We start from the raw sequence: 56,469 nt of genomic DNA, 5'->3' as shown, positions 1-56,469 counted from the left end.
GCCTCGGGGCCGGCGCTGCGGTTGTTGCGCTTGGTGTTGCAGTTGCCGGTGTGCGGGAACCAGTAGAACTCGAAGTGCTCGTTCTCGGCGTACAGCTCGTCGAAGTCGGCGGTGACCTTGTCGAAGCTCATCGGCTCCTCCCGCGCGGTGAGCAGGAAGACCGGCTCCACGGCGAAGGTGAGCGCGGTGATGATGCCGAGCGCGCCCAGGCCGATGCGGGCGGCGGCGAAGACCTCCGGGTTCTCCTTCGCGGAGCAGGTGAGGAGCTCACCGCTCGCGGTCACCAGTTCGACGCCCCTGATCTGCGCGGCGATGGAGGCGGAGTCGCGGCCCGTGCCGTGGGTGCCGGTACTGGTGGCGCCGGAGACGGTCTGCTCCATGATGTCGCCCATGTTGGTGAGCGACAGACCCTCGCGGGCCAGGGCCATGTTGAGTCGCTTGAGCGGGGTGCCGGCCTCGACCGTGACCGTCATGTTGTCCCGGTCGATATTGCGGATACCGGTCAACAGTTGAGGGCGTATCAACACGCCGTCGGTGGCCGCGGCCGCCGTGAAGGAGTGACCGGTGCCGACGGCCTTCACCTTCAGACCGTCCTCCGCCGCTTTGCGTACCGCTGCGGACAGCTCATCCACTGAAGCGGGTGTCACCTCTCGTACGGGACGTGAGGTGACGTTCCCCGCCCAGTTACGCCACGCTTCGCCGTTCTTCGCGCCGCTGGCCGTCTGCGCCGTGCTCATCGGTGAGTCCTCCCCGCTGCGGAACCGGCTGCTTCAGCCGGCGGTAGCCGAGGAACGCGACCAGGACCGCGACGGCGCCGGCGACTCCCGGAACCCCGTACCCGGCCTTCGCACCGGCGGCGTCGATCACCCAGCCGGCCGCGGAGGAGCCGAGCGCGACCCCGACCGCGAGTCCCGTGCTCACCCAGGTCATGCCCTCGGTCAGTTTCGCGCGTGGTACGTGCTGCTCGACGAGGGCCATCGTCGTGATCATCGTCGGTGCGATGGACAGGCCCGCAACGAAGAGCGCCACGGCCAGAAACGGCAGGTTCCCGACCAGTTGGAGGGGGATCATACTCACGCCCATCGCGACGACACCCACCAGCCACCTGCGGGCCGGTGCCCCCTTGAAGTGCAGCAGTCCGAACACGGCGCCCGCGACACAGGACCCGGACGCGTACACGGCGAGCACCACACTGGCCAGCGACTTGTGCCCCTGGTCCTCGGCGAACGCCACCGTCACCACGTCGACCGCCCCGAAGATCGCGCCCGTCGCCATGAACGTGACGACCAGTACCTGCAACCCACGCGCGCGGAGCGCCGATCCTGCGCCGTGTGTCTCGCGGGGGTGCGGCGCCGGTTCGGTGGCGCGCTGTCCGGTCAGCCAGAAGACGCCCGCCGCCAGGAAGCAGCCCGCAAGAAGAGGCCCGGCCTCCGGGAACCAGGCCGTGGACAGCCCGATCGAGATGATCGGCCCGAAGATGAAGCACACCTCGTCGATCACGGACTCGAAGGAGTACGCCGTGTGCAACTGCCTTGGCGTGCTCCGGTAAAGGACTGCCCACCGCGCGCGGATCATCGAACCCACGCTCGGAACGCAGCCGATGAACGCGGCGCACAGGAACAGGGTCCAGTCCGCGGCCTCGTACTTCGCGCACAGGAGCATCCCGGTGACCGCGGCGAGCGAGACCAGCGTGGCCGGGCGCAGCACGCGCCGTTGCCCGTACCGGTCGACCAGGCGGGAGATCTGCGGTCCGATCACGGCGGCGGAGAGCGCCACCGTCGCCGACAGGGCGCCCGCGAGTCCGTAGCGCCCGGTCAGCTGCGAGACCATCGTGACGATGCCGATGCCCATCATCGACAGGGGCATCCGCCCGAGGAACCCGGCGAGCGAGAAGCTCCTGGTGCCGGGCAAGGCGAATATGGCGCGGTAGGGGCTGGGCAACGGGACTCCGGCGTATGGGGTAAGTGCGTAACGCGCAAGACGTACGGGCCAAGCGCGTAAGGGGTAAGGCGTAACTGCGACCGATACAGCTTACGCGTGTCAGGTGCCGGTCGGCATGGCAGTTTTCCGCCCGTCAGTGGCGGGTGGCAGGATCGAACACATGCCAGACGCGCACGCTGCCAGCCTTGATGCCCGCCCCTACGACGCTCTGCTCCTGCTCTCGTTCGGAGGCCCGGAGGGCCCCGACGACGTCGTCCCGTTCCTGGAGAACGTGACGCGGGGCCGTGGCATCCCCAAGGAGCGGCTCAAGGAGGTGGGGCAGCACTACTTCCTGTTCGACGGGATCAGCCCCATCAACGACCAGAACCGTGCGCTGCTCGACGCCCTGCGCAAGGACTTCGCCGAGCACGGCCTGGATCTGCCGGTCTACTGGGGCAACAGGAACTGGGCGCCGTACCTGACCGACACGCTGCGCGAGATGGTCGTCGACGGCCACCACCGCATCCTCGTCCTTGCGACCAGCGCGTACGCCTCGTACTCGGGCTGCCGCCAGTACCGCGAGAATCTCGCGGAGTCGCTGGCCGCGCTGGAGGCCGAGGGCCTGCGGCTGCCGACGATCGACAAACTGCGCCACTACTTCAACCACCCCGGCTTCGTGCGCCCCATGGTCGACGGCGTCCTGAAGGCCCTCGCCGACCTCCCCGAGGACGTACGGGACGGCGCCCACATCGCGTTCAGCACGCACTCCATCCCGACTTCGGCGGCCGACACCTCCGGGCCCGTGGAGGAGCACGGAGACGGCGGTGCGTACGTGCGGCAGCACCTGGACGTCGCGCGGCTGATCGCCGACGCCGTGCGCGAGGAGACCGGCGTCGACCACCCCTGGCAGCTCGTCTACCAGTCGCGCTCCGGCGCCCCGCACATCCCTTGGCTGGAGCCCGACATCTGCGACCACCTGGAGGAGCGGCACGGCGCCGGGGTTCCGGCCGTCGTCATGGCGCCCATCGGTTTCGTCTCGGACCACATGGAGGTCCTGTACGACCTCGACACCGAGGCCACGGCCAAGGCGGCCGAGCTCGGCCTCCCGGTACGCCGCTCGGCCACCGTGGGCGCGGACCCGCGTTTCGCCGCCGCTGTACGGGAGTTGGTCCTGGAGCGGTCCGCAGATGAGAGCGGCAGGAACGTCACGCCGTGCGCCCTGGGCGCGCTCGGCGCCAGTCACAACCTGTGTCCCGTGGGCTGCTGTCCGGCCCGCGCCCCCAAGCCCGCCGCCGCGGGCGCCGACAGCCCGTACGCGTAAGGATGCTGACGTGACCGACCTGAAGGCAGAACTCCTCGCCGTCGCCCTGGAAGCGGCCGACCGCGCCGGGGTCTTCCTGCGCGACGGCCGCCCCGCCGACCTCGGCGTCGCCGCCACCAAGACCAGTGCGGTCGACGTGGTCACCGAGATGGACATCGCGTCCGAGAAGCTCATCACGGACTTCCTGGCCGAGCGCCGCCCCGACGACGGCGTACTCGGCGAAGAGGGCGCCTCCTCAGAGGGCTCCAGCGGTGTCCAATGGGTGATCGACCCCATCGACGGAACCGTCAACTACCTTTACGGGCGCCCCGATTGGTCCGTCTCCATCGCGGCCCGCAAGGACGACGAGACGATCGTCGGCGTCGTCGCGGCGCCGATGCGCGGCGAGACCTACCGCGCCGTTGTGGGGCAGGGTGCCTACGTGAACGACCGTCCCGCCCACGCGCGCGTGGCGCCTCCCTTCGCGCAAGCCCTGGTCGGCACCGGCTTCGGCTACCTGGAGACGCGCCGGGTCCATCAGGCGGACGTCGTACGGGAGTTGGTGCCCCGGGTGCGCGACATCCGGCGCGGCGGCTCGGCCGCGATCGACCTGTGCGACGTTGCACTGGGCCGCCTGGACGCGTACTACGAACGCGGCCTGAACCCCTGGGACTTCGCGGCCGGCGACCTCATCGCGCGCGAGGCGGGCGCCTTGACCGGAGGCCGCCCCGGCGAGCCGGTGTCGCCCGAGCTGACCATCGCCGCGCCGCCCGGCCTCTTCGAGCCACTGCAGAAGTGGCTCGAAGAACTCGGCGCCTGGCACGACTGACCCGGCCCCACCCGCGCCCGTCCGCACAGCGCGAAGGGCCCCGGCGCCCGCCTGGATCGATATCAGGCGCCGGGGCCCTTCACTGTGTCCGGCAGATGGTTCAGACGCTCGAGGCGTGAATTTCCACGCCGTGCTCGGCGGCGAGGCGGTGGAGGTCGTCCAGCTCACCCTGCTCGACCTCGGCAAGGAAGTCGTCGCCGGTCTCGCGCGCCAGCGTCAGGTCGGACTCGGCCGCCTTTATGCGCTGCAGCAGTCCTGCGGTGAAAGCGTCCATGGTTGCGCCCCCTCGTCCTGGGTCGTGGGTCGGTGGCACGGGGGTGTGCCCTGTGGAAGGGGTGATCACGTCTCCAGCCGCCCTGCGGTAAGCAGCTCGTGGCACGCCACATACAAAGCGTGATCGCGGATGTACAGCCGTCCTCCCCCCGCTCCCTTCCGCGGAAACCTCAACCCCGGGAGAAAAACCGGCATTCCCCGTCCGCTTCGCCACCCGCCCCGCCGCCTTACAGCCGGTTTATGGCCGAAAGGGGCAGGATGGAGGCTCACACCCCATGAGACCTGCCCGCGCGCGCTCGAATCTGCCCGCGGGTGGCCAGAGGAAGGACAAGCGACGTGCGCGTACTCGTCGTCGAGGACGAGCAATTGCTCGCCGATGCGGTGGCCACCGGACTGCGCCGGGAGGCCATGGCCGTCGACGTCGTGTACGACGGCGCGGCCGCCCTGGAGCGCATCGGCGTCAACGACTACGACGTGGTCGTCCTCGACCGTGACCTCCCGCTCGTGCACGGCGACGACGTCGCCCGCAAGATCGTCGAGCTGGGCATGCCCACCCGCATCCTGATGCTGACCGCCTCCGGCGACGTCAGCGACCGCGTGGAGGGCCTGGAGCTGGGCGCCGACGACTACCTGCCCAAGCCCTTCGCGTTCAGCGAGCTGACGGCCCGCGTCCGGGCCCTGGGACGCCGTACGAGCGTGCCCCTGCCGCCCGTGCTCGAGCGCGCCGGGATCAAGCTCGACCCGAACAGGCGCGAGGTGTTCCGCGACGGCAAGGAGATCCAGCTCGCGCCCAAGGAGTTCGCCGTCCTGGAGGTGCTGCTGCGCAGCGAGGGCGCCGTGGTCTCCGCCGAGCAGCTCCTCGAGAAGGCCTGGGACGAGAACACGGACCCGTTCACGAACGTCGTACGCGTCACCGTCATGACCCTGCGCCGCAAGCTCGGCGAACCCGCGGTCATCGTCACGGTGCCCGGCTCCGGCTATCGGATCTGAGTCCTCGATGGCCGCCGCACCAGCGCCGCCCTCGGCGCCACCGAAACCGACCTGGATGCCTGGCGCGAAGGAAGATCCTCCTTTCCCCTGGCTCCGCCCGACCATCCGCATACGGCTCACGCTGCTCTACGGCGGCATGTTCCTCATCGCGGGCATCCTGCTGCTGTCGATCATCTATCTGCTCGCGGCACAGGCCCTGAACGTGGGCAGCGAGCTGCCGTTCAAGGTCGTCGAAGGCCGGGTGTCCAGCAGTATGTGCAACATCCCGAACGGCACCACGCTGCCCGCCAGCGAGCTGAACAGCGCGCTGAGCGACTGCGTCAACCAGCAGCGCCAGCACGCCCTCGACACCCTGCTGAGCCGGTCCCTGATGGCCCTGCTCGGCCTCGCCATCATCGCGTTCGCCTTCGGGTACGCGATGGCGGGCCGCGTCCTGTCCCCGCTCGGCCGCATCACCCGCACCGCGCGCCGCGTGGCCGGTACGGACCTGTCGCGCCGCATCGAGCTGGACGGTCCGGACGACGAGCTCAAGGAGCTGTCGGACACCTTCGACGAGATGCTCGACCGCCTGGAGCGGGCGTTCACGGCGCAGCAGCGCTTCGTGGGCAACGCGTCGCACGAGCTGCGCACCCCCCTCGCCATCAACCGCACGCTCCTCGAGGTTCACCTCTCCGACCCGGGCGCCCCTGTGGAGCTGCAGCAGCTCGGCAAGACGCTGCTCGCCACGAACGAGCGCAGTGAGCAGCTGGTGGAGGGCCTGCTGCTGCTCGCCCGCAGCGACAACCAGATCGTCGAGCGCAAGCCGGTGGACCTGGCGGAGGTGGCTTCCCAGGCGCTCGACCAGGCCAGGTCCGAGGCGGACGAGAAGGGCGTGGAGATCCGCGGCGAACGCAAGGAAGCGGTCGTCCAGGGCAACGGCGTCCTGTTGGAGCGCATCGCGCTGAACCTCGTACAGAACGCGATTCGCTACAACGTGCGAGAGGACGGCTGGGTCGAGGTGCACACCGAGGCGCAGCACGGCCAGGCCGTCCTGGTGGTGGCCAACACGGGCCCGGTGGTTCCGGGGTACGAGATCGACAACCTTTTTGAGCCGTTCCGGCGGCTGCGCACCGAGCGCACCGGCAGCGACAAGGGGGTGGGTCTCGGTCTGTCCATCGCCAGGTCGGTGGCGCGCGCCCACGGTGGCCGGATCACTGCCGTGCCCCGAGAGGGGGGCGGGCTCGTGATGCGCGTCACCTTGCCGATCTAGACCGGTTCAACGTGCGCGGCGGGGGCGGATCTGACATGCTTCCGCCGACGCGCTGGAGGTGTTCGCTTTTAGCGGAATTTTCGGGACCTGCGCCCGGGAAGACCGTGTGTGATCGATCACATGGGCGAATTTCCCATCATCTACTCTCCGTGATCGCAAAAGCCGCATGAAAGCCGGGAAAATCCGGGTTTTCGGACAGCTTGATCACGGGAAGTACACGGGGTGGCGCCCGTGCAGTGCGGCAAACGGACCGTGTACGGTCCCGTTCGCCACCTAAGCCGATCACTCAAGAGGGGTCCGGTTGGGTGTCGATTGAGTAACAGACCTTGATGTGAGGCAAAATCTCCGCCTCAGGTCGGGCACAAGTCCGGCCTCTCATGCGTTACGGCGCTTGAGACACCGCAGACACCCAGAGGGGGAGAGCGCGACATGGCAACGGATTACGACACCCCACGCAAGACCGATGACGACCTCAACGAGGACAGCATCGAAGAGCTGAAGTCACGGAGGAACGACAAGTCCGCGTCGAACGTGGACGTGGACGAGTTCGAGGCGGCCGAGGGCCTGGAACTTCCGGGCGCCGACCTCTCGAACGAGGAGCTGGCCGTTCGTGTCCTGCCCAAGCAGCAGGACGAGTTCACCTGCATGAGCTGCTTCCTGGTGCACCACCGCAGCCAGCTCGCGCGGGAGAAGAACGGCCAGCCGATCTGCCGAGACTGCGACTGAGGTGGGGTCGGGCATGAGTGGCTCGACCCCGCCCTGGAAGCGCCGCATCCGGAGCAAGCACAGAGATGCGGCAGAAGGCCTGCCAGAGGCCGTGCGTGACGACGACGGGCGGGGCTCTTCGACCAGTGAAGATGCCTCGCTCGGAGCGGCGTACGAGCGCGAAGTGGCGGGCGACCTGACGGCGGCCGGCGTCGTGGATCTGCACGACGCCGACGCGGTCGAGGCGACGGGCACCAAGGCACAGCAGAACAGACGCCGGGTGGCCGCTGTCAAGGACGGTGTCCGCAAGAGCGGCAGCGTCGCGAGAACGGGGCTGGTCAAGGGCGGCAGCGCCGCCAGAGCCGGTATCGGCTACCTCGCCGACCGGATCATCGAGATTGCGCCGCGGGTGCCCGTACGGGACCTCGCGGCCCTGCGCAAACAGTTCCCGGGCCTGGGGCCCGAGCAGATCGCGGACAAGCTGGTCGCCGGTGCGGCGGCCGCCTCGTCCACGATGGGCGCCGGAGTCGGTGCGGCCGCGATGCTGCCGGTACCGCCCGCGATGCCGACCGAGCTGGCCGCGGAGATCACGGGCGTCGCGGCGATCGAGCTGAAGCTCGTCGCCGAGCTGCACGAGGTCTACGGACTGCGGCCCGCCGGGAGCCTGACGAATCGCACCAGCGCCTATCTGACCTCGTGGTCGGAGGAGCGCGGGATCGACGTGTCGAAGCCGTCGACGGTGAACATCGCGCTCGGCGGCCAGATGAAGCGCGAGCTGCGCCAGCAGATCATGAAGCGGATGGTGCGCAACCTCCCGACCCTGATGCCGTTCCTGGTCGGGGCGGCGGTCGGCGCGGTCATGAACCGCAGGGAGACCAAGAAGCTGGCCGAGCGGGTGCGCAAGGACCTCAGGCGGCTCCAGGTGCCGTGGGACGCGCTGCCGGAACTGCCGCCGCTGGACGCGCCCGACGACGTCCTGGAGATCGAGGGCTGAGTCAGGCTCCCAGAGCCTTTGCCAAAGCTTCAGGTTCGCGCGTCGACAGGTAGACGTAGGGCGTCGGATCCGTCGGGTCCGTGATCTCCGCGCGGACCGCCGTAGGGACGTAGCTGCGCAGGAGCATGAAGGCGCGCGGGTCCGCCTTGTACGAGCGCCAGGCGCGCGCCTCCTCCGCGTCCAGGATCTCCACGGCGCCCAGGGCCGACAGCGGGATCTTCGCGTCGCCCGCGACCAGTGAGCCGGCCACGACGCGGATCCGGATCGACCCGTACTGGCTGGTGATCACGGCGGCGACGAGCAGGCCGCCGACGAACCCGCTGAGCAGCGGGATCGTGCCGAAGGGCAGCAGGGTGAGGCCGCAGGCGACTCCCACCAGGAAGGTGATGAGCCACCACGAACGCGGTGCGGTGAGGCGTTCTTCGTACGGCGTCGTAGAGAGCTCCATGGAGCCAAGCTTGGCACGATGCATGGCGGCACAGGACGCGCGGGTAAGGTCTGCGCCTGTGAGTGGTACTTCAGCAGCTCTGACGCCCCCGGCCGACGCCATAGTGCCGGTGCGGCACCCCGACGCTCCCGCCCCCGGAGAGCTTCTCGGCGCGCACTACGGACACTGTTTCGGCTGCGGCGGCGAGCAGCCGCACGGGCTGCACCTGGCGGCGCGGGCCGGCGACGGCGTACGCGTCACCGCCGAGTTCACCGTGCGGGCCGCCCACCAGGGTGCGCCCGGCCTGGCCCACGGCGGCGTCCTCGCCACCGCGCTCGACGAGACGCTCGGTTCGCTGAACTGGCTGCTGCGCGTCATCGCCGTGACCGGGCGGCTCGAGACGGACTTCGTGCGGCCGGTGCCCGTGGACACCGTGCTGCATCTGTCCGCCGAGGTCACCGCCGTCGCCGGGCGCAAGATCTACTCGACCGCCACCGGCCGGATCGGCGGCCCCGACGGGCCCCTCGCCGTCCGGGCCGACGCCCTCTTCATCGAGGTCAAGGTCGACCACTTCATCGACAACGGCCGTCCGCAGGAGATCCAGGCGGCCATGAGCGACCCGGACCAGAGCCGGCGCGCCCGTGCCTTCGAGGTGAACCCGTGAACCAGCCGTTGGACGTGCTCATCCGGCGCGTCGACCCCGACGTACCGCTGCCCGCGTACGCGCACCCGGGCGACGCGGGCGCCGATCTGCGCACGACCGAGCCGTGCGAACTCGAACCCGGCGAGCGGGTCGTGCTGCCCACCGGGGTGTCTGTCGCACTCCCCGAGGGGTACGCGGCCTTCGTGCACCCGCGATCCGGTCTCGCAGCGCGCTGCGGTGTCGCCCTGGTGAATGCCCCAGGGACGGTGGATGCCGGGTACCGTGGGGAGATCAAGGTGATCGTGGTGAATCTCGACCCGCGCGAGAGTGTGCGGTTCGAGCGTTTCGACCGGATTGCCCAACTGGTCGTCCAGCAGGTCGAGAAGGTGCGCTTCCACGAAGTGGCGCTGCTTCCCGACTCGGTGCGGGCCGAGGGGGGCTTCGGGTCCACCGGCGGGCACGCCGCTGTGGGCACGGACGGTCAAAAGGGTGGGAATCGATACGCGTCGGTCGTATCCGACCGGGAAGGACAGTGACGTGTTCGGACGTCGCAAGAAGAACAGCTCCGCTGAAGACGCAGTGGATGCGGCGGGCGAGGCCGAGCAGGTCGACGGTGTCGACAGTGCCGACGGTGCCGACACGGACGCCGCGGGGGAGTCGCAGCGCGTGCGGCTCGAGCCCGAGCCGCGTCCCGACGGCCCCTGGGACTCCACCGAGGTCCGCGAGCCCGGTGAGGGCCGCGTAGACCTGGGTGGACTTTTCGTCCCCGGTGTCGAGGGCATGGAGCTGCGCGTGGAGGTCGCGGGTGACGCGATCGTCGCGGCGACCGTCGTCCTCCAGGACAGCGCGGTCCAGCTGCAGGCCTTCGCCGCCCCCAAGAAGGAGGGCATCTGGGGCGAGGTCCGCGAGGAGATCGCCTCGGGCATCACTCAGCAGGGTGGTGTGATCGACGAGGTCGAGGGTTCGCTCGGCTGGGAGCTGCGGGCCCAGGTGCCGGTGCAGCTGCCGGACGGCACGGGCGGGTTCCAGGTCGTGCGGTTCATCGGCGTGGACGGCCCGCGCTGGTTCCTGCGCGGTGTGATCTCGGGTCAGGGCGCGGTGCAGCCGCAGGCGGCCGGCCTGCTCGAACAGATCTTCAAGGACACGGTCGTCGTCCGCGGGGAGGGCCCGATGGCCCCGCGCGACCCGATCGTGCTCAAGCTCCCCGACGACGCGCAGATGGTCGCCGAGGGTGCCGTTCAGGACTCCGCGGAGGGCTCGCGCTTCTCCGGCGGCATGGGGCAGCTGGCCCGTGGCCCGGAGATCACCGAGGTTCGCTGACACAGTCGGCTCAGCAGTACGTGGCCGGGGCCGCGCATCCCACAGGGATGCGCGGCCCCGGCCTTTGTCGTGCGTACTCGTCCCCCTCCCGCCTGCTGTTCTTTCCGCTGCCAACTGCCGTTCTTTTCTCAGTACTTGACGGAAGCCTGGTCCGTACCTAGGGTCACCGGCCAGCGCCACGGTTCACATCGGCGCCCAGCGTTCACATACAGGAACGTCACATACGAGAACGGATGGCCCCCACCATGCAGGCTCGTCACAGGAGATCGCGTACCGCCCTGCTTGCCACCCTCACCGCCGCCACGGCTCTGGTCGCCGGCATCGTCGCCTGGCCCGGCGCCGAGCGCGCCGACGCGGCGCCCGCCACGTTCGCCCACCCCGGAGTCACCGTCTCCAAGGGGCAGTTGGACTTCGCCAAGACCAAGGTCGACGCCGGAGCGCAGCCCTGGAAGGGCGCCTTCGACCAGATGATCGCGAGCAAGTACGCCGATCTGAACCGGACGCCCAAGCCCCGCGCCACCGTCGAGTGCGGCTCGTACTCGAACCCCAACTACGGCTGTACGGACGAGCGCGAGGACGCGATAGCCGCCTACACCGACGCGCTCGCCTGGTACTTCACACGCGACGAGCGGTACGCGAAGAAGTCCATTGCCCTCATGGACGCCTGGTCCGGCACGATCAAGGACCACACCAACAGCAACGCGCCGCTGCAGACCGGCTGGGCCGGCTCCTCCTGGCCCAAGGCCGCCGAGATCATCAAGTACACGTACACCGGCGGCTGGGCGAACGAGAGCCGCTTCAGGACCATGCTGCGCGACGTGTACCTGCCCAAGGTCATCAACGGCTCCAACTCCAACGGGAACTGGGAGCTGTCGATGATGGAGGCGGCCGTCGGCATCTCCGTCTTCCTGGAGGACAAGACGTCCTACGACAAGGCGATGGCGACGTTCCGCACGCGCACGGCGGCCTACGTCTACCTGGCATCGGACGGCGCGCTCCCCAAGACCGTGCCGAGCCAGAACCTGGATACCAAGCAGAAGATCGTCAACTATTGGCAAGGTCAGTCAACCTTCACGACGGGGTTGACCCAGGAGACCTGCCGCGACTTCACGCACACCGGCTACGGCATCTCCGCCATCTCGCACATCGCCGAGACCAGCCGCATCCAGGGCCAGGACCTCTACGGCACGGACGTCGGCGAGCGCCTGCGGCAGGCGCTCGGCTTCCAGTCCAAGTACGAGCTCGGTGAGGCGCCGCCCGGCTCGCTGTGCGGCGGCAGCGTCAACCGCGGGCTCGGCCCGGTCACCGAGGTCGGCTACAACGCCCTGCACACCCGCCTCGGCACGGCCATGACCAACACCCAGAAGCTGACCGAGCAGCAGCGCCCGGCGGGCTCCAACAACCTGTTCGTCGCCTGGGAGACCCTCACCCACGCCGAGAACCCGAGCTAGCCCGGCTTCTCCACGACCGGTCTCGACCATTGCCCGGCCGGGCGCCACGTGACCATACTGGCGCCCGGCCGGGAACGTATGTACGGGGGAGCACGGAACATGAGCGAGAGCACCGAGACGGGGACCGCCGTCCTGGACCGGGACGGCAGCGGGCCGATGGTCGCCGTGCGGGACCTGCACCGCTCGTACGGGACCGGCGCCGCCGCCGTGCACGCCCTGCGCGGCGTCTCCTTCGAGGTGCCACGCGGCGAACTCGTCGCCCTCAAGGGACGCTCGGGGTCCGGCAAGACGACCCTGCTCAACCTGGTGGGCGGCCTCGACGAGCCGGACCGGGGACAGATCACGGTCGACGGGCTCGACCTCGCCGAACTCGGCGAGAACGGACTCCTGGAACTGCGCCGGGACCGCGTCGGCTTCATCTTCCAGTCCTTCGGGCTCATCCCGATCCTCACCGCCGCCGAGAACGTCGGCGTACCGATGCGGCTGCGCAAGGCACAGGTGCGCGAGCGCGAGGAGCGCGTCGCACTGCTGCTCGCCCTCGTCGGCCTCGAAGGGCACGCCAAGCAGCGGCCAGGCGAGCTCTCCGGCGGTCAGCAGCAGCGCGTCGCCATCGCCCGCGCCCTCGCCAACAAGCCCGCCCTGCTCATCGCCGACGAACCGACCGGGCAGCTCGACGCGGAGACCGGTCTCGCCGTGATGGAACTGCTGCGCGCCGTCGTGCGCAGCGAGCGCGTCACCGCGCTCGTGGCCACGCACGACCCGGCGCTGCTCGACCTCGCCGACCGGGTCCTGGAGCTGAGCGACGGCGAGATCGTGCGGCAGCCCTGAGCGACTCGCCGCGCATCAGGGTTCTGTCAAAGACACCCGCCCACCAGGCCTCCGTCCCCTTTGCCGGACTTCCTGACCGTAAAGTCAAGGCCATGGGACGCGGCAAGCTCCGGATCTACCTCGGTTCCGCACCGGGCGTCGGCAAGACGTACGCGATGCTCTCCGAGGCGCACCGCCGCATCGAGCGCGGCACCGACTGCGTGGTCGCTTTCGTCGAGCACCACAAGCGGCAGCGGACCGAGGTCATGCTGCACGGCCTGGAGCATGTCCCGCGCAAGGAGATCGAGTACCGCGGCGCCCTCTTCCAGGAGATGGACGTCGACGCGGTCCTGACCCGCGCTCCGGCCGTCGCCCTCGTCGACGAACTGGCGCACACGAACGTGCCGGGCTCGCGCCATGCCAAGCGCTGGCAGGACGTCGAGGAACTCCTCGCCGCGGGCATCGACGTCGTGTCCACCGTCAACATCCAGCATCTGGAGTCGCTGGGCGACGTGGTCGAGGCGATCACCGGGGTCCGCCAGCGCGAGACGGTCCCCGACGAGGTCGTACGCCGCGCGGACCAGATCGAACTGGTCGACATGTCGCCCCAGGCGCTGCGCCGCCGCATGGCCCACGGCAACATCTACAAGCCGGACAAGGTCGACGCCGCCCTCTCCAACTACTTCCGCCCCGGAAACCTCACCGCCCTGCGCGAGCTGGCCCTCCTGTGGGTCGCCGACCGGGCCGACGAGTACCTCCAGCAGTACCGGGGCGAGCACAACATCCGCTCCACCTGGCAGGCCCGGGAACGCATCGTCGTCGGCCTCACCGGCGGACCTGAAGGCCGTACGTTGATCAGGCGCGCGGCGCGGCTCGCCGAGAAGGGCGCCGGCGGCGAGGTGCTGGCCGTCTACATCGCCCGCAGCGACGGACTGACCGCGGCCTCGCCCAAGGAACTGGCCGTCCAGCGCACCCTGGTCGAGGACCTCGGCGGCACGTTCCACCATGTGATCGGCGACGACGTCCCCTCGGCGCTCCTGGAGTTCGCCCGCGGCGTCAACGCCACGCAGATCGTCCTCGGCTCCTCGCGCCGCAAGACCTGGCAGTACATCTTCGGGCCCGGCGTCGGCGCGACCGTCGCCCGCGAGTCAGGGCCCGACCTCGACGTGCACATCGTCACGCACGAAGAGGCGGCCAAGGGGCGCGGCCTGCCCGTCGCGCGCGGCGCCCGGCTCGGCCGCACCCGGATCCTGGGCGGCTGGCTCGTCGGCGTCGGCGGCCCGGCGCTGCTCGCACTCCTCCTCACCCACGTCGACTCCGACCTCGGCCTCGCCAACGACATGCTGTTGTTCCTGTCGCTGACCGTGGCCGCGGCGCTGGTCGGCGGCCTCCTTCCGGCGCTCGCCGCGGCGGCGTTCGGCTCGCTGCTCCTGAACTACTTCTTCACGCCGCCGCTGCACCTGTTCACGGTCGCCGACCCGAAGAACATCGTCGCCATCGTGATCTTCGTCAGCGTCGCCGTCTCGGTCGCCTCGGTCGTGGACCAGGCTGCCCGGCGCACCCACCAGGCCGCTCGGCTGCGTGCCGAGTCCGAGATCCTGTCCTTCCTCGCGGGCAGCGTGCTGCGCGGGGACACCAGCCTGGAAGCGCTGCTCGAACGCGTACGGGAGACGTTCGCGATGGAGTCCGTGGCGCTCCTGGAGCGGGAGGGCGACACCGCGCCGTGGACCTGTGCGGGCAGCGTCGGGCCGCACCCCGACGGCCGGCCCGAGGACGCCGACGTCGATGTGCCCGTCGGCGACCACATGGCGCTGGCCCTGTCCGGGCGCGTCCTGCCCGCGGAGGACCGGCGCGTGCTGGCCGCCTTCGCCGCGCAGGCCGCCGTCGTCGTGGACCGGCGACGGCTCCAGTCCGAGGCCGAGCAGGCCCGCACCCTCGCCGAGGGCAACCGCATCCGCACCGCCCTGCTCGCCGCGGTCAGCCACGACCTGCGCACCCCGCTGGCCGGCATCAAGGCCGCCGTCTCCTCCCTGCGCTCCGAGGACGTCGACTGGTCGCCCGAGGACCAGGCCGAGCTGCTCGCCGGGATCGAGGCGGGCTCCGACCGGCTCGACCACCTCGTCGGGAACCTGCTCGACATGTCCCGCCTCCAGACCGGCACCGTCGCCCCGCTCATCCGGGAGATCGACCTCGACGAGGTGGTGCCGATGGCGCTGGTCGGCGTACCGGACCCGGACCTCAGCGTCGACCTCGACATCCCCGAGTCGCTGCCGATGGTGACCGTCGACAAGGGCCTGCTGGAGCGGGCCGTCGCGAACATCGTCGAGAACGCCGTCAAGTACAGCCCGCCCGACGAACCCGTCCTGGTCTCCGCCAGCACGCTCGGCGAACGGGTCGAGCTGCGCGTCGTAGACCGCGGCCCCGGCGTGCCGGACGAGGCCAAGGAGCGCATCTTCGCCCCGTTCCAGCGGTACGGGGACGCTCCGCGGGGCGCGGGCGTGGGGCTCGGCCTCGCCGTGGCGCGCGGCTTCGTCGAGGCGATGGGCGGCACGCTCGGCGCGGAGGACACTCCGGGGGGCGGGCTCACGATGGTGCTCACCCTGCGGGCGGCCGCGCCCGTGCCCGAGGCGCAGGACCAGCCGTTGACCCGTACGACGCCATCGCCCGAGACCGCATCTCCCGATACAACGACATCAGCAGCATCAGACGACACCGCAGTACCGCAGAGAGGCAGGCACGCATGACCCGGGTGCTCGTGGTCGACGACGAGCCGCAGATCGTTCGCGCCCTCGTCATCAACCTGAAAGCGCGCAAGTACGAGGTGGACGCCGCGGTCGACGGAGCCGACGCGCTGCGGCTCGCCGCCGCCCGCCACCCCGACGTGGTCGTCCTCGATCTGGGCCTGCCCGACATGGACGGCGTCGAGGTGATCAAGGGACTGCGCGGCTGGACCCGCGTGCCGATCCTGGTGCTCTCCGCCCGGCACTCCTCGGACGAGAAGGTGGAGGCGCTCGACGCGGGCGCCGACGACTACGTGACGAAGCCGTTCGGCATGGACGAGCTGCTCGCGCGGCTGCGGGCGGCCGTGCGGCGGGCCGAGCCCACCGGGGGCGGCGAGGACGAGGGGATCGTCGAGACCGACGACTTCACCGTCGACATGGCCGCGAAGAAGGTCCACAGGGGCGGACGCGACGTGCGGCTCACGCCCACCGAATGGCACCTGCTGGAGGTGCTGGTGCGTAACACGGGGCGCCTGGTCAGCCAGAAGCAGCTGCTGCAGGAGGTGTGGGGTCCGTCGTACGGCACGGAGACCAACTATTTGCGCGTGTACATGGCGCAACTGCGCCGGAAGCTGGAGACCGATCCGTCGCATCCGCGGCACTTCGTCACCGAGCCGGGGATGGGTTACCGGTTCGAGAAGTAGGGCGCGGGAAGTAAGGCCCCGAAAGTGGGGTACACCAGCGAGTACGACCGCGTCACCCGCCGCGGGTACGCTTCAAGTATGAGTGCTGTTCCTCGTTCCGACAGGGCGTCCGAGAAGCCGGCGGGCCGGTTCCGGCGCATGCTCGACCGACTGTCCACCTCCCAGGAGGACCTGGAGTCGGAGGAGCTGCGCGAGGACTCGGAGACCACGGGCTGTACACGCATCGGGGATTGCCAGGACCGACAGATCGTCACGGTTACTGGTACGTTGCGCACGGTAACCCTGCGACCACGCGCCGGAGTTCCGGCCCTGGAGGCGGAGTTGTTCGACGGCTCGGCCGCCCTGGACGTGGTGTGGCTCGGCCGTCGCTCGATCCTCGGGATCGAACCCGGCCGTAAGCTGATCGCCTCCGGGCGGATCTCGATGAGCCGGGGCCGTAGGGTGCTCTTCAACCCGAAGTACGAACTCAGACCGCTCGGACGGGAGTAGCCGGTGACGTCCCTCGACAAGCCGACCGACCGCGAACCCGGAGTCGACCAAGACGCCGCCGCTTCGAAGGCGGTGACCGAGGCCGCGCTCTTCGAGGCCTTCGGCGGCCTGCGGGGCATGGTGGAGACCGTCGTGCCCGGTCTCCTCTTCGTGACCATCTTCACGATCAACAAGGACCTGCACATGTCGGCCATCGCGGCCCTCGCGGTGTCCCTGGTCCTGGTCGTGGTGCGGCTGGTCATGAAGGACACCGTCAAGCACGCCTTCAGCGGCGTCTTCGGTGTCGCGTTCGGCGTCGTCTTCGCGATGATGACCGGCAACGCCAAGGACTTCTATCTGCCCGGCATGCTCTACACGTTGGGGCTCGCGCTCGCGTACATCGTGACCACGCTGTGCGGGGTTCCGTTGATCGGGCTCATCCTCGGGCCGGTGTTCAAGGAGAACCTGTCGTGGCGGACGCGTAATCCCGGCCGCAAGAAGGCCTATGCGAAGGCGAGTTGGGCCTGGGGGCTCATTCTCCTCGCGAAGTGCGCGGTGCTGTTCCCGCTGTACTGGTGGGGTGACACGACGCAGTTCGGCTGGGTGCTCATCGCGCTGAAGATCCCGCCGTTCCTGCTGGCGGTGTGGCTGACGTGGGTGTTCCTGGCGAAGGCGCCCGCGCCTATCGATGTGTTTGCCGAGATGGAGGCCGCGGAGGCCGCCGAGAAGGCGCAGGCCTCCGGCGGTGAGGCCGGTGCGGGTGCGCGGCATCGTCGGGAGGACTGAGGTCCGCTCGCGGGTGCACGTCCGGTGTGGCCGGGCGCGCAGTTCCCCGCGCCCCTAAAGGCAAGAGGCGGCCCCCGCAAGCAAAAGCTTGCGGGGGCCGCCTCTTGCCTTTTACGCGTCTTCGCGGCGGACCGACAGGAGGTCCTCCAGCTGTTCCTCCCTGGCCTGGGCCGCGACGAACAGGAGCTCGTCGCCCGCCTCCAGGGAGTCCTCCTGGCTGGGGGCCAGGACGCGGGTGCCGCGGATGATCGTGACCAGGGACGTGTCCTGCGGCCACTGGACGTCGCCCACGCGGGTGCCGGCCAGGGCCGACTCCGGCGGGAGCGTCAGCTCGACCAGGTTCGCGTCGCCGTGGCTGAAGCGGAGCAGGCGGACCAGGTCGCCCACGCTCACCGCCTCCTCGACCAGCGCCGACATGAGGCGCGGGGTCGAGACGGCGACGTCGACGCCCCACGACTCGTTGAAGAGCCATTCGTTCTTGGGGTTGTTGACGCGGGCGACGACCCGCGGGACCCCGTACTCGGTCTTCGCGAGGAGGGAGACGACGAGGTTGACCTTGTCGTCCCCGGTGGCCGCGATGACCACGTTGCAGCGCTGCAGCGCCGCCTCGTCCAGGGACGTGATCTCACAGGCGTCGGCGAGCAGCCACTCCGCCTGCGGGACGCGCTCGACCGAGATGGCCGTCGGCGCCTTGTCGACGAGGAGGACCTCGTGACCGTTCTCCAGGAGCTCGCCCGCGATCGAGCGGCCGACCGCTCCGGCTCCGGCAATGGCGACCCTCATCACTGACCGCCTTCCTCGGGGCCTTCGGCGAACGCCGCCTCGACCTTCTCGACCTCGTCCGTGCGCATCATCACGTGCACGAGATCGCCTTCCTGCAGCACCGTCTGCGACGTCGGCAGGATCGCCTCGCCGAGCCGGGTGAGGAACGCCACGCGCACCCCCGTCTCCTCCTGGAGACGGCTGATCTTCTGGCCCACCCAGGACTCCGACGCGTGCACCTCGGCGAGCTGGACGCCGCCGGTCGGGTCACGCCACAGCGGCTCCGCGCCGGACGGCAGCAGCCGGCGCAGCATCTGGTCGGCGGTCCAGCGGACCGTGGCGACCGTCGGGATGCCCAGGCGCTGGTAGACCTCGGCGCGGCGGGGGTCGTAGATGCGCGCCGCGACGTTCTCGATACCGAACATCTCGCGGGCCACGCGGGCGGCGATGATGTTCGAGTTGTCACCGCTGGAGACGGCGGCGAAGGCGCCCGCCTCCTCGATGCCGGCCTCGCGCAGGGTGTCCTGGTCGAAGCCCACCCCGGTGACGCGACGGCCGCCGAACCCGGAGCCCAGGCGGCGGAAGGCCGTCGGGTCCTGATCGACCACGGCGACCGTGTGGCCCTGCTGTTCCAGGGTCTGGGCGAGTTGGGACCCTACTCGGCCACAGCCCATGATCACGATATGCACGGACTACCCCGCACTCCTCATAGGCCCACTGACCTGCGTAAACGTCCTGCTCATGGCTCTCTCTCGCGGCTCGGTCCAGCGGGTGCGGCTCGATCTCGGGCACGATGCGGAATTGTTCCGGCTCGCGCTCGGGCACGATGCGGGATTGTTCCGGCTCGCGCTCGGGACCACCGTATCGGCAATGCGCTCGAAGTCCGCCTCCGCGTCGGCGCCTAGATCGCCACCGCCACCTGTACTTCTGCCGGGCCGTTCACCGATTCGGGGTGGTGGGTGGGCGGCCCCCCGTTCGAACGCTTACGATCCTCTGCGTGTCCAAACTGACCGACGTGCCCAAACGGATCTTGATCGGGCGCGCACTGCGCAGCGACCGGCTGGGAGAAACACTCCTTCCGAAGCGCATCGCACTCCCCGTTTTCGCCTCCGACCCGCTGTCCTCCGTGGCGTACGCGCCGGGCGAGGTCCTGCTGGTCCTTTCCATCGCGGGAGTGTCGGCCTACCACTTCAGCCCCTGGATCGCGGTCGCGGTCGTCGTGCTGATGTTCACGGTCGTCGCCTCGTACCGGCAGAACGTGCACGCCTACCCGAGCGGCGGCGGCGACTACGAGGTGGCCACCACCAACCTCGGCCCGAAGGCCGGGCTCACCGTCGCCAGCGCCCTGCTCGTCGACTACGTCCTGACCGTCGCCGTCTCCATCGCCTCCGGCATCGAGAACCTCGGCTCGGCGATCCCCTTCGTGGTCGAGCACAAGGTGCTCTGCGCCTGCGCCGTCATCGTCCTGCTGACGGTGATGAACCTGCGCGGCGTCAAGGAGTCCGGGAAGCTCTTCGCGATCCCGACGTACGTCTTCGTGGCCGGCGTCTTCATCATGATCGCCTGGGGCGCCTTCCGCGGGATCGTCCTCGACGACACCATGAAGGCACCCACCTCCGACTTCCACATCAAGGCCGAGCACCAGGGGCTCGCGGGCTTCGCACTCGTCTTCCTGCTGCTGCGCGCCTTCTCCTCCGGCTGTGCGGCGCTCACCGGCGTCGAGGCGATCTCCAACGGTGTACCGGCGTTCCGCAAGCCCAAGTCGAAGAACGCGGCGTCCACGCTCGCGCTGATGGGCGCGCTCGCCGTGACCATGTTCTGCGGCATCATCGCGCTCGCCATGACGACCAAGGTGCGGATGGCCGAGCACCCGGCGACGGACCTCATCCACAACGGTGTGGCGGTCGGCGGCGGCTACGTCCAGAACCCGGTCATCTCCCAGGTCGCCGAGGCTGTCTTCGGCAAGGGCAGCTTCCTGTTCATCATCCTGGCGGCGGCCACGGCGCTGGTCCTCTTCCTCGCCGCCAACACGGCGTACAACGGCTTCCCGCTGCTCGGCTCGATCCTCGCGCAGGACCGCTACCTGCCGCGACAGCTGCACACCCGCGGCGACCGCCTCGCATTCTCCAACGGCATCGTGCTGCTCGCCGGCGCGGCCATGCTGCTGGTCGTCATCTACGGCGCCGACTCGACCCGCCTGATCCAGCTGTACATCGTCGGCGTGTTCGTGTCCTTCACACTCAGCCAGACCGGCATGGTCCGGCACTGGAACCGCCACCTGCGCTCCGAGCGGGACCCCGACAAGCGGCGCCACATGATCCGCTCCCGTGCGATCAACACCTTCGGCGCCTTCTTCACCGGGCTGGTCCTCGTGGTCGTCCTCGTCACGAAGTTCACGCACGGAGCCTGGGTCGCCCTGCTCGGCATGTGCATCTTCTACGCGACGATGACCGCGATCCGTAAGCACTACGACCGGGTCGCCGAGGAGATCGCCGCGCCGGAGACGCCGTCCGACGACAGCGTCCGCCCGTCCCGCGTGCACTCCATCGTGCTCGTCTCGAAGATCCATCGGCCCACGCTGCGCGCGCTCGCCTACGCCAAGCTGATGCGCACGGACACGCTCGAGGCGCTGAGCGTCAACGTCGACCCGGCCGAGACGAAGGCGCTGCGCGAGGAGTGGGAGCGGCGCAACATAGACGTACCGCTGAAGGTCCTCGACTCGCCCTACCGCGAGATCACCCGGCCGATCATCGAGTACGTGAAGAGCCTGCGCCGGGAGTCGCCGCGCGACGCGGTCAGCGTGATCATCCCCGAGTACGTGGTCGGCCACTGGTACGAGCACCTGCTGCACAACCAGAGCGCGCTCAGGTTGAAGGGGCGGCTGCTGTTCACCCCGGGGATCATGGTGACGTCCGTCCCCTACCAGCTGGAGTCCTCCGAGGCCGCCAAGAAGCGGGCCCGCAGGCGCTCCGAGTGGCACGCGCCGGGCACCGTCCGTCGCGGCCCGGTGGAGAAGCGCCCGAAGCAGCCGAGCAACAAGTAGCGGCCCTTTCGGAAGGTCGGCTCGTGGTGAGCGGCCGGGTGACAGCCACGTAGACTGGTGGGCTGTTGTCCGGCCGCTTTCGCTTTCCGGCCGTTTCCCCTTGAGGTACTGGAGCCCCCGCCATGCAGGCAGAAGAGAAGACGTCACTGGTGGGGGAGGAGTACGAGGTCGAGATCGGCCCCGTCGCGCACGGCGGCCACTGCATCGCGCGTACGGCCGAGGGCCAGGTCCTCTTCGTACGGCACACGCTGCCCGGCGAGCGGGTCGTGGCGCGGGTGACGGACGGCGACGAGGGCGACCGCTTCCTGCGTGCGGACGCCGTGAAGGTGCTTGACGCGTCCAAGGACCGTGTCGAGGCGCCCTGCCCCTACTCGGGCCCCGGCCGCTGCGGCGGCTGCGACTGGCAGCACGCGAAGCCGGGCGCGCAGCGCCGCCTGAAGGGCGAGGTCATCGCCGAACAGCTGCAGCGGCTCGCGGGCCTCACCCCGGAGCAGGCCGGCTGGGACGGCACCGTGATGCCGGCCGAGGGCGACAAGCTGCCGGCGGGCCAGGTGCCGCAGTGGCGTACCCGCGTCCAGTACGCGATCGACGCGGACGGCAACGCCGGACTGCGCCGCCACCGCTCGCACGAGGTCGAGCCCATCGAGCACTGCATGATCGCGGCCGAGGGCGTCTCCGAGCTGGGCATCGAGCAGCGGGACTGGTCGGGCATGGTGTCCGTCGACGCGATCGCGGCGACCGGGTCCCAGGACCGCATGGTGATCCTGGAGCCGAAGCCCGAGGCCCGGCTGCCCCTCGTCGAGCTGGACAAGCCGGTGTCCGTGATGCGGGTCGGCGAGAAGGACGGCGGGGTGCACCGCGTGCACGGCCGCGCCTTCGTGCGCGAGCGCGCCGACAGCCGTACGTACCGGGTCGGCAGCGGCGGCTTCTGGCAGGTCCACCCGCAGGCGGCGGAGACGCTGATGCTCGCGGTGATGCAGGGGCTCCTCCCGCGCAAGGGCGACACGGCCCTCGACCTGTACTGCGGCGTCGGCCTGTTCGCCGGTGCCCTCGCGGACCGCGTCGGCGAGAAGGGCGCGGTGCTCGGCATCGAGTCCGGCAAGCGCGCGGTCGAGGACGCCCGGCACAACCTCGCTGCCTTCGACCGGGTCCGCATCGAGCAGGGCAAGGTCGAGGCGACCCTGCCCCGCACCGGCATCACCGAGGCCGACCTCATCGTCCTGGACCCGCCGCGCGCGGGCGCCGGCAAGAAGACGGTCGCCCACCTCACGACGCTGGGCGCCCGCCGGATCGCCTACGTGGCGTGCGACCCGGCCGCGCTCGCCCGGGACATCGGGTACTTCAAGGAGGGCGGGTACCGGGTGCGGTCGCTGCGGGCGTTCGATCTGTTTCCGATGACGCATCATGTGGAGTGCGTGGCGATTTTGGAGCCCGAGTCAAAGGCGTCCTGACAGGTCGGCGGCGGTCCAGGCCATCGCGACGGCGCCGTCGAGGACGGCGCGGTCCGCGGCCGGTGTGACGCAGGCTGCGGTGAACTCGGGTTGGTGGTTGACCGCGGGCGCGCAGTCGAGGCCGAGCATGGGATGGATCGTGGGGACGGCGTGGGAGACGTTGCCCATGTCGGTGGCGGCTCCGGCGGCAGCGTCGGCGGAGAAGGTGCGGCCGACGGCTTCGGCGTTCGCGCGGTACAGAGCCAACATGGTGGGGTCGGGGCGCAGGTCGGCGTAGTCGGGGCCGACGGGGCTCGTGGTCAGGTCGCACCCGGTGGCCAGCGCCCCGGCTTCGAAGCAGCGCGCCACCCGGGTTTTGAGGGGTGCGAGTGCTTCCAGGGTGTCCGAGCGGACTATCCATCGGCCCCGGCTGGTGTCCGGGATGACGTTCGCCGCGCTGCCGGCTTCGGTGACGATGCCTTGGATGCGGTCCGTGCCGGCGGTCTGCTGGCGCAGTAGTCCGATGGCCACCTGGGCGACGGTCATGGCGTCGGCGGCGTTGACTCCGCGTTCGGGGTAGGCGCCCGCGTGCGCGGGCGTGCCGCGGTAGAGGACGTCGAACTGGGAGACCGCGGTCCCGGGCATGGCATCCGTCTCGGCGGCCGCGGGGTGCACCATCATGGCGGCATCCACTCCGACGAAGGCTCCGCGTTCGAGCATCAGGATCTTGCCGCCGCCACCTTCCTCGGCCGGTGTCCCGAGCACGGTGACCGTCAGTCCGAGGTCGTCGGCGAGTCCGGCGAGGCCGACTCCCGCGCCCACCGCGGCGGCGGCGATGATGTTGTGGCCGCAGGCGTGGCCGATCTCCGGCAGCGCGTCGTACTCCGCGCAGACGGCGATGTGCAGCGGCCCGGAGCCCACGGTGGCGCGGACCGCGGTGGACAGGCCGTAGCAGCCGTGCTCGACGTCGAAGCCGGCCGCGCTCAGGTGCTCGGCGACCCAGGTACTGGCGCGGACCTCTTCGAAGGCCAGTTCCGGATGGGCGTGGATGCGACGGGACAGGTCCACCAGTTCGCGCTCCGCGGTCCGGATCCGCTGCTGGACGACGGTCTTGGGGTTCATCGGCGTGGACCTCATGACACGGCTCCGGCGGCGATGTGGACGGAGGCCGGGCGGGTGGCGGCGTCGTAGGCGGCGCGCGCACCGGTGGCGCCCATGCCGCTGTCGCCGGCCGGCTCGTAGAGGCGTTCGGGGCCGCCGCCCTGCCACTGGTTGATCCAGACGACGCCCGCGGGCAGCCGGCCGGCCGCGGCCACATGGTCGGGGTCGCGGGTGTAGACGGTGGCCGCGAGACCGAAGCGGGACCGGGCGGCACGCTCGAGCCCGTCCTCGAAGGAGGAGACGACCACGACAGGGGCGAGCGGTCCGAAGGTCTCCTCGGTCATCACCAGCATCGACTCGTCGACGCCGGTCAACACGGTGGCCGGGTAGAAGAAACCCTTGCCGTCCGGTTCGACTCCTCCCGTACGGACCGTCGCGCCGCGCTCGACGGCATCGGCGACATGCCGGCGGACCGTGTCGCGTTGCCGCTCGTCGACCAGGGGGCCCATCATGACGCCCTCGTCGTGTCCGTCGCCGACGGTGTACGTCCCCGCCGCCTCCGCCAGGGCCTCGATGAACTCCTCGGCGATGTCCTGGTGCACGTATATGCGTTCCATGGACGTGCAGATCTGCCCGGTGTTGATGAAGGCGCCGAACGCCACTGCTGCCGCGGTCGCGCCGGGGTCGACGCCGGCGTCGACGACGACGGGGTCCTTGCCGCCGAGTTCGAGGACGGCGCGGTGCAGCAGCCTGCCCGTTCCCGCACCGACCTGCCGGCCGGCCTCGACGGACCCGGTGAAGTGCACGAGCTGAATGTCCGCGTGCTCGGCCAGCGGCGCTCCGGCACGCGCGTCGCCGAGGACGAGGTTGACCACGCCGGGCGCCAGGTCGAGCAGTTCGAAGAGCCGTACGGCCGACAACGGTGAGCGGTCGGAGGGTTTGACGACCACGGTGTTGCCGGCGGCCAGCAGCGGGCCGAGCGCGCCGAGCACCATCGCGACAGGGAAGTTCCACGGCGTGATCACCGCGGTGGCCCCCAGCGGATGCCGCAGGATCTTGGTGGCGCTGCCGTCGGGATGGCCGATGGTCTCCTCGAAGTCGTACGACAGCGCTTGCGCGGCGGAGGCCCTGAGACCGGCGACCGCCCCGTCGATGAACGTACGGCCGATACCGACCGGCTTGCCCATCTCCCGGCACTCCAGGCCGGCGAGTTCGTCCGCGTGCCCGGCGACGGTGTCGGCCCACGCCGAGATGTGCGCGACGCGTTCGCTCACGGGCAGCGCCGCCCACGCGGGTTGCGCCCGCACGGCCGCCGCCACGGCCCGGTCCACGTCGGCCGGACAGCCGCCGGGCAGGCGGGCGACGACCTCCTCGGTCGCCGGGTCGACGACGTCGAGCAGCGTGTCGTCGAAGGAGTCTCCCCAGACGCCGCCGGTCAGGTTCTGCAAGGTCTTCGCGGTCTTCAAGGTCTTCATCGGGAATCTCTTTCGTACGACGGGTATCTGCGCCGGCTGGGTCAGGCGATGCGGTCGGCCATGAGTTCCCCCGCCATGATCGTGGCCAGGTTGGTGTTGGCCCGGGGCACGGACGGGAAGACCGAGGCGTCGACCACGTGCAGGCCCTCGACGCCCAGGACGCGGCACTCGCTGTCCACGACGGTGCCGGGGTCGTCCGCCGGGCCCATGCGGCAGGTGCTGGTGCCGTGTTGCGCGTCCACGACCGTGGTCAGCAGGTAGTCGTCGAGGCCGCTGTCGCTGTCCAGGACGGAGAACAGCGCCGCGTTCTCCTCATCGAGCGACCCTTCCGTGATCGCCGCGGTCTCGGGGCGGCGCGCCAGGTCGACGAGCGCCCGTATGCCGTGGCGCATGCGAGAGAGGTCCCGCTCGTCGGACAGCATCCGCTGTCGCACCAGCGGCTGGTCGAAGGGGTCGGTGGACGCCAGCGTCAGGACGCCCCGGGAGTGGTTCTGGTTCAGCCAGACGCCGAACGCCCCGGAAGCGGTGGTCGTCGCGGCGGTGGCCATCGCCAGCACGTTCTGGTTGAGCGAGACGAACATCAGGTCGTCGACGGGGGCGTTGTCGCCGCTGGTCCACCGGACACAGACATTGGTGTGCCGGTCGTGCGGCGTCCTGACCGCCGCCGACTCCCGCAACGGGATCGACACCAGCGCCATCGGGTGGTCCTGCATGCCCCGGCCCACCGGCAGGTCGTGGCGTACGTCGATGCCGAGCGCGCGCAGGTGCGACGCGGGTCCGATGCCCGAGCGCATGAGGACGGCGGGGGAGTGGATGACACCGGCGCTGAGCACGACCGTGCCCGCGTGCTCGGTCAGCACCTGTCCGCCGACGCGCAGCCGCACCCCCACCGCCCGGTCACCGGCGAACACCACCTTCTCCACCAGGGCGTCACCCCGTACCGTCAGCGTGCTCAACTCCCGGGCCTGCTCCAGGTACGCGTCGTTGACCGTGACCCGGCGGCCGCCCCGCGAGTTGATCGGATAGGGCGAAACCCCTTGCGCAGACGGGGCGTTGACATCCTCGGCCCAGCCGTACCCCGCCGCGAGGGCGGAGCGGGACAGGGCGGTGTCGACCCCGCCCCACGCGTCCTGCGGCGTCCGGTGGATCGGTGTCGGCCCACCGCGGCCGTGGTACGGCTCGTCACCGAACTGCTCGTCGTCCTCCAGCTTCGCGAAGTACGGCAGGACATCCGCCGGCGACCAGCCCGTGCACCCGGCCCCGCTCCAGTCCTCGAAGTCCGCCATGGGAGGCCGGATCGCGATCTGACCGTTGATCGACGAGCTGCCGCCGACACCCCTGCCGCGCCAGTACGGAGCCTGCGTCTGCGCGTCGGTGCGGGAGGAATTCAGGCCCGCCCACAGCAGCCCCTCGGTCGCGGCGGGGTCCATCAGCGCGACCGCCGGATTGGGTGAGCGCCACGCCTCGTGCATCTGCGCCGAACGGTAGTCGGGGCCGGCCTCCACGAGGAGTACGCGCTTGCCCTTCTCCGCGGAGCGCACCGCGAGCGCGGCTCCCGCGGACCCCGCCCCCACCACAATGACGTCCCAGCTCGTGCTCGTCATGTCTCTTCTCCCGGGTAGGGCGATCTGACGTGGCCTAGGTATCGGGCCGCAGAGCTAGTAATATCGACCCCATAGAGAGTTCAGTCAAGACTGAACGTTCATCTTCTACTGACTTCTGGGAGTTCCGTGTCCGAGGCGGCCGAGCACGGCACAGACGACGCGTCCGACGCGCAGGGTGCGCTTGTCGAGGAGTTCGGCACCCACGTCGGCCGGGCCATGGGCTGGCCGCGCATGGCGGGCCGCGCCGGGGGACTGCTGATGATGAGCGACAGGCCGCTGACCCTCGCCGAGCTCCAGGAGGCTCTGGACGCCAGCAAGGGATCGGTCTCCGAGACGACCCGGCTGCTCATCGCCAATGGCACCGTGGAGCGCTACAAGGAGGCGGGAGCGCGCCACTTCGTCTACCGGTGGCGCGACGACGCCTGGGTCGGCTGCCTGCGCCACCTCGTGGCCGCGACCACCGAACTGCGCGAACTCGCGGCGCACGCACAGGAGCGCAGCTCCGGCATGTCCGAGGAACAGCGGGGGCGGCTGCGCGACATGCTCTCCTACTACCGCTTCATGGTGGGGCACCTTGAGTCGATGCTGGTGGAATACACCGCGGCCTGGACGGGGGGCAAGGAGCAGGCATGACGGCGGGTCGGCGTACGCAGACGGCATGACGCAGAAGGCGTGCCGCACAGCGCTTCGCCGACCGGGGCGTCACGGCGTCCGGTACTCCTGTTCCGGACGCCCCGTCGTCCCGTAGCGCAGGCTCATCCGTAGGAGGTCTGTGGAGACCAGTGAGGCGAGATAGCGCTGAGCCGTGGCGCGGGAGACGCCGATGAGTTCGCCGACCTGTCCCGCGGAGAGCGGGGTCGGGGAGTCGCGCACGGCTGTCAGTACCGCGTCGCCGGTCACGGTGCGGGCTGTGGGTCTGCGCGCGGGACGACGGATGGCCGGCTCCCGTAGCGCGCCGTACGCGTTCTCTACGGTGCTCTGGTCCAGGGACTCCGCGTCCGTCAGCTGCCGGAACCGGGCGTAACCCCGCAGCTTCTCCGCCAGCAGCGCCGGTGGGAACGGTTTGACCAGGTAGGCGAGCGCACCCGCCGAGAGCGCGCGGCGCACCACCGGGCCCTCGGCCGCCGCGCTGAGGACGAAGGCGTCGCAGTCCAGGCGGTGCAGCAGGTCGATGCCGGAACCGTCGGGCAGGTAGATGTCGACGAGGGCCAGGTCGACAGGCCGGGCGGCGATTGCCTCCAGTGCTGTCGCCGCGGTGTGCGTCGTGGCGGCCACCGTGAAGCCCGGGACTCCTTCCACCAGCGAGGCGTGGATACCGGCGACGCGGAAGTCGTCGTCGACCACGAGGACCGAGAGGGGCGGTCGGCCGGGGACGCTCACTTGCTTGCCTCCATGGCGTCGTGGAGGCGGGCCACGAACACCGCGCCGCCCGAGACTGGTTCGGTGCCGGTGCCGGTGCCGGTGCCGGTGCCGGTGCCGGTGCCGGGCTGCTGGATCTCGGGGGCGGGAGTCGGTGGTCCGCCGCGTTCCGCGAGGTACACGTCGCCGCCTCCGGTGCGGGCGATCTGGCGGGCCAGGGCGAGGCCGATGCCGCGGCCGCCCACGACCGAGGCGTGGTTCTTCGTCGACACCCCTTCGCGGAACACCTCGTCCGCCGCCCGGTCGGCCGGGACACCGTCGCCGGTGTCGGCGACGGTGATGAGCAGCGTGGTGTCCTCCGTCATGAGTTCCACTTCGACGAACGCCTCGGCGCGCTGCCCGTGCCGGGCGGCTTCGATCGCGTTGTCGACGAGATTGCCGAAGACAGTGGTGACGTCGACGGGCGCGGCGAGCGTGCCGTCGACCCAGGTGGCGCCCCCGATGACCAGAGTGACGCCGCTCTCCCGAGCCTGCGCGGCCTTCGCCGACAGGAAGGCACGCAGGTACGAGTCGTGCACCGCGTCGATGCCCGGTAGCGCTTCGCCGAGGCGGCCCGCGCCGAGGATCGAGTCGATGTAGTCGGTGGTCTCGGTGAGGTGCCCGGCGTGGGCGAGCGCGGAGACGACGTGCAGCCGGTTGGCGAACTCATGGCGCTGCGCGCGCAGCGCCGAACTCATGGCCTGCACCGCGTCGAGCTGGCGCGTCAGGGACTCCACATCGGTGCGGTCCTTGACGGTGAGCAGTGTGCCGAGATCGCGGCCGTCGCGGTGCACCGTGCGGGACGAGATCACCAGCACACGCTCGCCGACGGCCGCCATGACCGGAGCATGTGAGGGGCTGCGCAGCACGTCCTCCACCCGGGGTGTCAGCCCGAGCTCCCCGAGATCCCGGCCGGGAGCGGCGTCGGGCACGAGCAGTCGGCGCGCCTCGTCGTTGACGACCGTCACCTTGCCCTCCGTGTCCAGCGCGAGGACGCCTTCGCCGATGCCGTGCAGGACCGCCTCCTGCTCCTGGACGAGGCCGGCCAGTTCCTCCGGTTCGAGCCCGAGGGTCAGGCGCTTCCACCGCCTGGCCAGGAGCGCGGACGCGGCGACGCCGAGCAGCAGGGCGAGCACGAGCCAGCCGAGGCCCCCGAGCAGGACACGGAGGAACTGGGCCCGCACGGCGGACGCGGCGAGCCCCGCGTTCGCCTCGCCGACGACCTCGGTGGCCGAGCCGGGCGCGTACACGGGGACCTTCGCGACGACCTCGTCGCCGAGGTGGGCGCGGTGCCGTGCGAGCACTTCGTGGCCGGCGAGCGCGCCGGACGGGTCGGTGCTCACCTTCTTGCCCAGCTGCGAGCGCTCCGGGTGGGCCAGCCTGATGCCCTGGTCGTCCGTCACGACGACGAACAGGGAGCCGGTTCTGGCCCGCGCCGCCTCGGCCACGGTCTGCGCCGGCCCGTCGGCGAGCGTCGCGCGCGCGGTGTGGGCGGCGCCGCTTCCCGGGCGGGCGTTGGCCGCGGAGAACTCGGCGGCGGCGCGCCGCACGGACGGCTCCGAGGCGACCGTGCGGGCCACCGCGAGCGCGCGCAGCTGGTACTCCCGGTCGAGCCGGTGCTCATTCCAGTACGCGAAGGCGGCGAACGCCGTGGCGAGGGTGACCGCGACCACCGCGCACTGCAGAAGCAGCACCTGGGTACGCAGCCGAACCCGTAGCCGTCCTCGTCGGGACGGCTGCCGGGTGGACCGCCCCCGACCTGGCGGTTCGACGATTCTCACCCGCCGACCGTAACCCCGGATCGGGCCGTGCACAGAATGCGCAGAACGCGCAGATCAGGGGTTTCACGGGTTACGCGCACAACCTGGAGGCGCCCGGCGCCCGGCCGATACGTTCCCGCCGGAACACGTACGAGCCGCAGACCAGGAGTTCTTCAATGACGACAGCACTCACCGCCGCCCGCCCGGATCCGGTCCTCCGCGGCCGGTCGGGAGCCCGACCGTGACGGGCCACACGTGGACGCTGCTGATCATCCTGGCGGCGGCCATCGGCGCGCTGATCACGCTGATCAACTCCCGGCTCCGGTTCCACCCCTTCATCGCCCTGATGACCGTCTCGGTCGGTGTCGCCCTGGCGGCGGGGCAGCCGGTCGAGAAGATCGCGGAGTCCCTCGAATCGGGCGCCGGCGGCATCCTCGGCGACGTCGGCATCACCCTCGCGTTCGGCGCGATGCTGGGGCGGCTGCTGTCCGCGTCGGGTGCCACGGACCGGATCGCCCGGATGATCGTCGACCGCGCGAGCCCCCGCTCGCTGCCCTGGTACGTGACGGGCGCGGCCTTCGTCATCGGCATCCCGATGTTCTTCGAGATCGGCCTGATCGTCCTGCTGCCACTGATCTTCAGCGTGGCCCAGCGCCTGGAACGTACGCACAAGATCAAGTCCCCGTACGTGTATCTGGCGGCGCCCGCGATCGGTGCCCTGTCCACCCTGCACGGCATGGTGGCCCCGCACCCGGGACCGCTCGTCGCGGTGGAGGGCCTGCACGCGAATCTCGGCATGAGCATCGCCGTGGGCCTGGTCTGCGCGATCCCGACGATCATCATCGCGGGCCCGGTGTACGGCCGCTGGATCGCCCCGCGCCTCGACGTGCGCCCCGACCCCGAGCTGATCGCCAAGTTCACCGGGAACGGCGACGCGGCGCAGGAGCCCGGAGCGCGCGAAGAACCCCGCGCGAACAAGGTCCGCACCGGCTGGGCCCTCGCCGCCGTACTGGTCCCCGTGGCCCTGATGCTGCTGCGCACCGTCGCGGAGCTGGTCCTCGACGAGTCCAGTCGGGTGCGGCACGTCATGGCGTTCATAGGCGAGCCGGTGATCGCCATGCTCGCGGGCTTCCTCTTCGCGCTCTTCGCCCTCGGCTACCGCAGTGGCCTCTCCGCCGATTCGATCCGCTCCTCGCTCACGGACAGCCTGAAAGCCGTCGCGGGCATCCTGTTGATCATCGCGGGCGGCGGGGCGTTCAACCAGGTCCTGGAGGACTCCGGCATCGGGCAGGCCGTCGAGTCCGCGGCATCCGGCATGCACCTCAACGTGATCGTGCTGGGCTGGCTGCTAGCCCTGCTCCTGTCCTTCTCCACCGGCTCCGCCACGGTGGGCATCGTCGCCGCGACGGGCATCCTCGCCCCGCTCGCGCAGGACGGCGGCAGTCTGCACACCTCGCTGCTCGTGGTGGCCATCGGCGCCGGTTCGATCGGCCTCAACTACGTGAACCACGCGGGGTTCTGGCTGGTCAAGGAGTCCTTCGGCATGACACTCGGCCAGGCCACGAAGTCGCACACCACGATCCAGACCATCGTGAGCGTCTGCGGTCTGCTGATGGCGCTGCTCCTTTCGATATTCGCCTGACATCGCCTGACATCGCCCGACCGTACGCGGCGTCGGAATGCGCCGGTCCCCGAAGGGCGGGAGAGTGAGGAACGTCGTCCATCGGGGGCCGGAACCGAAGGAGCGCACGGATCGTGGCCAAGGGAAAGAAGCTCAGCAAGGGTGACCAGGTTTCCTGGAGCAGTCACGGACAGACTGTTCCGGGGAAAGTGAAGAAGAAGATCACGGGACGCGACGAGGTGGCGGGACGCACCGTCGACGCCTCGAAGGACGAACCGCAGTACGAGGTCGAAAGCGACAAGTCCGGCCGCAATGCCGTTCATAAGCCGGAGTCCTTGCGCAAAAAGAACACCGGCTCATGAGCGAGAAGAGCGCGAAGAGCGCGAAGAGCGACGACGCCGGCCGGCAGGACACCATCGATGAGTTCGGCGAGGCCGTCAACATGACGCCCGTCGCCCTCAAGAAGTGGCTGGCCACGGACGACTCCAAGAGCGTGGGCCAGTCGGACGGCAACGGTGAGAGCGTGGGGCACGCGTCCGGACGCCGCATCATCGACCTCCTGGACAAGAACAAGACCGACCTCACCGATGACGATGTCGCGCACATGCGCAAGGTGGTCGGTTATGTGCACCGGCACCTCAAGCAGCGGCCCTCCGGTGATGTCACGGATACGCGCTGGCGGTACTCCCTCATGAATTGGGGCCACGACCCGAGCAAGTGATCGGGCCCGGTCGTGCATTTGCGGAAGACGTACGATGCGGTGCCGGCTGACCCGGGCGGTTCGTCGGAATGCGCCGGTCCCTGAACAGCCGGACAGTGAAGAAGAACGTCCATCGGGGGCCGGAACCCAAGGAGCGTGCGGATCGTGGCGGCGGAACCCGGCTCCGGCGCGCCCGAGCAGCAAGCTCTCTTCGGGTGGGCGGACGCCGTGCCGCAGACCGAGCCGGCCGCGCCCCAGCCGTTCCGCGACAGCCCCCAGGCACGGCGGATGCTCGACGTACGCGAGGTGTACGCGGAGCGCGCCGCGCTCGACTCTCCGCGTGGTCAGCAGATCATGGCCCGGCTGCCGGGCGTGCGCGTGACCGAGGTCGGCAGTCACTGGAACATCCCCGCCCTGCACGGCAACGACGGCAACATCGCCCGATGGGTCCGCATCAAGACCGAGATCCTCGTCCTCGGGGTCAAGCACACCCTTGCCACGCGACCCAACGGCCGGTCGGCCGACTGGATCGCCCCGGGGCCCTCCAACGGATGCGCGATGGCCTGCGCCTACTGCTATGTGCCGCGCCGCAAGGGCTTCGCCAACCCCATCACGCTGTTCACCAATATCGAGGCGATCGTCGCTCACGTACGGCGTCACGTACGGGCCCAGGGGCCGAAGACGGAACCCAATCAGTGCGATCCGCAGGCGTGGGTCTACGACATCGGCGAGAACGGTGACTGTTCCGTCGACGCCCTGGTCTGCGACAACACGGCGGATCTCGTCGCCGCGTTCCGGGGGCTGCCGACCGCCAAGGCTTCGTTCGCGACCAAGTTCGTCAATCCCGACCTGCTCGCACTCGACCCGCAGGGGCGGACCCGCGTGCGCTTCTCCCTCATGCCGCCCGACGATGCGCGCTTGCTGGACATCCGTACCAGCCCGGTCGACGAGCGGATCGCCGCGGCCGCCGACTTTCTCGACGCCGGGTACGAGGTGCACTTCAATCTCTCGCCGGTCGTGCTGCGCCCGGGATGGCAGCGCGACTGGGCCGACCTGCTCACCCACCTCGACGATGTCCTGCCCGCCCGGGTGAAGGAGCAGGCGGCGGCCGAGGTCATCATGCTGACCCACAACCAAGCGCTCCACGAGGTCAACCTGGGCTGGCACCCCCGCGCCGAGGACGTGCTGTGGCAGCCGGCCGCCCAGGAGGTCAAGCGCTCCCAGAACGGGGCCCTGAACGTGCGCTACGACCAGGACACCAAACGGCACGCCCTGCACCGGATCCAGGAGCTGCTCGCCGCGCACGCGCCGTGGCTGCGCGTCAGGTACGCCTTTTGACATACGCCATGTGCCGAGTGAATCCCGCCTGCCCGAACCGGTCAGGAACGGAGAAGCCCCGGCGGCCCCGCCCGATCTAGCGTCAAGGGCATGGACCTCACGAGCACGGACCTCACCGGCACGGACCTCACCATTCACTGGACCTTCCTTCCGCACGACGACCCGGAGGCCTCGCTCGCCTTCTACCGGGACGCCCTCGGTTTCGAGGTGCGCAATGACGTCGGGTACGACGGGATGCGCTGGCTCACCGTCGGGCCGGTCGGGCAGCCCGGTACGTCCATCGTGCTGGAGCCGCCGGCCATGGACCCCGGGATCACCGAGGACGAGCGGCGCACGGTCGTCGAGATGATGGCCAAGGGCAGCTATGCCCGGATCACTCTGGGCACCAGCGACCTCGACGCCACCTTCGAGCGCGTGCTGGCCAGTGGGGCCGATGTCGTCCAGGAGCCGATCAAGCAGCCGTACGGCGTCCGCGACTGTGCCTTCCGGGACCCCGCGGGCAACCTGATCCGCTTCAACGAGCTGCCCTGAACCAGCCCACCGGAGATACTGCAGCTCGCAGCCGGTAGCCCGACATATGGAGACTCGGAGAACTGATGACCAAGGCCAGGAAGACCGATGAACCGTCGCCCGGGCAGCATGTGGCCGACAGCCATGACCTGATCCGCGTGTACGGCGCGCGGGAGAACAATCTCAAGGACGTGAGCGTCGAGCTTCCCAAGCGGCGTCTCACGGTGTTCACCGGTGTCTCCGGTTCCGGCAAGAGCTCCCTCGTGTTCAACACGATCGCCGCGGAGTCGCAGCGGCTGATCAACGAGACGTACAGCGCGTTCGTGCAGGGCTTCATGCCGACGCTCGCGCGGCCCGAGGTCGATGTGCTCGACGGGCTGACGACCGTGATCACCGTGGATCAGCAGCGGCTCGGCGCCGATCCTCGGTCCACGGTCGGTACGGCGACCGACGCGTACGCGATGCTGCGGATCCTCTTCAGCCGGCTCGGCAAGCCGCACATCGGCTCGCCCAAGGCGTTCTCCTTCAACGTCGCCTCGATCAGCGGCGCCGGCGCGGTGACCGTCAAGCGCGGCGGGCAGGACGTGAAGGAGCGGCGCAGCTTCAGCATCACCGGCGGCATGTGTCCGCGCTGCGAGGGCCGCGGCTCGGTCACCGACATCGACCTGACCGCCCTGTACGACGACAGCAAGTCGCTGGAGGAGGGCGCGCTCACGATCCCCGGCTACAGCATGGACGGCTGGTACGGCCGGATCTTCACCGGCTGCGGCTTCTTCCCGCCGGACAAGCCGATCGCCAAGTTCACCAAGAGACAGCTGCACGACCTGCTGTACAAGGAGCCGACCAAGATCAAGGTCGACGGCATCAACCTGACGTACGAGGGGCTGATCCCGAAGATCCAGAAGTCGATGCTGTCCAAGGACGTCGACTCGCTGCAACCGCACATCCAGGCCTTCGTGGAGCGTGCCGTCACCTTCACCGTCTGCCCGGACTGTGAGGGCACGCGGCTCAATGAGGGAGCCCGGTCGTCGAAGATCAAGAAGATCAACATCGCCGAGGCCTGTGCGATGGAGATCCGGGATCTGGCCGCATGGGCCCGGGAGTTGAAGGAACCTTCCGTGGCGCCGCTCCTCGAGACGCTGCGGCAGACCCTGGAGTCGTTCGTGGAGATCGGCCTCGGCTATCTCTCGCTCGATCGGCCGTCCGGCACCCTGTCGGGCGGTGAGGCGCAGCGCGTCAAGATGATCCGCCACCTCGGGTCGTCGCTCACCGACACGACGTACGTCTTCGACGAGCCGACCACCGGCCTGCACCCGCACGACATCCAGCGGATGAACGAGCTGCTGCTGAGGCTGCGGGACAAGGGCAACACCGTGCTCGTCGTCGAGCACAAGCCCGAGATGATCGCGATCGCCGACCATGTCGTGGACCTCGGCCCCGGGGCCGGTTCGGGCGGCGGCAGTGTCTGTTTCGAGGGCACGGTCGAGGGGCTGCGAGCCGCCGACACCGTCACCGGGCGGCACTTCGACGACCGGGCCGTCGTGAAGGCAGACGTGCGAAAGCCCAGCGGCGCGCTGGAGATCCGTGGCGCCGCGACGCACAACCTCCGGGACGTCGACGTCGACATTCCGCTCGGGGTGCTGACCGTCGTGACCGGTGTCGCCGGGTCCGGCAAGAGCTCCCTGGTGCACGGGTCGATCCCGGCCGGGGAGGGCGTCGTCTCGGTCGACCAGGGGGCGATCCGCGGCTCGCGGCGCAGCAACCCGGCGACGTACACCGGACTGCTCGACCCGATCCGCAAGGCGTTCGCCAAGGCTAACGGGGTGAAGCCCGCACTGTTCAGCGCCAACTCCGAGGGCGCCTGCCCCACTTGTAAAGGCGTGGGCGTCGTCTACACCGATCTCGCGATGATGGCCGGCGTCTCCACGACCTGCGAGGAGTGCGACGGGAAGCGGTTCGACGCCTCCGTCCTCGACTACCACCTCGGCGGCCGCGACATCAGCGAGGTGCTCGCCATGTCGGTGGCGGAGGCCGGGGAATTCTTCGGCGCGGGCGACGCGCGTACGCCCGCCGCGCACAAGATCCTTGAGCGCCTCGACGACGTCGGGCTCGGCTATCTCACCCTCGGCCAGCCGCTCACCACCCTCTCCGGTGGCGAGCGGCAGCGCCTCAAGCTGGCCACGCACATGGGCGAGAAGGGCGGCATCTACGTACTCGACGAGCCGACCGCCGGCCTGCACCTCGCCGATGTCGAGCAGTTGCTCGGTCTGCTGGACCGGCTCGTCGACGCCGGCAAGTCGGTCATCGTGGTCGAGCACCATCAGGCCGTCATGGCGCACGCCGACTGGATCATCGACCTCGGTCCCGGCGCGGGCCACGACGGCGGCACGGTCGTCTTCGAGGGCACCCCTGCCGAGCTCGTCGCCCAGCGCAAGACCCTCACCGGTGAGCACCTGGCGGAGTACGTCGGCGCCCCGTAACTCAGCCCGTAAACCCGTCAGTCCAGGCTGTAGCAGCGGATGACGATGGCGCCGCCGTCGTCGTGCGCCAGGCCGACGAAGACGGTCGCGGTGAGCCAGCGGTGCGCCGCGGCGTCGGTGCGGAAGACCGGGGCGGTGCGGAAGTAGACGCCCGCCCCGGACTCCGTGTAGTAGCCCCGGTTGACGATGTCGATCACGGCGCCGTCATCTGCGCGCAGGAGGTAGCGGGCCTCCAGCTGGCAGACGTCGCCGCGGGTGCTGGACCAGTCGCCGCCGCCCGCGAGGACGCTGCCGGTCAGCCGGGGGCCGCGTACGGTGCCGCCCGTGATGGGGGTGAACTCGGTGACCTCGCCGCTGCCGTGTCCGATGTGCAGCGGCGGGTCGACCTCGGCCCGGATCTCGAAGGCGTAGGTCAGGGTGGGAACGGCATGCATGGGGTTCTTCCTTTCAGGCGGCGGGAGTGGGGGTCCGGCGGGTCGGTTTCCAGCCCGGGCGTGGCACCGAGTCGAGCAGTTCCCGGGTGTACGCGTGCGAGGGCTCGGTCAACACCGAGCGCACGGGCCCCCGTTCGACGATCCGGCCGCCGCGCATGACCACGATGTCGTCGCAGACATGCCGGACGATGCCCAGGTCGTGGGTGATGAACAGGTAGGCCACCGGGGTCTGTTCGCGGATATCGCGGAGCAGCGTGAGGATCTGCGCCTGCACGGATACGTCGAGCGCTGCCACGGCCTCGTCGAGCACCAGCACTTTTGGCTGTACGGCCAACGCCCGTGCGATGGCGACCCGTTGGCGCTGCCCGCCGGAGAGGGCGCCGGGGAGCGCGCCGGCCTGGCGTTCGTCCAGGCCCACCTGGTCGAGGTGGTCGGCGACGCGCCGGTCGAGCGCGGAGCCCCGTAGCTCCGTGTGCAGCGCGACGACCTCGGCGAGGCAGTCGCGCACACGCTGGCGGCGGTCCAGGGAGGCGTACGGGTCCTGGAAGACCAGCTGGACATCGCGGGCGGCGCGGCGCCGTTCGGCGGTCCGCCGGGGCGGGCGGGCCCGCTCCCGCCCGGCGAGCCGTACGGCTCCGGCCGTCGGGCGTTCCAGACCCGCGATCATCCGGGCGGCGGTCGTCTTGCCGGAACCGGACTCGCCGACGACGGCCAGCGAGCCGCCCGGCTGCAGCGTGAGATCGATGTCGTCGACGGCGACGACATCGCCGAACTCCTTGCGCAGACCGCTGACTTGAAGCACGTACGCGTCGGTCGGTTCAGTCATCGGCGGGCTCCGCGGGGTAGTGGCAGGCGGCGAGTCCGTCGCCGACGGGCCGCAGTTCGGGACGTTCGGCGCGGCACAGGTCCCGGGCCGCCGGGCAGCGCGGTGCGAACGCGCAGCCGGGCCCCGCCTCGAACGCGGACAGTGGCCGCCCGGGGATCGCCCGCAACCGCTGCTCGTCCGCGCCGGGCGCGGGCCGGGACGCGAGCAGCGCCCGCGTGTAGGGGTGCCGGGCCGCCTTGTGCAGGTGCTCGGCGGGGAGATCCTCCACCAGGGAGCCCGCGTACATGACGGCGACGCGGTCGCAGACGGCGGCGGCCAGGGCCAGGTCGTGCGTGATGAACAGCATGGCCAGGCCGCGGGCCGTCCGGGCCTCGTCGATGATCGCCATGACCTCGGCCTGCGTCGTGACGTCGAGCGCCGTCGTCGGCTCGTCGGCGAGCAGCAGGCGCGGGTCGCCGGCGAGCGCGGCCGCGATCATGACGCGCTGGAGCAACCCCCCGGACAGCTCCGGCGGTCGTTGCCGCAACCGGCGTTCCGCGTCGGGGATGCCCACGTCGCGCAGGAGGGCGGTGACCGTGGCCGTGGCGGAGCGCGGCCGGGTGCCGCGCGCGACGAGGCCCTCGGTGAGGAAGTCGCCGACCGTGCGCATCGGGTTGATGTGGGCGCGGGGGTCCTGGAACACCATGGCGATGTCCCGCGCCCGCAGTGCGCGCAGCGCGGCGGGCCCCATGGCGGGCACGGAGACGCCGTCGACGCGTATGTCGCCCTCGACGCGGGCGCCGGGCGGCAGCAGCCGCAGCACGGACCGGGCGGTGAGCGACTTGCCCGAGCCGGACTCGCCGACCAGGCCCACCGCCGAACCGGCCGGGACGGAGAGATCGACCTGATGGATGACCGTACGGTCGGCCCCGTCGAGAGGGAGGGTGACGCGCAGATCCTGGATGTCGAGGAGTGTCATCGGTCGTCTCCCAGGAGGCGTCGGGAGAGGCCGTTGCCGAGCAGGGTGCACGCGATGACGAAGACGACGATCACCAGACCCGCGTACAGCGACTGTTCGGCCCGTCCTGCCAGGACGCCCGACGCGCCCTGCGCGACCATCAGCCCCCACTCGGACGTCGGCGGCTGGGCGCCGAGGCCGATGAAGGAGAACGCCGCCACGTCGAGCAGCGTGTACCCGAACGAGACCGTCACCTGCACCAGGACCAGCGGCAGCAGTGCGGGCGTCAGATGCCGCAGACAGATCCGCCACCCGGACATGCCGAGCATGCGCAGCGCCGACACGTACGGCAGATGCACCTCGCGCAGCGCGGCGCCGCGCACCGTGCGGGCCACGTAGGGCAGGTACGCGACGGACAGCGTCACGACCGCCACCCGCAGACCCGCCCCGAAGACAGCCGCTCCGACCACGGCGAGGATCAGACCGGGGAAGCCGAACACCACGTTCAGCAGCCCGGAGACGACCCGGTCGTACCAGCCGCCGAGCCAGGCCGCCGCGATCGTGAGCGCCGTGCCGACGACGCTCGCGGAGACGGTCACGACGGCGGGCGCGAGCAGGCTGAGCCGCGCCCCGAACAGGATCCGGGACAGGATGTCGCGCCCGGTGTCGTCGGTGCCGAGCCAGTGCGCCGCCGAACTTCCCTGGTACACGGCCATCGGGTCGACGGCCTCCGGGTCGTACGGTGCGACGAGCGGGGCGCAGACCGCGAGCACGACCACGAGCGCCACCACGGCCCCGGAGGCGATCAGTACGCCGTTGCCTCGCCTGAACACACGTACCGTGAACGTGAGTTGATACGCCGTCATGCGGCGGCCTCCAGAGGAGTGCGGCGGTCGAGCAGTGCCGTGACCATGTCCACGACGGTGTTCACGCCGATGAAGAGGACGACGCTGATCAGGGCGAGCGCCTGCACCACCGCCAGATCCTGTTTGGCGGCGCTCTGCACGAGGAGCGCCCCGATGCCGTTGACGCCGAAGGCCTGCTCGACGATCGCGCAGCCGGCGATCAGGCCCGCGACGGCCACCCCGGACACCGAGAAGATCGGCGCCGAGGCGTTGCGCAGCACGTGTTTGCGTACGACGAGTCGCTCGGGCAGGCCCCGGCCGCGCGCGGTCTGTACGTGCTCCGATGCGAGTTCGCCGCGCACCGCCGAGCGCGTCACCTGCGCCACGTAGGCGAGCCAGGTCGCGGCGAGTGCGAGCGCGGGCAGGGTGAGGTGTTCCAGGCGGCCGGTGAAGCCCTCGCCGGTGCCGTAGGCGGGGAACAGGTCCCAGCGCACGGACAGCCACCAGATCAGCAGCACCGACATGACGAACGTGGGCACGGCCATGAGCGTCGTGGTCACGACGGTCACCACGGTGTCGCCCCAGCCGCCGCGCAGCGCCGCGAACGTGCCGAGGGCGACGCCCGCCACGATGATGATGACCGCCGCGAACGTCACCAGGAACAGGGTGTTGCCGATGCGGTCACCGACCAGGTGCGCGACCGAGTCCCGGTAGCTGAGGGACTGCCCCAGATCGCCGTGGAACAGGGCGGTCAGCCAGCGCCGGTAGCCCTGCACGAACGGGTCGTCGAGGTGGTACTGGTGATGGATCTCGGCGAGCAGCTTCGCGCTCGGCGGTCTGCCGCCGCCCACCAGCAGGGTCGCCGGGTCGCCCGGCGAGACGAACAGCGCCCCGTACACGGCGACGCTCGCGACGAGCGCGGTCACGGCGAGCGTCGCGGCGCGCCGGGCCATGAAACGCCAGATCATGAGGTCCCCTGCCCGGTGCCGCCGAGATGGGCCGCCCACGGGGAATTGATGTACGCGAAGGAGGCAGGGGTGCCGCTGAGCCGCTTGTTGAGGAAGAGCCGCTCGTACGGGCAGACGATCGGCACGACCGGGAAGTCCTTCGCGTAGAGCGCCTGCGCCGCGGTGAACTCGGTGGCGGCGGCCTCTTCGTCGGTCGTCGCCTTGGCTGCCTGAATATGTGAAGTCACCGCGCTGTTGCGGTAGTTGGTCCAGTTCAACGGGGATTTCGGGTCGGTGAGCATGTCCGCGTAGGAGAGCGGGTCGGGTATCTCGACGTAGCCGAGGACCATGGTGGCGTCGAGGCCCTTGCGCAGCGCCGGGTTGTAGAACATGCCGGACATCTGCGTGGGCTGGAGCTGCCGGATCACGACCTTGAGGCCGATCTTCTTGGCGTCGGCCTGGAGGAACGTCAGTGTCTGCAGGGACTGTTGGTCGCCCGCGCCCATCGCGACGGTGAGGGTGCGCTGCTTCGGGTCGGCCTGCTCGACGAGCTTCTTCGCCTTGGCGACATCCGGCCCCGGCAGCTCGGGCAGCGCGTCGTACCCCTTCGCGTACACGTCCTTGGCCTTGCTGTTCTTCCAGACGAGGGAGGGGATGAAGGTCTTCTGCCGCTGGGCCGCGCCGTCGTACACGTTCTTGACGAGCGCGTCGCGGTCGAGGACGAGGGAGAGCGCGTCGGCGACGCGGCGGTCGGCGAGCGGCGAGGAGGGGCTCGTCGGGGTGAGGAAGACGGTCTGCGCGGACGGACCGTAGTAGAGGTTCCCCTCCTTGGACGTGCGCAGGGCCTTGGCGGCGGTCGACGGGATCTCGAAGCTGCCGTCGATCTGGCCGGACAGCAGGGCGCTGGTCAGCGTCCCGTTGTCGGTGACGAACCGGAACGTGAGCTTCTCGACCTTGGGGCGCAGCGCCGGGTCCCAGTACGCGGTGTTGCGCACGGCGGTGATCGACTCGCCCGACCGCCACCCGCTGAGCTTGAACGGGCCGGTGCACATCAGGCCACCCTTGGCGGTGCCGTAGGAGGTGCCCGCCTTCTTCAGGTACGACGCCTCGCTGACGGCGCCGAACCCGTTCACCAGGTACTTCAGGAACAGTGAGTCCGGGGTGCGGAAGCGGACGGTCACCTGGTGGGAGCTGGTCGCCTTGATGGTGGTGACGTTCGCCAGGACCTGGATGTTGACGCTCTGCGTGGCCGGCACGCGCTGGCGCTCCAGGCTCGCGACGACGTCGTCGGCGGTCATCGGCTTGCCGTCCCAGAACGTGACGCCCCGGCGCAGGTTCAGTACGAGCGTCTTCGGGTCGGGCCGCTTCCAGGAGGTGGCGAGCCCGGGCGCGGTGGAGTAGTCGGCTTTCAGGCGGATCAGCGGGTCGCAGAGATTGGAGGCGACGGTGCTGGGCGAGTAGTCGCCGACCTTCGCCGGGTCGAGCGTGGTCGGCTCGCCCATGGGCAGGTTCCAGGTGACCTCGTCGACGGTGCCGTGAGCGGCGGGCGTCGTGGTGGTGAGCCGCACCGCGCCGGGTGAGGAGTTCGCCGCCGGGTCGCCGCCGCTGGAACAGGACGTGAGCGCGAGCACCGTGGCCAGCGCCGTGAGCGGCAGGGCGGTGCGTCGGGGAGCGTGCATGAGGGTGCTCCTGATCGGGGAGTTCCGAGTGGTGCCGGGTCCTTCGGTGTGGGGGAGTGCGTCGGTGGGGGCGCGCGTGTGTGGAGGTGGTGTTCAGGGCTGCTCGGGCAGGGCGGTGACGACGAGGCGTGAGGGGTGGGCGCCGCCGGTGCGCAGGGTCTGGGTGCTCGGCTTCGGGGCGAGCGTGGTCCACGGGTTCTCGTCGCTGCCCGACGCGGGCAGATAGAGCGGGTAGTCGCTGCTCGCCAGCAGCAGGGCGAGCCGGTGCCCCGGGCGCATCCGGTAACCGGTGTGCCCGAGGTCGACGCGCACCTCGTCGGGCACTTCATCCGTGCGGACGTGGACCTCGCCGCGAGCGACGGGCCGCATCGTCCCGTCCGGGTGGACGTCGACGAGCTTGGCGAACACGTCGAACTCCGCTGCGGTGCTGCTTACTTGAAGGTCGAGGAAGAGCGGGCCCGCGAGGTCGAGCGGCCCGGAGAGTGCGGGGCCGGTGAAGCGGAGCACGTCCTCGCGGGCGGCGAGCAGGGCGAGGTCCGGGTAACTGTGCAGCGTGGCAAAGGAGTTCGGTACGACTGACGGGACGAGGTCCTCCGGGTCGTACGCCCACTGTGCTTGATCCGCTGTCGTCGGCGCGTGCGGTCCGAGGGTGCCGTCCTGCGCGTGGAGCCACCAGGTGTGTTCCACTGCTCCGGGCGGCGGCCACGACACGTCGGTCCGCCACTCGGCGTGCCCCAACTCCCAGCGCACCTTAGGCAGTTCCTGCGCGCGACGGTCACCCTTGAGGAACACGTCGAAGAATTCGAGCGCCGGATCGACATAGCCCGGCAGCATGCGGTCGAGGGCGGCCGTGCTCGCCGCGTGGTCGCTCTCCCCGGTCGCCGGAGCGTCCGCGAGCCGGTAGTTCTCGTGGTCGACCGCCCCGGCCCACAGGTACTGCACGGCGTCCCAGCCGGGGCGCGCGGCGAGCTCCGTGTAGTCCCGCATGTGCGGGGTCACGATGTTGTCGAACCAGCCCACGCAGTGCAGTACGGGCACCGGGCGCGCGTCGAAGGGGTGCCTGCCGCGCGCCGGAAACAGGTCGGTGAAGCGCGGCGCGAGCAGATCGAACCAGGTGGAGCGGGCGCCGATCGCGCGGAACGCCTGCTCGTACTGGTCGATGACGGGGCGGACGGTGCGGTCCGGCTCGTACTCGTACACGCCCTGGTCGACCCAGTAGTGCGCGTAGTACTCGATGCCCTCCAGCCATACGGGCCGGCCGACCGGAGCGCCGCTCTGCGTGGTCGCGTTGAAGTCGACCGTGGTCACCCTGGGGACGATCGCGCGCAGCGCCGGGTGCTGGGAGGCGACCGCGGCCCACTGCGTGAACCCGTAGTACGAGTCGCCGAACATCCCCACGAGCCCGTCCGACCAGGGCTGGTGGACGATCCAGTCGATCGTGTCGTAGCCGTCCTCGGGCTCGCGCAGGAACGGCACGGTCGAGCCCTCGGAGCGGAACTTGCCGCGCACGTCCTGCACGACGACCGCGTAGCCGCGGGCGGTGAACCGGGCGGCGACCTCGTCGAAGTACACGTAGCGGCTGTTCTTGTCGTACGGCAGTCGTACGAGGACGGCGGGCACCGCGGGCTCGGCGGGCACCGCGGGCTCCGCGCGATCGGGGAGGTAGACGTCGGTGGCGAGCCGGACCCCGTCGCGCATCCGCACCCGGAACTCGTGGGCCCTCGCGGGCACAGGAGCCGGGCCGACGTGCTCAAAAGCAAAGGTCATGAGGGTGATCTCCCGTGATTCTCCCGCACGCAGGGATGAACAACGCCGTCATGTAACAGCGTTGTATGACAACATTGTAGCTCCGTGTGAACGGGGTCAACCCATTGCGTTAAGGTCGGCGACATGCCGATCGAGGTAGACGAGACCAGGCGGCTCGACGAGATCGCGGACGCCACCATCCAGGTCGCCCGTGAGCGCGGCGTCCGCTCCGTGACCATCCGGGCGGTGGCCGAACAGCTCGGCGGATCCACCGCGATGGTGACCAACTACATCTCCAGCCGCGCCGCCCTGATGACCAACGCGATGCGCCGCGCCGAGGCCGACTGGGGCCACGAGATGGCCCGCGCTCTGGAAGGCGTCGAAGGCGAGGAGCGGCTGCGCGCGGCCGTCCGCTGGATGTGCACCACCGAGCGGGACGACGAGGTGCTGCGCCGGCTGATGATGGAGATCGCCAGCGCGGGACCCGGCGCGGGTGCCGAGGTCGAGAAGGCGCGGCGGACCACGTCGCGGCGCGGCCGCGAGGAGTTGAGCGCGCTCGCCGGTGAAGGAGGTCTGGGTGGCGGTGAGTTGGCCGGGGACGTGCTCCATCTCCTGCTGCGCGGCTACTGGTTGTCGACGCTGGAGGACCAGGAGAGCTGGACCGCGGAGCGCGGGGAGCGGGCGATCCTGGCCGTCGTGGACCTGCTGCGGGGCTCCGCGGACTGAGTAAGCGGCGGGTGGCTTACGGGGGTTGACAGCGATCGAGGCGGCGGCGCAGTCTGTGCGCGAAATAAAACGCCGTTGTATCACGGCTTTCCGTGCCGCGGCCCGCCCCGAGCGCCGCACATCACCGCTCCTCGTTCCCGTCCCTCATCCCCTCCCGAAGAGGTGCCCCATGGGAAGTCCAGGTCAGCGCGCCGAGCTGTGGCAGTGGTCCGCCACCGAACTCGCCGCCGCCGTGCGCGGCCGGGAGGTCTCCGCCGTCGAGGTCGTCACCTCCTGCCTCGCACGCGTCGAGGAGACGAACCCGGCGACGAACGCGCTCGTGGAGGTTCGCCCCGGCGAGACCCTCGCCGCCGCCCACCGGGCCGACGTGGCCGTCGCCGCGGGAGAGGACCTCGGCCCGCTGCACGGCGTGCCGGTCTCCATCAAGGTCAACACCGAGCAGCAGGGGTACGCCACCACGAACGGCGTGGCCGCCCTCGCCGGGAACCTCGCCGACGAGGACGCCGCCTGCGTCGCGGCCCTGCGCGCGGCGGGCGCGATCCCGCTCGGGCGCAGCAACGTCCCCGCGTTCTCGCTGCGCTGGTTCTCCGGCAACGACCTGCACGGCAGGACCCTCAACCCCTGGGACCACAGCAGGACGCCGGGCGGGTCCAGCGGGGGCGCGGCCGCCGGGATCGCCGACGGGCTCACCCCGCTCGCCCAGGGCAACGACATCGGCGGCTCCATCCGCTTCCCCGCGGCCTGCTGCGGGGTCGTCGGGGTGCGGCCGACCGTCGGCCGGGTCTCCGGCTGGGGGCCGCCCGCCTTCGCGGACACCCCCGACGGGCCCGTGCCGCTGGACTTCCCGCCGACCGTGCACGCGTGCGCCGTGCAGGGGCCGCTCGGCCGGACCGTGGCCGACGCGCGGCTCGCGCTGCACGCCATGACGACACCCGACCTGCGCGACACCGCGGGCGTCCCGGGTGTGCCGGCCCTGCCGGAGCGGGCGCCGGGCGCGGGGCCGGTGCGGGTCACCGTCGTACGCGGCAACGAGGGCGTGAAGAACCATCCGGCGGTCGACGCGGCCGTCGCCGATGCCGCCGCGCGGCTCGACGACGCCGGGTACGAGGTCGACGAGGTGGACGTCGAACCGCTGCTCGCGGAGGCGGCCCGGCTCTGGCTGCTGCTGATCACCGAGGACACCCGGCCGCTGCTGCGCGTCGTGGAGAGGATCGGCGACGACGCGATCCGCACCGCGCTCGCCGGGCACTTCGCGGCGGCCGCCACGGTGTGGGGCGAGCGCCCGGACATCGAGACGTACATCAACGGCTGGGGGCGGCGGGCCACCCTGATCACCCGGCTGCAGCAACTCCTGGGAACGGACCGGCTGTTGCTCACTCCGGTCTGCGCCGAGCCGCCCTTCGAGCAGGATGCCGACCTCGCCGGAGCGCGCCGGTCCGCAGAGCTCTTCCCGGCGATGTGGCCGATGACCGCCGTGCCCGTTCTCGGCTTTCCGGCCGTCACCGTGCCGGTCGCGCTGCACGAGGGGCTGCCGCTCGGGGCGCAGATCATCGGTGGCCGGTTCACGGAGGACCTGGTGCTCGACGCGGCCCAGGCCGTCGAGGGCAGGTCGCCCGTGCTGCGGGCGTGGGCGGCGCCGGGACACCCGGGGCTTTCCGGTTCCGTTTGACGTGGATCACGTCGCGCCCCCCTCCACGTAAGAGATGCGTCAAGGGCAGATACGTCCCCGTATGAGAGGCGTCAACGGGGATCGGATCCGGCCACGACCGGGAGTTTGCTCTAAGCGTCCGAACACTTCATATGTTCGGGCGCTTCGAGTCCGTCCCTGTCCCTTCCGCACCTCATACAGGAGCTCACGATGGCCGACATGGCCTTCGTCGTCACCACGATCGCGGTTTTCGCTCTGGTGGCACTTGTCGCCAAGGGGGTGACCAAGCTGTGACCGCCGAGAACATCGTCGGCCTCGTCGTGGCCGTCGCCCTGCTGGGCTATCTCGTCCTCGCCCTCATCCGCCCGGAGAGGTTCTGAGTACGGATATGAGCCCCATCCTTGCCGGAGCGCTCCAGTTCCTCGCCCTGTTCGCGGCGCTGGCACTGGCCTACCGTCCCCTCGGCGACCACATGGCCCGGGTCTACTCCTCCGAGAAGCATCTGCGGGTGGAGAAGTGGATCTACCGGGGCATCGGCGCCGATCCGAACACCGAGATGCGCTGGACCGCGTATCTGCGCGGCGTCCTCGCCTTCTCGGCCGTGAGCGTCCTGTTCCTCTACCTGCTGCAGCGGCTCCAGGGCTCGCTGCCCGGCTCGCTCGGCTTCACGTCGATCGACCCCGACCAGGCCTTCAACACGGCCGCGTCGTTCGTCGCCAACACCAACTGGCAGTCGTACTACGGCGAACAGGCCATGGGCCACGTCGTGCAGACCGGCGGGCTCGCGGTGCAGAACTTCGTCTCGGCGGCGGTGGGGATCGCCGTGGCGGTCGCCCTCGTCCGGGGCTTCGCCCGCACCCGTACCGGTGAACTGGGTAACTTCTGGGCTGACTTGGTACGCGGAGTCGTCCGCATCCTGATCCCGATCGCGGTCGTCGGGGCCCTCGTCCTGGTCGCCTGCGGCGCCATCCAGAACTTCTCCGGCATCCACTCTGTCGGCCAGTTCATGGGCGGCTCGCAGCAGTGGAACGGCGGCGCCGTCGCCTCCCAGGAAGCCATCAAGGAACTCGGCACCAACGGCGGCGGCTACTTCAACGCCAACTCCGCCCACCCCTTCGAGAATCCCAACGGCTTCACCAACCTCTTCGAGGTCTTCCTGATCCTGGTCATCCCGTTCGCGCTGACCCGCACGTTCGGCAGGATGGTCGGCTCGCTCCGGCAGGGTTACGCGATCCTCGCCACGATGGCGACGATCTGGGTCGCCTTCACCGCGCTGATGATGTGGACCGAGTTCCACCATCACGGCCCCGCGTTCGACCTGGCGGGCGGCGCGATGGAGGGCAAGGAGAATCGGTTCGGCATCGGCGGCTCCTCGATCTTCGCGGTCGCCACGACGCTCACCTCGACCGGCGCGGTGGACTCCTTCCACTCCTCGTACACGGGCCTCGGCGGCGGCATCACGATGCTCGGCATGCAGCTCGGCGAGATCGCGCCGGGCGGTACCGGCTCCGGCCTCTACGGCATGCTGATCATGGCGCTCATCGCGGTGTTCATCGCCGGCCTGATGGTGGGCCGCACCCCCGAGTACCTCGGCAAGAAGATCGGCACCCGCGAGATCAAGCTCGCCGCCTGCTACATCCTGATCACGCCGGCGCTCGTGCTCGTCTTCACGTCGCTCTCGATGGCTCTGCCGACACCGAAGAACTCGATGTTGAACGGGGGCGCGCACGGTTTCTCCGAGATCCTCTACGCGTTCACGTCGGGCGCCAACAACAACGGCTCGGCCTTCGCGGGACTGAGCGCCGACACCAACTGGTTCAACACCACGATCGGCCTCGCGATGCTGCTCGGCCGCTTCCTGCCGATGGTGTTCGTGCTCGCGCTCGCCGGTTCGCTGGGCGAGCAGAAGCCGATCCCGGCCACCGCGGGCACCCTGCGCACCGAGAAGCCGCTCTTCACCGGCCTCCTGGTCGGCACGGTCCTCATCGTCACCGGCCTGACCTACTTCCCGGCGCTCGCGCTCGGGCCGCTCGCGGAGGGACTCGCCTCATGAACGTACGTACGCAGAAACCGAGGGAGGACGGGGCCGGGATGTCCACCGTCACACCCGGCCGGGCGCCGCACCGGTCCGCGCCGGACGGCCACACGTCCGGAGAATCCGGCGGCGGCAAGGTCGGCGGGGGCCTCTTCGACCCGAAGCAGCTGGTCAGGTCGCTCCCCGACGCCTGCCGCAAGCTCGACCCGCGGGTGATGGTGAAGTCCCCGGTCATGTTCGTGGTGCTGGTCGGCTCCGTCCTGACGACGGTGTTCTCCTTCAAGGACCCGTCGGACTGGTTCGGCTGGACCATCAGCGCCTGGCTGTGGCTGACGGTGATCTTCGCCAACCTCGCGGAGGCCGTCGCCGAGGGCCGGGGCAAGGCGCAGGCCGACACCCTGCGCAAGGCCAAGACCGACACGGTGGCGCGGCGCCTGGCGAAGGACGGCAGGACCGAGGAGCGGGTGCCCGGTACGGAGTTGAGGATCGGCGACCTCGTGGTCTGCGAGGCCGGCGACATCATCCCCGGCGACGGTGACGTCGTCGAGGGCGTGGCCTCCGTCGACGAGTCCGCCATCACCGGCGAGTCGGCCCCGGTCATCCGCGAGTCGGGCGGCGACCGCTCGGCCGTCACCGGCGGCACGAAGGTGCTCTCCGACCGCGTCGTCATCAAGATCACGACGAAGCCCGGCGAGACGTTCATCGACCGCATGATCAACCTGGTCGAGGGCGCGGCCCGGCAGAAGACGCCGAACGAGATCGCGCTGAACATCCTGCTCGCGTCGCTGACCATCGTGTTCCTGCTGGCCGTCGCCACGCTGCCGCCGTTCGCGCACTACGCGGGCACCAACCTCGACATGGTCGTCCTGGTCGCGCTGCTCGTCTGCCTCATCCCGACGACCATCGGGGCGCTGCTCTCCGCCATCGGCATCGCGGGCATGGACCGCCTCGTGCAGCGCAACGTACTGGCCATGTCCGGGCGGGCCGTCGAGGCCGCGGGCGATGTGTCCACCCTGCTGCTCGACAAGACCGGCACCATCACCCTCGGCAACCGGCAGGCCGCCGAGTTCGTGCCTGTCCGCGGAGTCACCGAGGCGCAGCTCGCCGACGCGGCCCAGCTCTCGTCGCTGTCCGACGAGACTCCCGAGGGCCGCTCGGTCGTGGTCCTCGCAAAGGAGAAGTACGGGCTCAGAGAGCGTCACCAGGGCGAACTCGTCGGCGCAGGCTGGATCGAGTTCACCGCCCAGACCCGGATGTCGGGCGTGGACGTCGAAGGACGCAGGATCCGCAAGGGCGCGGCCGGTTCGGTCATCGCCTGGGTCGAGCAGCAGGGCGGCACCGTCGCTCCCGACGCCCGCGAGGTGACCGACCGGATCTCGGGGGCCGGTGGCACGCCGCTGCTGGTGGCTCTTGAGGACACCGAGGGCGCCCGCGTGCTCGGCGTCATCCACCTCAAGGACGTCGTCAAGGACGGCATGCGGGAACGGTTCGACGAACTGCGCCGCATGGGCATCAGAACCGTCATGATCACGGGCGACAACCCGCTGACGGCGAAGGCGATCGCGGACGAGGCGGGCGTCGACGACTTCCTCGCGGAGGCCACCCCCGAGGACAAGATGGCCCTCATCAAGCGGGAACAGGCGGGCGGCAAGCTCGTCGCGATGACCGGTGACGGCACCAACGACGCCCCGGCCCTGGCCCAGGCGGACGTCGGCGTCGCGATGAACACCGGCACGTCGGCCGCGAAGGAGGCCGGCAACATGGTCGACCTCGACTCGAACCCGACCAAGCTCATCGAGATCGTCGAGATCGGCAAGCAACTCCTCATCACACGAGGCGCGTTGACGACCTTCTCGATCGCCAACGACGTCGCGAAGTACTTCGCGATCATCCCCGCGCTGTTCGCCGCGGTCTACCCGGGCCTGGACAAGCTCAACATCATGCACCTGTCCTCGCCCGACTCCGCGATCCTGTCCGCGGTCGTCTTCAACGCGCTGATCATCATCGCCCTGGTCCCGCTCGCCCTGAAGGGCGTCAGGTACCGGCCGGTGAGCGCCGACCGGATGCTCCGCCGCAACCTCGGGATCTACGGGCTCGGCGGCCTGGTGGCGCCCTTCATCGGCATCAAGATCATCGACATGATCCTCTCCCTCATCCCCGGAATCGGTTGAGTCATGAACAACTCGGTAGTCAACACGGGCCGGTTGCTGTGGGCGGGCCTGCGGGCCCTGCTCCTCCTCACCGTCGTGTGCGGCGTGATCTACCCGCTCGCGGTGACCGGCGTCGCCCAGGCCGCCTTCCACGGCAAGGCCAACGGCTCGGAGATCACGTCCCAGGGCACAGTGGTCGGTTCGTCCCTCATCGGGCAGACCTACCTCACCAAGGACGGCAAGCCCGACCTGACCTGGTTCCAGCCGCGTCCCTCCAACGGCCTGGGCACCAACAGCATCAACACCCGGTACAAGCTGATCCTGTCCGGCGCCACCAACCTCTCCGGCGACAACAAGGAGCTCATCAAGCAGGTGAAGGACGCTAAGGCCGCTGTCGTCGCGGACAACTCCACGGCGACGTACAAGGTGAAGGCCGCGGACATCCCGGCCGACGCCGTCACCTCCTCCGCCTCGGGCCTCGACCCGCAGATCTCCCCGGACTACGCCGATCTGCAGGTCCACCGCGTCGCGGAGAGGAACCACCTCTCCGTCGCGCAGGTGCACAAGCTCGTCGACGACCACACGGACGGCCGGATCCTCGGCTTCATGGGGGAGCCCGGAGTGAACGTCCTCGAACTCAACTCGGCGCTGCGGGAGTTGACGGCCAAGGGTTGATGGCCTGCGTACTGCTGATGGTCTGACGGAGCCTCCGCACGCTCCGTCAGACCGCGCGCTCAGCGCACCGCGGCCCCAGGACCGAGCGGAATCCCCAGCGCCCACCACGCCAGGAACAGCAGCGTCCACGCCACCGTCATGGCGACCGCCAGCGGCAGGGTGTACGAGGCGAGCGTGCCGATGCCCGCGCTCTTGCGGTAGCGCTGCAGAAAGCCGAGCGCCATCACGAAGTACGGGCTCATCGGCGTGATCGCGGTCGACCCGGAGTCCGCGATGCGGAACAGGGCCTGCGTCGTCTCCGCCGGCACGTGCACCAGCATCAGCATCGGTACGAGGACGGGTGCGGCCAGCGCCCACATCGCCGAGCCGCTGGTGACCATGACGTTGACCAGGGTCAGCAGCACCAGGACCAGCAGGAAGACCACGATGATCGGCATGCCGCTGTGCTGCAGCGCCTCCGCGGCCCGCACCGCCAGCACATCCCCGATGTGCGTCCAGTCGAAGTAGGCGAGGAACTGGGCGATGGCGAAGAAGAGGACGAGCACCGGGGCCATCTGCTTCACGCCGTCGGCCATCAGCCTCGGCACGTCACCGGCCTTGGCGATCGACCCGGAGCGCCGGCCGTACACGATGCCGGTGACCGCGAACAGGCAGGCCACGACGGCTGCGATGCCGTCCAGGAACGGCGACTCGACGATGCTGCCGCCGCCCCCGCGCAGCGGTGACGACGTGGGCAGCAGCGCGGCCACGACCAGCACCAGACCCGCGCCGAGCGCGAGCAGCGCCGCCCGCAGCGCGGACCGCTCGCGCTCGCTCAGCAGCAGCGTCCCCAGGTCCTCGACGTCGGCGTCCGGATCGGGGTCGAGGTCGGGCCTGCGCGACAGGACGTAGCGCGTGACGAGGGTGATGACGGCGGCGAGCAGAAGGGAGGAGACGATGTTGAAGAACCAGTTGGACAGCGGGGACACATACGCGTCGTCGCCGCCCGTGATCTTCGCGGCCGCCGTGGTGATGCCCGCGAAGATCGCGTCGTTCGGCGTGGGCACGGGGCTCGCGTCGTAGCCGGAGGCGATCGACGTGTACGCCACGACGATGCCCAGGATCGGGGAGCGGCCCACGGCACGGAAGGCGAGCCCGCCCAGGGGCACCAGGATGATGTACGCGGCGGCCGACGCGACGTGCGCCACCGTTCCGGCGAACGCCACCGCGAAGACCACCCACGACGCGGGCACACGGGCCACGCCGACCTTCATCGCGGCGGCCAGGAACCCGCTGCGCTCGGCCACGGCGACGCCCATGATGACCACGACGATCGTCGCCATCGGCGGGAACTCGGCGAAGTTCGACACCATCGACGACACCGCCATGGCGAGCCCGTCGCCGCTGAGCAGGTTCTGCACGACGACCGTCTTGCCGTCGGCGGGCGACACGACGGACACGTCGAACCCGGCGAGCACGGCACTGATGACGGCGAGCGCCGCCGACAGGATCCAGAACAGCCAGAAGGGGTGCGGCAGCGCGTTGCCGGCGCGCTCCACGACAGCCAGGGCGCGGATGACGCGGGGCAGTCGCGCCGCCTCGTCGTGTGGTGGTGCCTCTCTCTGTACGGACATGTCGGCGGCTCCAACTAGTGCTTGTCGCGGGGAAGTCGATGGCCCCTGAAGAAGTCCCAGATGACTTCATGGGCCTTGATCGTCTGAGTGGTGCAGCCGCCGCCGCTGTACCCGTCGGCGCCAGGCCAGGTGTGCCCGCCGTCGGTCACCGCGACGTGCGTCACCTCGGTGCCGCCCGCGCAGCCGGTCCACCGCCGCGTCGTGATGTCGGGCTCGGCCACCTCGTCGGGCAGCCGCGTGGCGCACCGGTCGCGCTGCGCCCAGCCGGCCACCCACTCCGGGATCGCGGGCAGACCGCGGTCCTCGTCGCCCTGGTACGGGATGGTGGTGTCGCCTGTGCCGTGGAAGTCGATGACCGGCACGGGCCGTTCCGGGTCGCAGTCCTCGCCGGTCCCGGGGTAGAAGGCCCCGGCGACCGGCGCGACGGCGGCGAACCGGTCCGCCATCCGGCACGCCAACAGCCCCGTGAAACCCGCCCCGTTGGACTTGCCGGTGGCGTACACCCGTCTCGTGTCCACGCAGAGCCGGCTCTCCAGGCTGTCCAGCAGGTCCCCGGTGAAGGCGATGTCGTCCACCCCGGCCGCCGCGTACGGCGCACCCTGCCACGCCTGCCGGTCACCGTCGCCGGTCCCGACGACGCCGTTCGGATACGCGACGACGGCCGGCAGTGTCGACAGCCGGGAGAACGCCTCGGTCCCGGCCCCGGTGTTCCCGCGTCCGTGGTAGGCGACGATCAGCGGCCAGCTCTTGGCGGGGTCGTAGCCGTCGGGCAGATGCAACTGATACGTCCGCTCGCGACCGCCGCTGGTGATCGTCCGCAGCACGCTGGTGCCGGGTTCCTGCGGGGCTGCGCTCCCGCGCCCTTCCGAGGAGGGAGCGCCGGAGGAGAGAGCGCCGGAGGCGGCCAGGGACGGCGTCAACGGTACGGCGACGAGCGCGGCGGCCAGTACGCAGGCACGCCGAAGTAGACCCTTCATGTGCGGCTCCTCAAAGGGGGGTTCGGTGGGGGCTGTGGAGGCGGTCTAGACGTCGAGCCATTCCTCGACGAACGCGCACACGCGCCCGACAACGGCGTCCACGATGGCCCGCCCGTCATCGGCGGTCACGGAAGTCGGGTCCCCGAGGACCCCGTTCGCGCTCAACTCGTCGTACGGCAGGGTCAACGACGGCTGGGAGAAGGTACGGGCGAGGCGGGCGCCGGGCTTGAGTTCGTCGAGGGAGACGGACCCCGCCGCCAGCCGGTCCTGGTGCACCAACTCCGGTGCCAGGTACAGCATTTGGGCCGTCTCGGCCTCTCCGCTGTGCCCGTGCACTTCGCTCACGCCCATCCCGGCCACCACACCGGAGGCGAGCGACGTCACCGGCGACCAGGCGAACCGCACGTCGGGGTCTGCCATGAGCAGGTCCTGGGCGACGGTGGTGAGCGCCGCGTTGTTGCCGCCGTGCCCGGTGAGCACCAGGAACCGGCGCCATCCGTGCCGCCGCAGGCTCCCCACGTACTCGCGCACCACGGCCGCGAACGTGGTCGTCGTCAGCGTCACCGTCCCGGCGAACGCCATGTGGTGCGGCGAGACCCCGACCGGCAGCGGCGGCCCGATGACCACGCGGCCCGCGAGCCGGGCGCCCACCAGGGCGGCGATCCGCTCGGCCCGGATCGTGTCCGTGGCGATCGGCATCCCGGGCCCGTGCTGCTCGTACGCCCCGGCCGGGATGATCACTACGGGCGCCCGGGTGACGGCCTCCGCGGCCTCCTCGGTCGTCAACTCGGCCAGCAGCAACGGCGATCGGGCGCTCACGACAGCTCACCGCCCTCGGGGAACTCGGCAGCCTGGACGGTGTCCCGGATCGCTCCGAGGTGCTCCCGGGTGATCCGCTCGGCGGCGTCCGCGTCCCCGCTCCGCACCGCGTCGAGGATCAGCAGGTGCTCGGCGTGGTCGCGCTCCCGGTCGTTGTAGCGGTGCCGGATCTCGACCTGGTCGCGGGCACGCACCTGGAGCAGCGCCTCGACCGTCTCCTTCAGCAGCGCGTTTCCGCTGGTCGTGGCCAGCGCGACATGGAAGTGCACGGAGCGGCGCAGTGATTCCTCCGGTGGGAACAGCGCGTTGGCCGCCGCGTACTCCAACTGCTCGATCCCTTGCGGGAGCCGACTGCGCGCCGCCTCGGCGGCGACGGCCGGTTCGACGACGAGCCGGGCCTCGACGAGTTCGAGCACGGACTGCCGGGTGCTGCGCGGCAGATGAGGGTTGGCGAGCAGCCGCCGCTCGGCTCCCGGACCGACGTACGTGCCCGAACCGTGCCGGAACTCCACGACCTGCGTGGCCTCCAGACGCCGCAGCGCCTCCCGCACGGTCGGCGTCGTCACCTCGAAACGCCGGGCCAGCTCGCGCGAGGAGGCCAGCACGTCGCCGGGGGAGAGCCGCTCGGTGCGGATGATCTCGACGATGTCGTCCGCCAGGCGTTCGGACAGGGAGGGCTGATCGGCGTAACTCATAAAGTGAATAGATCACTTGATCTCTGGGGGTGTCAACGGTTGTGCACCCACGTGTGTTCTGGGACCGGCTGTCAGTCCTTGCCGGGCCGGTCGAGCACTCCGCGCTCCATCGCCACGACGACCGCCCGCGTCCGGTCGCTGACGTCCAGTTTCGCGAAGACCCGCAGCAGATGCGTCTTCACGGTCGCCTCCCCGATCACGAGCCGCTTGCCGATGTCGGCGTTGGACAGGCCGTCGGCCACCGCCTTGAGGACGTCCACCTCGCGCGCGGTGAGCGCGGCCTGGACCGGGCGGCGCATCTTCGCGACGAGCTTCTGCGCGACGCGCGGGGCGAGCACCGTCTCGCCGCGGGCCGCCGACCGGATCGCGTCGACCAGCTGCTCGCGCGAGGTGTCCTTCAGCAGATAGCCGATCGCGCCGGCCTCCACCGCGTGCTCGATCTCGGTGTCCGTGTCGTACGTGGTCAGGATCAGCACGCGGGTACCGCTCGGGCCCGCGACGATCCGCCGCGTCGCCTCGACACCGTCGAGGACCGGCATGCGCAGGTCCAACAGGGCGACATCGGGAACGAGTTCCTCGACGAGTGTCACGCCCGCCCGGCCGTCGTCGGCCTCCCCGACGACCTCGATACCGGGGTCAGGGGCGAGCAGTGCGACGACGCCGGCGCGCATCACCGTGTGGTCGTCGACCACGACGACCCGCAGCCGGTCCTTGCTCTGGTCCTGGACGGTCATACGAGCTCCTCGTGGCCGGGCGCTGTGATGGGCAGGGAGGCGAGGATCCGGGTGCCGTCGCCGAGCGAGCTGGTGACGGTCAGCTCGCCGCCGAGTTCGGCGAGCCGCTTGCGCATTCCGTCCAGACCGAAGCCGCGGGCCGCGCCGACGTCGAAACCGTGCCCGTCGTCGGTGA

At 70.3% G+C, this 56,469-nt stretch carries 54 protein-coding genes (2 of these 54 only partly in view); 30 read left to right on the top strand and 24 right to left on the bottom strand.

The window, feature by feature from the left end; all coding sequences use genetic code 11:
- Both ACIREE_RS20835 and ACIREE_RS20830 read right to left on the bottom strand, forming a co-directional pair.
- Positions 1-737, bottom strand: partial view of a D-arabinono-1,4-lactone oxidase gene (locus ACIREE_RS20835; protein WP_404153962.1) — the 5' portion only. 595 nt of this gene lie to the left of the window's left edge; only the first 737 of its 1,332 coding nucleotides appear in the window; the start codon lies at positions 735-737; the stop codon falls past the left edge of the window.
- Entirely contained in the window at positions 685-1,941 is a 1,257-nt protein-coding gene (locus ACIREE_RS20830) for an MFS transporter (RefSeq protein WP_404153959.1), read from the bottom strand. The genes ACIREE_RS20835 and ACIREE_RS20830 overlap by 53 nt, the downstream gene beginning before the upstream one ends.
- 160 nt (positions 1,942-2,101) lie before the next feature.
- On the opposite strand from ACIREE_RS20830, the gene ACIREE_RS20825 reads away from it, so the two are divergent.
- Together ACIREE_RS20825 and ACIREE_RS20820 are read left to right on the top strand one after the other, a co-directional pair.
- Positions 2,102-3,241, top strand: coding sequence for a ferrochelatase (locus ACIREE_RS20825; RefSeq protein ID WP_404153956.1), 1,140 nt, complete (start codon positions 2,102-2,104; stop codon positions 3,239-3,241).
- A 10-nt stretch (positions 3,242-3,251) separates the two neighbouring features.
- On the top strand, positions 3,252-4,049 hold the full coding sequence (locus ACIREE_RS20820; RefSeq protein ID WP_404153953.1) for an inositol monophosphatase family protein: 798 nt from the start codon (positions 3,252-3,254) through the stop codon (positions 4,047-4,049).
- A 100-nt stretch (positions 4,050-4,149) separates the two neighbouring features.
- On the opposite strand, the gene ACIREE_RS20815 is transcribed toward ACIREE_RS20820, so the two are convergent.
- Positions 4,150-4,323 (bottom strand): hypothetical protein, encoded by a 174-nt coding sequence (locus ACIREE_RS20815; protein ID WP_363196077.1) that lies wholly within the window; start codon positions 4,321-4,323, stop codon positions 4,150-4,152.
- A 335-nt stretch (positions 4,324-4,658) separates the two neighbouring features.
- Between ACIREE_RS20815 and ACIREE_RS20810 the strand changes: the two genes are divergently transcribed.
- From ACIREE_RS20810 to ACIREE_RS20795, 4 genes are all read left to right on the top strand, one after another.
- A complete protein-coding gene (locus ACIREE_RS20810; protein ID WP_018535991.1) occupies positions 4,659-5,312 on the top strand; it encodes a response regulator transcription factor in 654 nt (217 codons plus the stop codon).
- Between the two features lie 7 nt (positions 5,313-5,319).
- Positions 5,320-6,561, top strand: coding sequence for a sensor histidine kinase (locus ACIREE_RS20805; RefSeq protein ID WP_404153950.1), 1,242 nt, complete (start codon positions 5,320-5,322; stop codon positions 6,559-6,561).
- A gap of 429 nt (positions 6,562-6,990) precedes the next feature.
- Positions 6,991-7,287, top strand: coding sequence for a DUF4193 domain-containing protein (locus ACIREE_RS20800; protein WP_018535993.1), 297 nt, complete (start codon positions 6,991-6,993; stop codon positions 7,285-7,287).
- A gap of 13 nt (positions 7,288-7,300) precedes the next feature.
- Positions 7,301-8,260 (top strand): hypothetical protein, encoded by a 960-nt coding sequence (locus tag ACIREE_RS20795; RefSeq protein ID WP_404153947.1) that lies wholly within the window; start codon positions 7,301-7,303, stop codon positions 8,258-8,260.
- A gap of 1 nt (position 8,261) precedes the next feature.
- Here the strand turns inward: ACIREE_RS20795 and ACIREE_RS20790 are convergent, their stop codons facing one another.
- The gene (locus tag ACIREE_RS20790) at positions 8,262-8,708 is read right to left on the bottom strand and encodes a DUF3093 domain-containing protein (protein ID WP_404153944.1); all 447 of its coding nucleotides are present in this window, start codon (positions 8,706-8,708) and stop codon (positions 8,262-8,264) included.
- A 58-nt stretch (positions 8,709-8,766) separates the two neighbouring features.
- Here ACIREE_RS20790 and ACIREE_RS20785 point away from each other — a divergent pair, with 58 nt between their 5' ends.
- The 9 genes from ACIREE_RS20785 to ACIREE_RS20745 all read left to right on the top strand — a co-directional run bounded on the left by ACIREE_RS20785 (position 8,767) and on the right by ACIREE_RS20745 (position 17,586).
- Positions 8,767-9,351, top strand: coding sequence for a PaaI family thioesterase (locus ACIREE_RS20785; protein ID WP_404153941.1), 585 nt, complete (start codon positions 8,767-8,769; stop codon positions 9,349-9,351).
- The gene (gene dut, locus ACIREE_RS20780) at positions 9,348-9,866 is read left to right on the top strand and encodes a dUTP diphosphatase (RefSeq protein ID WP_404153938.1); all 519 of its coding nucleotides are present in this window, start codon (positions 9,348-9,350) and stop codon (positions 9,864-9,866) included. The genes ACIREE_RS20785 and dut overlap by 4 nt, the downstream gene beginning before the upstream one ends.
- A gap of 1 nt (position 9,867) precedes the next feature.
- Complete coding sequence (locus tag ACIREE_RS20775) at positions 9,868-10,650, top strand: DUF3710 domain-containing protein (protein WP_404153935.1); 783 nt, start codon at positions 9,868-9,870, stop codon at positions 10,648-10,650.
- A 245-nt stretch (positions 10,651-10,895) separates the two neighbouring features.
- The gene (locus tag ACIREE_RS20770) at positions 10,896-12,101 is read left to right on the top strand and encodes an alginate lyase family protein (RefSeq protein WP_404153932.1); all 1,206 of its coding nucleotides are present in this window, start codon (positions 10,896-10,898) and stop codon (positions 12,099-12,101) included.
- Between the two features lie 99 nt (positions 12,102-12,200).
- Positions 12,201-12,929, top strand: coding sequence for an ABC transporter ATP-binding protein (locus ACIREE_RS20765; RefSeq protein ID WP_404153929.1), 729 nt, complete (start codon positions 12,201-12,203; stop codon positions 12,927-12,929).
- Between the two features lie 92 nt (positions 12,930-13,021).
- Positions 13,022-15,652 (top strand): DUF4118 domain-containing protein, encoded by a 2,631-nt coding sequence (locus ACIREE_RS20760; protein ID WP_404153927.1) that lies wholly within the window; start codon positions 13,022-13,024, stop codon positions 15,650-15,652.
- Entirely contained in the window at positions 15,649-16,332 is a 684-nt protein-coding gene (locus ACIREE_RS20755) for a response regulator (protein ID WP_404153924.1), read from the top strand. The genes ACIREE_RS20760 and ACIREE_RS20755 overlap by 4 nt, the downstream gene beginning before the upstream one ends.
- Before the next feature lie 78 nt (positions 16,333-16,410).
- Positions 16,411-16,821 carry an OB-fold nucleic acid binding domain-containing protein gene (locus ACIREE_RS20750; protein ID WP_255970494.1) on the top strand — a complete coding sequence of 137 codons (411 nt, stop codon included), beginning with the start codon at positions 16,411-16,413 and terminating at the stop codon, positions 16,819-16,821.
- 3 nt (positions 16,822-16,824) lie between these two features.
- Positions 16,825-17,586, top strand: a complete 762-nt coding sequence (locus tag ACIREE_RS20745; protein ID WP_404153921.1) for a DUF3159 domain-containing protein — start codon at positions 16,825-16,827, stop codon at positions 17,584-17,586.
- 111 nt (positions 17,587-17,697) lie between these two features.
- Here the strand turns inward: ACIREE_RS20745 and ACIREE_RS20740 are convergent, their stop codons facing one another.
- Together ACIREE_RS20740 and ACIREE_RS20735 are read right to left on the bottom strand one after the other, a co-directional pair.
- The gene (locus ACIREE_RS20740; protein WP_164558793.1) at positions 17,698-18,369 is read right to left on the bottom strand and encodes a TrkA family potassium uptake protein; all 672 of its coding nucleotides are present in this window, start codon (positions 18,367-18,369) and stop codon (positions 17,698-17,700) included.
- Positions 18,369-19,037: a potassium channel family protein gene (locus ACIREE_RS20735; RefSeq protein WP_404153918.1), complete on the bottom strand. Its 669-nt coding sequence runs from the start codon at positions 19,035-19,037 to the stop codon at positions 18,369-18,371. The genes ACIREE_RS20740 and ACIREE_RS20735 overlap by 1 nt, the downstream gene beginning before the upstream one ends.
- A 308-nt stretch (positions 19,038-19,345) precedes the next feature.
- Here ACIREE_RS20735 and ACIREE_RS20730 point away from each other — a divergent pair, with 308 nt between their 5' ends.
- Positions 19,346-21,391, top strand: a complete 2,046-nt coding sequence (locus tag ACIREE_RS20730) for an APC family permease (RefSeq protein ID WP_404153916.1) — start codon at positions 19,346-19,348, stop codon at positions 21,389-21,391.
- A 122-nt stretch (positions 21,392-21,513) separates the two neighbouring features.
- Positions 21,514-22,842 (top strand): class I SAM-dependent RNA methyltransferase, encoded by a 1,329-nt coding sequence (locus ACIREE_RS20725; protein WP_404153913.1) that lies wholly within the window; start codon positions 21,514-21,516, stop codon positions 22,840-22,842.
- Here ACIREE_RS20725 and ACIREE_RS20720 read toward each other — a convergent pair.
- Genes ACIREE_RS20720 through ACIREE_RS20710 form a run of 3 tightly spaced genes read right to left on the bottom strand, consistent with a single transcriptional unit; the run spans position 22,828 to position 27,001 of the window.
- Entirely contained in the window at positions 22,828-23,958 is a 1,131-nt protein-coding gene (locus ACIREE_RS20720; RefSeq protein ID WP_404153910.1) for a M20 family metallopeptidase, read from the bottom strand. The two genes, ACIREE_RS20725 and ACIREE_RS20720, sit on opposite strands and share 15 nt — an antisense overlap.
- On the bottom strand, positions 23,955-25,397 hold the full coding sequence (locus tag ACIREE_RS20715; protein WP_404153908.1) for an aldehyde dehydrogenase family protein: 1,443 nt from the start codon (positions 25,395-25,397) through the stop codon (positions 23,955-23,957). The genes ACIREE_RS20720 and ACIREE_RS20715 overlap by 4 nt, the downstream gene beginning before the upstream one ends.
- Before the next feature lie 41 nt (positions 25,398-25,438).
- The gene (locus tag ACIREE_RS20710; RefSeq protein ID WP_404153905.1) at positions 25,439-27,001 is read right to left on the bottom strand and encodes a GMC family oxidoreductase; all 1,563 of its coding nucleotides are present in this window, start codon (positions 26,999-27,001) and stop codon (positions 25,439-25,441) included.
- Between the two features lie 126 nt (positions 27,002-27,127).
- Here ACIREE_RS20710 and ACIREE_RS20705 point away from each other — a divergent pair, with 126 nt between their 5' ends.
- Entirely contained in the window at positions 27,128-27,634 is a 507-nt protein-coding gene (locus tag ACIREE_RS20705) for a GbsR/MarR family transcriptional regulator (RefSeq protein WP_404153903.1), read from the top strand.
- 69 nt (positions 27,635-27,703) lie between these two features.
- On the opposite strand, the gene ACIREE_RS20700 is transcribed toward ACIREE_RS20705, so the two are convergent.
- Together ACIREE_RS20700 and ACIREE_RS20695 are read right to left on the bottom strand one after the other, a co-directional pair.
- Positions 27,704-28,381: a response regulator gene (locus tag ACIREE_RS20700; RefSeq protein WP_404153900.1), complete on the bottom strand. Its 678-nt coding sequence runs from the start codon at positions 28,379-28,381 to the stop codon at positions 27,704-27,706.
- On the bottom strand, positions 28,378-30,093 hold the full coding sequence (locus tag ACIREE_RS20695; RefSeq protein WP_404153897.1) for an ATP-binding protein: 1,716 nt from the start codon (positions 30,091-30,093) through the stop codon (positions 28,378-28,380). The genes ACIREE_RS20700 and ACIREE_RS20695 overlap by 4 nt, the downstream gene beginning before the upstream one ends.
- A gap of 307 nt (positions 30,094-30,400) precedes the next feature.
- Here ACIREE_RS20695 and ACIREE_RS20690 point away from each other — a divergent pair, with 307 nt between their 5' ends.
- The 6 genes from ACIREE_RS20690 to ACIREE_RS20665 all read left to right on the top strand — a co-directional run bounded on the left by ACIREE_RS20690 (position 30,401) and on the right by ACIREE_RS20665 (position 36,808).
- On the top strand, positions 30,401-31,801 hold the full coding sequence (locus ACIREE_RS20690; protein WP_404153894.1) for a GntP family permease: 1,401 nt from the start codon (positions 30,401-30,403) through the stop codon (positions 31,799-31,801).
- Between the two features lie 113 nt (positions 31,802-31,914).
- A complete protein-coding gene (locus tag ACIREE_RS20685) occupies positions 31,915-32,142 on the top strand; it encodes a DUF2945 domain-containing protein (protein WP_404153891.1) in 228 nt (75 codons plus the stop codon).
- Positions 32,139-32,501 (top strand): DUF3140 domain-containing protein, encoded by a 363-nt coding sequence (locus ACIREE_RS20680; RefSeq protein ID WP_404153888.1) that lies wholly within the window; start codon positions 32,139-32,141, stop codon positions 32,499-32,501. The genes ACIREE_RS20685 and ACIREE_RS20680 overlap by 4 nt, the downstream gene beginning before the upstream one ends.
- Before the next feature lie 144 nt (positions 32,502-32,645).
- Positions 32,646-33,818 carry a spore photoproduct lyase family protein gene (locus ACIREE_RS20675; RefSeq protein WP_404153885.1) on the top strand — a complete coding sequence of 391 codons (1,173 nt, stop codon included), beginning with the start codon at positions 32,646-32,648 and terminating at the stop codon, positions 33,816-33,818.
- A 90-nt stretch (positions 33,819-33,908) separates the two neighbouring features.
- Positions 33,909-34,349: a VOC family protein gene (locus ACIREE_RS20670; protein ID WP_404153882.1), complete on the top strand. Its 441-nt coding sequence runs from the start codon at positions 33,909-33,911 to the stop codon at positions 34,347-34,349.
- A 65-nt stretch (positions 34,350-34,414) separates the two neighbouring features.
- Positions 34,415-36,808, top strand: a complete 2,394-nt coding sequence (locus tag ACIREE_RS20665; protein WP_404153879.1) for an ATP-binding cassette domain-containing protein — start codon at positions 34,415-34,417, stop codon at positions 36,806-36,808.
- A 17-nt stretch (positions 36,809-36,825) separates the two neighbouring features.
- Here ACIREE_RS20665 and ACIREE_RS20660 read toward each other — a convergent pair whose 3' ends face one another.
- From ACIREE_RS20660 to ACIREE_RS20630, 7 genes are all read right to left on the bottom strand, one after another.
- Positions 36,826-37,242 carry a DUF3237 domain-containing protein gene (locus ACIREE_RS20660; protein ID WP_404153876.1) on the bottom strand — a complete coding sequence of 139 codons (417 nt, stop codon included), beginning with the start codon at positions 37,240-37,242 and terminating at the stop codon, positions 36,826-36,828.
- 13 nt (positions 37,243-37,255) lie between these two features.
- Positions 37,256-38,068, bottom strand: coding sequence for an ABC transporter ATP-binding protein (locus ACIREE_RS20655; RefSeq protein ID WP_404153873.1), 813 nt, complete (start codon positions 38,066-38,068; stop codon positions 37,256-37,258).
- Positions 38,061-39,026: an ABC transporter ATP-binding protein gene (locus tag ACIREE_RS20650; RefSeq protein ID WP_404153871.1), complete on the bottom strand. Its 966-nt coding sequence runs from the start codon at positions 39,024-39,026 to the stop codon at positions 38,061-38,063. The genes ACIREE_RS20655 and ACIREE_RS20650 overlap by 8 nt, the downstream gene beginning before the upstream one ends.
- Entirely contained in the window at positions 39,023-39,871 is an 849-nt protein-coding gene (locus tag ACIREE_RS20645; RefSeq protein ID WP_404153868.1) for an ABC transporter permease, read from the bottom strand. Before ACIREE_RS20645 ends, ACIREE_RS20650 begins: the two co-directional genes overlap by 4 nt.
- Positions 39,868-40,818, bottom strand: coding sequence for an ABC transporter permease (locus tag ACIREE_RS20640; protein WP_404153866.1), 951 nt, complete (start codon positions 40,816-40,818; stop codon positions 39,868-39,870). The genes ACIREE_RS20645 and ACIREE_RS20640 overlap by 4 nt, the downstream gene beginning before the upstream one ends.
- A complete protein-coding gene (locus ACIREE_RS20635; protein ID WP_404153863.1) occupies positions 40,815-42,476 on the bottom strand; it encodes an ABC transporter substrate-binding protein in 1,662 nt (553 codons plus the stop codon). Before ACIREE_RS20635 ends, ACIREE_RS20640 begins: the two co-directional genes overlap by 4 nt.
- 93 nt (positions 42,477-42,569) lie before the next feature.
- The gene (locus tag ACIREE_RS20630; protein ID WP_404153861.1) at positions 42,570-44,243 is read right to left on the bottom strand and encodes a CocE/NonD family hydrolase; all 1,674 of its coding nucleotides are present in this window, start codon (positions 44,241-44,243) and stop codon (positions 42,570-42,572) included.
- 123 nt (positions 44,244-44,366) lie between these two features.
- Here ACIREE_RS20630 and ACIREE_RS20625 point away from each other — a divergent pair, with 123 nt between their 5' ends.
- The 6 genes from ACIREE_RS20625 (at position 44,367) to ACIREE_RS20600 (ending at position 51,456) form a co-directional block, all read left to right on the top strand.
- Positions 44,367-44,948 (top strand): TetR/AcrR family transcriptional regulator, encoded by a 582-nt coding sequence (locus ACIREE_RS20625; RefSeq protein WP_404153858.1) that lies wholly within the window; start codon positions 44,367-44,369, stop codon positions 44,946-44,948.
- 169 nt (positions 44,949-45,117) lie between these two features.
- Positions 45,118-46,617: an amidase gene (locus tag ACIREE_RS20620; RefSeq protein ID WP_404153856.1), complete on the top strand. Its 1,500-nt coding sequence runs from the start codon at positions 45,118-45,120 to the stop codon at positions 46,615-46,617.
- A gap of 269 nt (positions 46,618-46,886) precedes the next feature.
- The gene (gene kdpF / locus ACIREE_RS20615) at positions 46,887-46,976 is read left to right on the top strand and encodes a K(+)-transporting ATPase subunit F (RefSeq protein WP_404153853.1); all 90 of its coding nucleotides are present in this window, start codon (positions 46,887-46,889) and stop codon (positions 46,974-46,976) included.
- An 8-nt stretch (positions 46,977-46,984) separates the two neighbouring features.
- Positions 46,985-48,649: a potassium-transporting ATPase subunit KdpA gene (kdpA, locus tag ACIREE_RS20610; RefSeq protein ID WP_404153851.1), complete on the top strand. Its 1,665-nt coding sequence runs from the start codon at positions 46,985-46,987 to the stop codon at positions 48,647-48,649.
- Positions 48,650-48,687: 38 nt separating this feature from the next.
- Positions 48,688-50,802, top strand: coding sequence for a potassium-transporting ATPase subunit KdpB (gene kdpB / locus ACIREE_RS20605; protein WP_404154265.1), 2,115 nt, complete (start codon positions 48,688-48,690; stop codon positions 50,800-50,802).
- Between the two features lie 3 nt (positions 50,803-50,805).
- Complete coding sequence (locus ACIREE_RS20600) at positions 50,806-51,456, top strand: potassium-transporting ATPase subunit C (protein WP_404153848.1); 651 nt, start codon at positions 50,806-50,808, stop codon at positions 51,454-51,456.
- Between the two features lie 59 nt (positions 51,457-51,515).
- On the opposite strand, the gene ACIREE_RS20595 is transcribed toward ACIREE_RS20600, so the two are convergent.
- From ACIREE_RS20595 to ACIREE_RS20570, 6 genes are all read right to left on the bottom strand, one after another.
- Positions 51,516-53,069 (bottom strand): AbgT family transporter, encoded by a 1,554-nt coding sequence (locus ACIREE_RS20595; protein WP_404153845.1) that lies wholly within the window; start codon positions 53,067-53,069, stop codon positions 51,516-51,518.
- A gap of 14 nt (positions 53,070-53,083) precedes the next feature.
- A complete protein-coding gene (locus tag ACIREE_RS20590; RefSeq protein WP_404153842.1) occupies positions 53,084-54,046 on the bottom strand; it encodes an alpha/beta hydrolase family esterase in 963 nt (320 codons plus the stop codon).
- A gap of 45 nt (positions 54,047-54,091) precedes the next feature.
- Positions 54,092-54,865 carry a creatininase family protein gene (locus ACIREE_RS20585; protein WP_404153839.1) on the bottom strand — a complete coding sequence of 258 codons (774 nt, stop codon included), beginning with the start codon at positions 54,863-54,865 and terminating at the stop codon, positions 54,092-54,094.
- Positions 54,862-55,560: a FadR/GntR family transcriptional regulator gene (locus tag ACIREE_RS20580; protein WP_404153836.1), complete on the bottom strand. Its 699-nt coding sequence runs from the start codon at positions 55,558-55,560 to the stop codon at positions 54,862-54,864. The genes ACIREE_RS20585 and ACIREE_RS20580 overlap by 4 nt, the downstream gene beginning before the upstream one ends.
- A 71-nt stretch (positions 55,561-55,631) precedes the next feature.
- A complete protein-coding gene (locus ACIREE_RS20575) occupies positions 55,632-56,294 on the bottom strand; it encodes a response regulator (RefSeq protein ID WP_404153833.1) in 663 nt (220 codons plus the stop codon).
- Positions 56,291-56,469, bottom strand: partial view of a sensor histidine kinase gene (locus ACIREE_RS20570; protein ID WP_404153830.1) — the 3' end only. It continues 1,072 nt past the right edge of the window; the window shows 179 of its 1,251 coding nt (coding positions 1,073-1,251); its start codon lies beyond the right edge, outside the window; its stop codon occupies positions 56,291-56,293. The genes ACIREE_RS20575 and ACIREE_RS20570 overlap by 4 nt, the downstream gene beginning before the upstream one ends.

This window comes from Streptomyces sp. NPDC102467 (genome assembly GCF_044765445.1).
Classification (GTDB): Bacteria; Actinomycetota; Actinomycetes; order Streptomycetales; family Streptomycetaceae; genus Streptomyces.
Note: the sequence above shows the minus strand (reverse complement) of the source record. Positions and strands in the feature narration are given on the sequence as shown.

Excerpts from the sequence above, each read along its gene's own strand:
- ACIREE_RS20650 (WP_404153871.1), bottom strand. The coding sequence starts at position 39,026 with ATGACACTCCTCGACATCCAGGATCTGCGCGTCACCCTCCCTCTCGAC.
- ACIREE_RS20805 (WP_404153950.1), top strand. The coding sequence starts at position 5,320 with ATGGCCGCCGCACCAGCGCCGCCCTCGGCGCCACCGAAACCGACCTGG.
- ACIREE_RS20800 (WP_018535993.1), top strand. The coding sequence starts at position 6,991 with ATGGCAACGGATTACGACACCCCACGCAAGACCGATGACGACCTCAAC.
- ACIREE_RS20595 (WP_404153845.1), bottom strand. The coding sequence starts at position 53,069 with ATGTCCGTACAGAGAGAGGCACCACCACACGACGAGGCGGCGCGACTG.
- ACIREE_RS20710 (WP_404153905.1), bottom strand. The coding sequence starts at position 27,001 with ATGACGAGCACGAGCTGGGACGTCATTGTGGTGGGGGCGGGGTCCGCG.
- ACIREE_RS20590 (WP_404153842.1), bottom strand. The coding sequence starts at position 54,046 with ATGAAGGGTCTACTTCGGCGTGCCTGCGTACTGGCCGCCGCGCTCGTC.
- ACIREE_RS20715 (WP_404153908.1), bottom strand. The coding sequence starts at position 25,397 with ATGAAGACCTTGAAGACCGCGAAGACCTTGCAGAACCTGACCGGCGGC.
- ACIREE_RS20660 (WP_404153876.1), bottom strand. The coding sequence starts at position 37,242 with ATGCATGCCGTTCCCACCCTGACCTACGCCTTCGAGATCCGGGCCGAG.
- ACIREE_RS20725 (WP_404153913.1), top strand. The coding sequence starts at position 21,514 with ATGCAGGCAGAAGAGAAGACGTCACTGGTGGGGGAGGAGTACGAGGTC.
- ACIREE_RS20620 (WP_404153856.1), top strand. The coding sequence starts at position 45,118 with ATGGGAAGTCCAGGTCAGCGCGCCGAGCTGTGGCAGTGGTCCGCCACC.
- ACIREE_RS20630 (WP_404153861.1), bottom strand. The coding sequence starts at position 44,243 with ATGACCTTTGCTTTTGAGCACGTCGGCCCGGCTCCTGTGCCCGCGAGG.
- ACIREE_RS20760 (WP_404153927.1), top strand. The coding sequence starts at position 13,022 with ATGGGACGCGGCAAGCTCCGGATCTACCTCGGTTCCGCACCGGGCGTC.
- ACIREE_RS20640 (WP_404153866.1), bottom strand. The coding sequence starts at position 40,818 with ATGATCTGGCGTTTCATGGCCCGGCGCGCCGCGACGCTCGCCGTGACC.
- ACIREE_RS20575 (WP_404153833.1), bottom strand. The coding sequence starts at position 56,294 with ATGACCGTCCAGGACCAGAGCAAGGACCGGCTGCGGGTCGTCGTGGTC.
- ACIREE_RS20600 (WP_404153848.1), top strand. The coding sequence starts at position 50,806 with ATGAACAACTCGGTAGTCAACACGGGCCGGTTGCTGTGGGCGGGCCTG.
- ACIREE_RS20755 (WP_404153924.1), top strand. The coding sequence starts at position 15,649 with ATGACCCGGGTGCTCGTGGTCGACGACGAGCCGCAGATCGTTCGCGCC.
- ACIREE_RS20765 (WP_404153929.1), top strand. The coding sequence starts at position 12,201 with ATGAGCGAGAGCACCGAGACGGGGACCGCCGTCCTGGACCGGGACGGC.
- ACIREE_RS20825 (WP_404153956.1), top strand. The coding sequence starts at position 2,102 with ATGCCAGACGCGCACGCTGCCAGCCTTGATGCCCGCCCCTACGACGCT.
- ACIREE_RS20790 (WP_404153944.1), bottom strand. The coding sequence starts at position 8,708 with ATGGAGCTCTCTACGACGCCGTACGAAGAACGCCTCACCGCACCGCGT.
- ACIREE_RS20665 (WP_404153879.1), top strand. The coding sequence starts at position 34,415 with ATGACCAAGGCCAGGAAGACCGATGAACCGTCGCCCGGGCAGCATGTG.
- ACIREE_RS20770 (WP_404153932.1), top strand. The coding sequence starts at position 10,896 with ATGCAGGCTCGTCACAGGAGATCGCGTACCGCCCTGCTTGCCACCCTC.
- ACIREE_RS20670 (WP_404153882.1), top strand. The coding sequence starts at position 33,909 with ATGGACCTCACGAGCACGGACCTCACCGGCACGGACCTCACCATTCAC.
- ACIREE_RS20720 (WP_404153910.1), bottom strand. The coding sequence starts at position 23,958 with ATGAGGTCCACGCCGATGAACCCCAAGACCGTCGTCCAGCAGCGGATC.
- ACIREE_RS20740 (WP_164558793.1), bottom strand. The coding sequence starts at position 18,369 with ATGAGGGTCGCCATTGCCGGAGCCGGAGCGGTCGGCCGCTCGATCGCG.
- ACIREE_RS20635 (WP_404153863.1), bottom strand. The coding sequence starts at position 42,476 with ATGCACGCTCCCCGACGCACCGCCCTGCCGCTCACGGCGCTGGCCACG.
- ACIREE_RS20795 (WP_404153947.1), top strand. The coding sequence starts at position 7,301 with ATGAGTGGCTCGACCCCGCCCTGGAAGCGCCGCATCCGGAGCAAGCAC.
- ACIREE_RS20580 (WP_404153836.1), bottom strand. The coding sequence starts at position 55,560 with ATGAGTTACGCCGATCAGCCCTCCCTGTCCGAACGCCTGGCGGACGAC.
- ACIREE_RS20815 (WP_363196077.1), bottom strand. The coding sequence starts at position 4,323 with ATGGACGCTTTCACCGCAGGACTGCTGCAGCGCATAAAGGCGGCCGAG.
- kdpA (WP_404153851.1), top strand. The coding sequence starts at position 46,985 with ATGAGCCCCATCCTTGCCGGAGCGCTCCAGTTCCTCGCCCTGTTCGCG.
- ACIREE_RS20625 (WP_404153858.1), top strand. The coding sequence starts at position 44,367 with ATGCCGATCGAGGTAGACGAGACCAGGCGGCTCGACGAGATCGCGGAC.
- kdpB (WP_404154265.1), top strand. The coding sequence starts at position 48,688 with ATGTCCACCGTCACACCCGGCCGGGCGCCGCACCGGTCCGCGCCGGAC.
- ACIREE_RS20680 (WP_404153888.1), top strand. The coding sequence starts at position 32,139 with ATGAGCGAGAAGAGCGCGAAGAGCGCGAAGAGCGACGACGCCGGCCGG.
- ACIREE_RS20750 (WP_255970494.1), top strand. The coding sequence starts at position 16,411 with ATGAGTGCTGTTCCTCGTTCCGACAGGGCGTCCGAGAAGCCGGCGGGC.
- ACIREE_RS20645 (WP_404153868.1), bottom strand. The coding sequence starts at position 39,871 with ATGACGGCGTATCAACTCACGTTCACGGTACGTGTGTTCAGGCGAGGC.
- ACIREE_RS20655 (WP_404153873.1), bottom strand. The coding sequence starts at position 38,068 with ATGACTGAACCGACCGACGCGTACGTGCTTCAAGTCAGCGGTCTGCGC.